This window comes from Agrobacterium sp. BT-220-3, from assembly GCF_025910175.1.
In the GTDB taxonomy this organism is placed as follows: domain Bacteria; phylum Pseudomonadota; class Alphaproteobacteria; order Rhizobiales; family Rhizobiaceae; genus Agrobacterium; species Agrobacterium oryzihabitans.
This window is the reverse complement of the sequence record NZ_JAPAIX010000001.1, coordinates 1-55856: the sequence shown is the minus strand read 5'-3', so window position 1 is coordinate 55856 and position 55856 is coordinate 1. Positions and strand designations below refer to the sequence as shown.

General features: G+C 58.9%; 60 protein-coding genes. 31 read left to right on the top strand and 29 right to left on the bottom strand.

Annotation, left to right across the window (positions count from 1 at the left end):
* Positions 1-376: 376 nt before the first annotated feature.
* The 8 genes from OK142_RS00300 to OK142_RS00265 all read left to right on the top strand — a co-directional run bounded on the left by OK142_RS00300 (position 377) and on the right by OK142_RS00265 (position 8208).
* A complete protein-coding gene (locus OK142_RS00300; RefSeq protein WP_003495704.1) occupies positions 377-556 on the top strand; it encodes a hypothetical protein in 180 nt (59 codons plus the stop codon).
* A 40-nt stretch (positions 557-596) separates the two neighbouring features.
* The gene (locus OK142_RS00295; protein ID WP_003495703.1) at positions 597-731 is read left to right on the top strand and encodes a hypothetical protein; all 135 of its coding nucleotides are present in this window, start codon (positions 597-599) and stop codon (positions 729-731) included.
* A gap of 406 nt (positions 732-1137) precedes the next feature.
* Positions 1138-3030 carry a peptidyl-prolyl cis-trans isomerase gene (locus tag OK142_RS00290; RefSeq protein WP_498680660.1) on the top strand — a complete coding sequence of 631 codons (1893 nt, stop codon included), beginning with the start codon at positions 1138-1140 and terminating at the stop codon, positions 3028-3030.
* 16 nt (positions 3031-3046) lie between these two features.
* Positions 3047-4081 carry an anthranilate phosphoribosyltransferase gene (trpD, locus tag OK142_RS00285; RefSeq protein ID WP_003495698.1) on the top strand — a complete coding sequence of 345 codons (1035 nt, stop codon included), beginning with the start codon at positions 3047-3049 and terminating at the stop codon, positions 4079-4081.
* A gap of 19 nt (positions 4082-4100) precedes the next feature.
* Positions 4101-4916, top strand: coding sequence for an indole-3-glycerol phosphate synthase TrpC (gene trpC / locus OK142_RS00280; RefSeq protein WP_498680659.1), 816 nt, complete (start codon positions 4101-4103; stop codon positions 4914-4916).
* Between the two features lie 7 nt (positions 4917-4923).
* Positions 4924-5415 (top strand): cyclic pyranopterin monophosphate synthase MoaC, encoded by a 492-nt coding sequence (gene moaC, locus OK142_RS00275; protein ID WP_498680658.1) that lies wholly within the window; start codon positions 4924-4926, stop codon positions 5413-5415.
* A complete protein-coding gene (locus OK142_RS00270; protein WP_498680657.1) occupies positions 5416-6633 on the top strand; it encodes a molybdopterin molybdotransferase MoeA in 1218 nt (405 codons plus the stop codon).
* A gap of 504 nt (positions 6634-7137) precedes the next feature.
* Positions 7138-8208 carry a GGDEF domain-containing protein gene (locus OK142_RS00265; RefSeq protein ID WP_003495689.1) on the top strand — a complete coding sequence of 357 codons (1071 nt, stop codon included), beginning with the start codon at positions 7138-7140 and terminating at the stop codon, positions 8206-8208.
* Between the two features lie 170 nt (positions 8209-8378).
* On the opposite strand, the gene OK142_RS00260 is transcribed toward OK142_RS00265, so the two are convergent.
* The 3 genes from OK142_RS00260 to OK142_RS00250 all read right to left on the bottom strand — a co-directional run bounded on the left by OK142_RS00260 (position 8379) and on the right by OK142_RS00250 (position 11486).
* Positions 8379-8987 carry a pyridoxamine 5'-phosphate oxidase family protein gene (locus OK142_RS00260; protein WP_498680656.1) on the bottom strand — a complete coding sequence of 203 codons (609 nt, stop codon included), beginning with the start codon at positions 8985-8987 and terminating at the stop codon, positions 8379-8381.
* Positions 8988-9033: 46 nt separating this feature from the next.
* On the bottom strand, positions 9034-10845 hold the full coding sequence (locus OK142_RS00255) for a monovalent cation:proton antiporter-2 (CPA2) family protein (protein ID WP_035223115.1): 1812 nt from the start codon (positions 10843-10845) through the stop codon (positions 9034-9036).
* Positions 10846-11117: 272 nt separating this feature from the next.
* Complete coding sequence (locus OK142_RS00250) at positions 11118-11486, bottom strand: gamma-butyrobetaine hydroxylase family protein (protein WP_313611231.1); 369 nt, start codon at positions 11484-11486, stop codon at positions 11118-11120.
* Positions 11487-11598: 112 nt separating this feature from the next.
* Between OK142_RS00250 and moaA the strand changes: the two genes are divergently transcribed.
* The 5 genes from moaA (at position 11599) to mobB (ending at position 16115) form a co-directional block, all read left to right on the top strand.
* A complete protein-coding gene (moaA, locus tag OK142_RS00245; protein ID WP_313611232.1) occupies positions 11599-12648 on the top strand; it encodes a GTP 3',8-cyclase MoaA in 1050 nt (349 codons plus the stop codon).
* A gap of 153 nt (positions 12649-12801) precedes the next feature.
* Positions 12802-13770 (top strand): DMT family transporter, encoded by a 969-nt coding sequence (locus OK142_RS00240; RefSeq protein ID WP_003495678.1) that lies wholly within the window; start codon positions 12802-12804, stop codon positions 13768-13770.
* Between the two features lies 1 nt (position 13771).
* Positions 13772-14971, top strand: coding sequence for a multidrug effflux MFS transporter (locus OK142_RS00235; RefSeq protein ID WP_498680655.1), 1200 nt, complete (start codon positions 13772-13774; stop codon positions 14969-14971).
* Complete coding sequence (gene mobA / locus OK142_RS00230) at positions 14968-15594, top strand: molybdenum cofactor guanylyltransferase MobA (protein ID WP_498680654.1); 627 nt, start codon at positions 14968-14970, stop codon at positions 15592-15594. The genes OK142_RS00235 and mobA overlap by 4 nt, the downstream gene beginning before the upstream one ends.
* Positions 15591-16115: a molybdopterin-guanine dinucleotide biosynthesis protein B gene (gene mobB, locus OK142_RS00225; protein ID WP_498680653.1), complete on the top strand. Its 525-nt coding sequence runs from the start codon at positions 15591-15593 to the stop codon at positions 16113-16115. The genes mobA and mobB overlap by 4 nt, the downstream gene beginning before the upstream one ends.
* A gap of 250 nt (positions 16116-16365) precedes the next feature.
* On the opposite strand, the gene OK142_RS00220 is transcribed toward mobB, so the two are convergent.
* The 13 genes from OK142_RS00220 to OK142_RS00160 form a co-directional block, all read right to left on the bottom strand.
* Positions 16366-17925 (bottom strand): peptidoglycan DD-metalloendopeptidase family protein, encoded by a 1560-nt coding sequence (locus OK142_RS00220; protein WP_498680652.1) that lies wholly within the window; start codon positions 17923-17925, stop codon positions 16366-16368.
* Positions 17926-18271: 346 nt separating this feature from the next.
* Complete coding sequence (locus OK142_RS00215) at positions 18272-18925, bottom strand: protein-L-isoaspartate(D-aspartate) O-methyltransferase (RefSeq protein WP_498680651.1); 654 nt, start codon at positions 18923-18925, stop codon at positions 18272-18274.
* Positions 18922-19692 (bottom strand): 5'/3'-nucleotidase SurE, encoded by a 771-nt coding sequence (gene surE / locus OK142_RS00210; RefSeq protein WP_498680650.1) that lies wholly within the window; start codon positions 19690-19692, stop codon positions 18922-18924. Before surE ends, OK142_RS00215 begins: the two co-directional genes overlap by 4 nt.
* Before the next feature lie 174 nt (positions 19693-19866).
* Positions 19867-21150, bottom strand: coding sequence for a serine--tRNA ligase (serS, locus tag OK142_RS00205; protein WP_498680649.1), 1284 nt, complete (start codon positions 21148-21150; stop codon positions 19867-19869).
* Positions 21151-21254: 104 nt separating this feature from the next.
* Positions 21255-22058: a twin-arginine translocase subunit TatC gene (gene tatC / locus OK142_RS00200; protein ID WP_003495662.1), complete on the bottom strand. Its 804-nt coding sequence runs from the start codon at positions 22056-22058 to the stop codon at positions 21255-21257.
* A complete protein-coding gene (gene tatB, locus OK142_RS00195; protein WP_003495659.1) occupies positions 22055-22774 on the bottom strand; it encodes a Sec-independent protein translocase protein TatB in 720 nt (239 codons plus the stop codon). The genes tatC and tatB overlap by 4 nt, the downstream gene beginning before the upstream one ends.
* A 54-nt stretch (positions 22775-22828) precedes the next feature.
* A complete protein-coding gene (locus tag OK142_RS00190) occupies positions 22829-23044 on the bottom strand; it encodes a twin-arginine translocase TatA/TatE family subunit (protein ID WP_035223099.1) in 216 nt (71 codons plus the stop codon).
* Positions 23045-23173: 129 nt separating this feature from the next.
* Positions 23174-23908: an SMC-Scp complex subunit ScpB gene (scpB, locus tag OK142_RS00185; protein WP_003495655.1), complete on the bottom strand. Its 735-nt coding sequence runs from the start codon at positions 23906-23908 to the stop codon at positions 23174-23176.
* On the bottom strand, positions 23898-24746 hold the full coding sequence (locus OK142_RS00180) for a segregation and condensation protein A (protein WP_035242442.1): 849 nt from the start codon (positions 24744-24746) through the stop codon (positions 23898-23900). Before OK142_RS00180 ends, scpB begins: the two co-directional genes overlap by 11 nt.
* Before the next feature lie 58 nt (positions 24747-24804).
* Complete coding sequence (gene nagZ / locus OK142_RS00175; RefSeq protein ID WP_498680648.1) at positions 24805-25821, bottom strand: beta-N-acetylhexosaminidase; 1017 nt, start codon at positions 25819-25821, stop codon at positions 24805-24807.
* 259 nt (positions 25822-26080) lie between these two features.
* Entirely contained in the window at positions 26081-29143 is a 3063-nt protein-coding gene (locus OK142_RS00170) for an SPOR domain-containing protein (protein ID WP_498680647.1), read from the bottom strand.
* A gap of 66 nt (positions 29144-29209) precedes the next feature.
* Positions 29210-30967, bottom strand: a complete 1758-nt coding sequence (gene argS, locus OK142_RS00165) for an arginine--tRNA ligase (protein WP_498680646.1) — start codon at positions 30965-30967, stop codon at positions 29210-29212.
* 76 nt (positions 30968-31043) lie between these two features.
* Positions 31044-32261 (bottom strand): deoxyguanosinetriphosphate triphosphohydrolase, encoded by a 1218-nt coding sequence (locus OK142_RS00160; RefSeq protein ID WP_498680645.1) that lies wholly within the window; start codon positions 32259-32261, stop codon positions 31044-31046.
* 215 nt (positions 32262-32476) lie between these two features.
* Here OK142_RS00160 and erpA point away from each other — a divergent pair, with 215 nt between their 5' ends.
* Together erpA and xth are read left to right on the top strand one after the other, a co-directional pair.
* Positions 32477-32809 carry an iron-sulfur cluster insertion protein ErpA gene (gene erpA, locus OK142_RS00155; RefSeq protein WP_080834658.1) on the top strand — a complete coding sequence of 111 codons (333 nt, stop codon included), beginning with the start codon at positions 32477-32479 and terminating at the stop codon, positions 32807-32809.
* Positions 32810-33138: 329 nt separating this feature from the next.
* A complete protein-coding gene (gene xth / locus OK142_RS00150; protein ID WP_003495639.1) occupies positions 33139-33936 on the top strand; it encodes an exodeoxyribonuclease III in 798 nt (265 codons plus the stop codon).
* A gap of 50 nt (positions 33937-33986) precedes the next feature.
* Here xth and exoR read toward each other — a convergent pair whose 3' ends face one another.
* The 9 genes from exoR to OK142_RS00105 all read right to left on the bottom strand — a co-directional run bounded on the left by exoR (position 33987) and on the right by OK142_RS00105 (position 45053).
* A complete protein-coding gene (exoR, locus tag OK142_RS00145) occupies positions 33987-34781 on the bottom strand; it encodes an exopolysaccharide production regulator ExoR (RefSeq protein ID WP_035242437.1) in 795 nt (264 codons plus the stop codon).
* Entirely contained in the window at positions 34768-35076 is a 309-nt protein-coding gene (locus tag OK142_RS00140; protein WP_246231267.1) for a hypothetical protein, read from the bottom strand. The genes exoR and OK142_RS00140 overlap by 14 nt, the downstream gene beginning before the upstream one ends.
* A 269-nt stretch (positions 35077-35345) precedes the next feature.
* Positions 35346-36635 (bottom strand): outer membrane protein transport protein, encoded by a 1290-nt coding sequence (locus OK142_RS00135; RefSeq protein WP_498680644.1) that lies wholly within the window; start codon positions 36633-36635, stop codon positions 35346-35348.
* A gap of 150 nt (positions 36636-36785) precedes the next feature.
* Positions 36786-37064, bottom strand: a complete 279-nt coding sequence (locus OK142_RS00130; RefSeq protein ID WP_498680643.1) for a hypothetical protein — start codon at positions 37062-37064, stop codon at positions 36786-36788.
* Between the two features lie 179 nt (positions 37065-37243).
* On the bottom strand, positions 37244-40087 hold the full coding sequence (locus OK142_RS00125; RefSeq protein ID WP_498680641.1) for a valine--tRNA ligase: 2844 nt from the start codon (positions 40085-40087) through the stop codon (positions 37244-37246).
* A 217-nt stretch (positions 40088-40304) separates the two neighbouring features.
* A complete protein-coding gene (gene popZ / locus OK142_RS00120; RefSeq protein ID WP_137037738.1) occupies positions 40305-41276 on the bottom strand; it encodes a cell division protein PopZ in 972 nt (323 codons plus the stop codon).
* A 413-nt stretch (positions 41277-41689) separates the two neighbouring features.
* Positions 41690-42361: a protein-L-isoaspartate O-methyltransferase family protein gene (locus OK142_RS00115; RefSeq protein ID WP_082184363.1), complete on the bottom strand. Its 672-nt coding sequence runs from the start codon at positions 42359-42361 to the stop codon at positions 41690-41692.
* A 931-nt stretch (positions 42362-43292) separates the two neighbouring features.
* On the bottom strand, positions 43293-44465 hold the full coding sequence (locus OK142_RS00110) for a tyrosine-type recombinase/integrase (RefSeq protein ID WP_498680640.1): 1173 nt from the start codon (positions 44463-44465) through the stop codon (positions 43293-43295).
* A 9-nt stretch (positions 44466-44474) separates the two neighbouring features.
* Positions 44475-45053 (bottom strand): hypothetical protein, encoded by a 579-nt coding sequence (locus tag OK142_RS00105; protein ID WP_498680639.1) that lies wholly within the window; start codon positions 45051-45053, stop codon positions 44475-44477.
* Between the two features lie 125 nt (positions 45054-45178).
* Between OK142_RS00105 and OK142_RS00100 the strand changes: the two genes are divergently transcribed.
* The 4 genes from OK142_RS00100 (at position 45179) to OK142_RS00085 (ending at position 47090) form a co-directional block, all read left to right on the top strand.
* Entirely contained in the window at positions 45179-45373 is a 195-nt protein-coding gene (locus tag OK142_RS00100; protein WP_107339356.1) for a helix-turn-helix domain-containing protein, read from the top strand.
* Positions 45374-45554: 181 nt separating this feature from the next.
* Positions 45555-46568 carry a hypothetical protein gene (locus OK142_RS00095; protein WP_498680638.1) on the top strand — a complete coding sequence of 338 codons (1014 nt, stop codon included), beginning with the start codon at positions 45555-45557 and terminating at the stop codon, positions 46566-46568.
* Entirely contained in the window at positions 46565-46735 is a 171-nt protein-coding gene (locus tag OK142_RS00090; RefSeq protein WP_162694115.1) for a hypothetical protein, read from the top strand. The genes OK142_RS00095 and OK142_RS00090 overlap by 4 nt, the downstream gene beginning before the upstream one ends.
* Positions 46736-46892: 157 nt before the next feature.
* On the top strand, positions 46893-47090 hold the full coding sequence (locus OK142_RS00085; RefSeq protein ID WP_498680637.1) for a hypothetical protein: 198 nt from the start codon (positions 46893-46895) through the stop codon (positions 47088-47090).
* 282 nt (positions 47091-47372) lie between these two features.
* On the opposite strand, the gene OK142_RS00080 is transcribed toward OK142_RS00085, so the two are convergent.
* A complete protein-coding gene (locus tag OK142_RS00080; RefSeq protein ID WP_498680636.1) occupies positions 47373-47885 on the bottom strand; it encodes a hypothetical protein in 513 nt (170 codons plus the stop codon).
* A gap of 107 nt (positions 47886-47992) precedes the next feature.
* On the opposite strand from OK142_RS00080, the gene OK142_RS00075 reads away from it, so the two are divergent.
* Genes OK142_RS00075 through OK142_RS00060 form a run of 4 tightly spaced genes read left to right on the top strand, consistent with a single transcriptional unit; the run spans position 47993 to position 49250 of the window.
* Complete coding sequence (locus OK142_RS00075) at positions 47993-48232, top strand: hypothetical protein (RefSeq protein WP_498680635.1); 240 nt, start codon at positions 47993-47995, stop codon at positions 48230-48232.
* A complete protein-coding gene (locus OK142_RS00070; protein WP_498680634.1) occupies positions 48229-48459 on the top strand; it encodes a hypothetical protein in 231 nt (76 codons plus the stop codon). Before OK142_RS00075 ends, OK142_RS00070 begins: the two co-directional genes overlap by 4 nt.
* A gap of 13 nt (positions 48460-48472) precedes the next feature.
* Positions 48473-48670, top strand: a complete 198-nt coding sequence (locus OK142_RS00065; RefSeq protein WP_498680633.1) for a hypothetical protein — start codon at positions 48473-48475, stop codon at positions 48668-48670.
* 1 nt (position 48671) lies between these two features.
* Positions 48672-49250 carry a hypothetical protein gene (locus OK142_RS00060; RefSeq protein WP_498680632.1) on the top strand — a complete coding sequence of 193 codons (579 nt, stop codon included), beginning with the start codon at positions 48672-48674 and terminating at the stop codon, positions 49248-49250.
* 85 nt (positions 49251-49335) lie between these two features.
* On the opposite strand, the gene OK142_RS00055 is transcribed toward OK142_RS00060, so the two are convergent.
* Positions 49336-49656, bottom strand: a complete 321-nt coding sequence (locus tag OK142_RS00055; protein ID WP_498680631.1) for a hypothetical protein — start codon at positions 49654-49656, stop codon at positions 49336-49338.
* 167 nt (positions 49657-49823) lie between these two features.
* Between OK142_RS00055 and OK142_RS00050 the strand changes: the two genes are divergently transcribed.
* The 7 genes from OK142_RS00050 to OK142_RS00020 all read left to right on the top strand — a co-directional run bounded on the left by OK142_RS00050 (position 49824) and on the right by OK142_RS00020 (position 54172).
* The gene (locus OK142_RS00050) at positions 49824-50132 is read left to right on the top strand and encodes a hypothetical protein (protein WP_174069645.1); all 309 of its coding nucleotides are present in this window, start codon (positions 49824-49826) and stop codon (positions 50130-50132) included.
* Entirely contained in the window at positions 50129-52360 is a 2232-nt protein-coding gene (locus OK142_RS00045; RefSeq protein WP_498680630.1) for a glycosyl hydrolase family 28-related protein, read from the top strand. Before OK142_RS00050 ends, OK142_RS00045 begins: the two co-directional genes overlap by 4 nt.
* A 17-nt stretch (positions 52361-52377) precedes the next feature.
* Positions 52378-52557, top strand: a complete 180-nt coding sequence (locus OK142_RS00040) for a hypothetical protein (protein WP_498680629.1) — start codon at positions 52378-52380, stop codon at positions 52555-52557.
* Positions 52554-52988: a hypothetical protein gene (locus OK142_RS00035; protein WP_498680628.1), complete on the top strand. Its 435-nt coding sequence runs from the start codon at positions 52554-52556 to the stop codon at positions 52986-52988. Before OK142_RS00040 ends, OK142_RS00035 begins: the two co-directional genes overlap by 4 nt.
* Entirely contained in the window at positions 52985-53260 is a 276-nt protein-coding gene (locus OK142_RS00030) for a hypothetical protein (RefSeq protein ID WP_498680627.1), read from the top strand. Before OK142_RS00035 ends, OK142_RS00030 begins: the two co-directional genes overlap by 4 nt.
* Complete coding sequence (locus OK142_RS00025) at positions 53250-53486, top strand: hypothetical protein (RefSeq protein ID WP_498680626.1); 237 nt, start codon at positions 53250-53252, stop codon at positions 53484-53486. The genes OK142_RS00030 and OK142_RS00025 overlap by 11 nt, the downstream gene beginning before the upstream one ends.
* Before the next feature lie 239 nt (positions 53487-53725).
* Positions 53726-54172, top strand: a complete 447-nt coding sequence (locus OK142_RS00020) for a hypothetical protein (protein WP_498680625.1) — start codon at positions 53726-53728, stop codon at positions 54170-54172.
* Here OK142_RS00020 and OK142_RS00015 read toward each other — a convergent pair.
* Positions 54161-54829 (bottom strand): hypothetical protein, encoded by a 669-nt coding sequence (locus tag OK142_RS00015; protein WP_498680624.1) that lies wholly within the window; start codon positions 54827-54829, stop codon positions 54161-54163. The genes OK142_RS00020 and OK142_RS00015 overlap by 12 nt on opposite strands.
* A 304-nt stretch (positions 54830-55133) precedes the next feature.
* Here OK142_RS00015 and OK142_RS00010 point away from each other — a divergent pair, with 304 nt between their 5' ends.
* Entirely contained in the window at positions 55134-55307 is a 174-nt protein-coding gene (locus OK142_RS00010; protein WP_498680623.1) for a YodC family protein, read from the top strand.
* 346 nt (positions 55308-55653) lie between these two features.
* Here OK142_RS00010 and OK142_RS00005 read toward each other — a convergent pair.
* Positions 55654-55856 (bottom strand): IS3 family transposase (locus tag OK142_RS00005; protein ID WP_498680622.1); only part of this gene is annotated, 203 nt, incomplete at its 5' end.

The following is a 55856-nucleotide window of genomic DNA, read 5'->3' as shown; positions in this document are numbered from 1 at the left end:
TGGAGACGGGCTCGGCGCAAGACTTTTACCACCCAAGCCCGTGTTCCGGACGGCCTGAACCACGGATGAATGGGCCGTTCAGTGCGGTTTCAGGGCTATTTTCTATAAATGCACACCATCAGGAAACCGAAACGCCCCTCACCCGTTAAGCATCCGGAGTATTGAAAATGCTGGCCTTCATGATCGTCCTTTCGATCGTCGCATCATTCGCTGCCGAGTACCTTTTTCTCGAATGATGCCCATCGCCAGTTTCCTGAACGCCAGATGAACAAGCCATTCAAGGAAGTTTCACAGGCGCGATGCTAATCGATTTTTACGATTGACGCGGAACATGATCGCACATGGCGCGTTAAGAAAGAACCAAAGGAACGGACAGATGTTTGTAAGAGAAAAACAGTCTACTTCGGCAAAGATCAGTGTCATCAGCACCGCCTGGACAGTACTGGTCATCGCCATGGTGGCAACGACGTTTAGTATTTATGAACAGAAGCCTGAAAAGCAGGGTCCGGACTATCCGCAGCTGACCGCCCGTTATCAGTATATGAATTATTACTGATAGAGGGCGAGAATTTCTCGCAACACACGGAGATACTATCATGTTCACATTTTTGACGCTGCTTCTTGCCCTGATCAGCATTATGTTCGTGACATCGATGATCTCCGTCGTCGCCGAGATGCGGCGCGAAGACGAGGAATTCAAAGCCATGATCAGGCGCGATCGCGCTTTTTGAGCGAAGAATACGATTTGATCGCCCTTCAAAAGATGATTCTTAGCAACCGCCTGGGTCCCCTGGGCGGTTTTATTTTGCCAAGGCGCCGGCCTCTCCTTCCCTCATTCCTGTGCCCGTCACAGGAATCCAGACGACGCGCGTCTGCGCGGCGGGAGGTGTCCTTTCAGCCCAAGGGCTTGGGCTGGCTGGATTCCTGTGACGAGCACAGGAATGAGGGCGGACAGGCACCCGATATCGAACCATCGCATCCATTTCACGCGTCCCAATCACACAAGCGTTTTCAAAACCCCGTTTTTCCAAGGCAAATTCCCTTCAATTTCCGTTTGGATTGATTTAAGGAACGCCGATACGTTGCGGGCCGGACGGCTGGCGACCGCAAGGACGTTCCTGTGAGGTTTGCATAACGATGCTCGATTCCCTGAGAAATGCTTCTCGAACCATGGCAGCCAAGCTGCTGCTTCTCCTGCTTGTTGTTTCGTTTGGCGTCTGGGGCGTCTCCGCATCACTCGTCACCGCCAATTCGCATGCGGTCATGACCGTCGGCGACCAGACGGTCAGCCCCGAGGAGTTCCGCCTCGCCTATCAGCGTCAGATTTCAGATCTCAGCCGCCAGTTCGGCACCCGTCTGACAACGGAACAGGCCAAGGCCTTCGGCATCGACCGCCAGGTGTTCAGCCAGCTTGCCGCGGGTGCTGCCCTCGACGAGCTGGCCTCGAAGATGAATCTCGGCCTTTCGGAAGACCGCCTCGCCAACCTTATTGCCGAAGACCCGGCCTTCAAGTCGGTCAACGGCCAGTTCGACCGTAATCTCTTCAGCGAGCGGCTGCGCAATTCCGGTTTCCGCGAAGACGACTACATCAAGGAACGCAGCAAGGTTGCCGTCAGAAGCCAGATCGTCGAAGCCGTCTCGGATGGTTTTGCAGCGCCGCAGGTGCTGGTCGATGCGCTGAAGCAGTATCGCAACGAGCAGCGCGCGGTCGATTACGTCATTCTTTCCAACGCCGTCATTCCGCCGGTGAAGGCACCGGGCGACGACGTGCTGACGCCCTGGTTCGAGACCAACAAGACGAAATATCGCGCCCCTGAATTCCGCAAGTTCACCTATGTGAAGCTGGAACCGTCGGACATTGCCGATCAGGCCTCGGTGACGGATGCGCAGATCGCCGATTATTACGAGAGCCACAAGGACAGCTTCCGCACTGCCGGCCGCCGCACGGTGGAGCAGTTGACCTTCCCGGGCAAGGAGATGGCCGAAGCCGCCGCCGAACAGATCCGCCTCGGCAACACCACCTATGATCAGGTCGTGAAGGATCAGGGCAAGACGCCGTCCGACGTCACGCTCGGTGAATTCACCAAAGACACCATTCCCGACCAGTCGATTGCCGATGCGGCCTTCGCCATCCAAAAGGATGGTGGCGTCTCCGCAGTCGTCGAGGGCTCCTTCGGCCCGGTCATCCTGCGCGTCACCGGCATCAAGCCGGAAACCACCCGCACGCTGGAAGAGGCGAAAGAGGACATCCGCAAGGACCTCGCCACCGCCGCAGCCGCGGAAGAAATCACCAATGTGCATGACCGTTACGAGGACCTGCGCGCCGGCGGTTCCTCGCTTGCCGATGCTGCCAAGCAGCTGAACCTCAAGCCCGTCACCATCGCCGCCATCGATGCCGCCGGCCTCGATGAAAAGGGCGATGCGGTTCAGGGCCTGCCCTCCCCGCAGCTGGCACAGGAAGTCTTCAAGACCGAACCCGGCACCGAAGCGCTGCCGATCAACCTCGGCCGTGAAGGTTACATCTGGTTCGACGTCGACCAGATCATCGCCGCCCGCGACCGCACGCTTGCCGAAGTGCGCGACGATGTCGTCGCCGACTGGACGGCGGAGCAGCAGCGGATGGCGCTGGCCACCAAGGCCGACGAGCTGAAAGCCCGCGTTGAAAAGGGTGAGACCCTTGAAGCCGTGGCTGGTGAACTGAGCCTTGCCGTCGAACAGAAATCCGGCTTGCGCCGCACAAGCGAAGACGCGATTTTCGGCCAGCAGACGATCGCGGCCGTCTTCTCCGGCGCTGAGGGCAAGGTGGGAACGGCGGCTGATGCCGACGGCTCCAGCCGCATCCTCTTCAAGGTCACGTCCGTTGACACCAATGCGCCTGCCGATGCGCTCGCCAGTGACGACCAGCAATTCGCCGCCATCGCCCGCGCGGCCGGCGACGACATGCTGGACCAGATGGTCAACCGCCTGCAGAATGATTATGGTGTGACCATCAATCAGGCCCTCGCCGACCAGGCGATGGTCGACTTCTAACCGGGGGGCGATAAAGATGGCCGAACTGAAGCCGCTGATCGCCAAGGTCGCGAACGGCGAAAGCCTGAACCGCGAGGAATCGCGGGCAGCTTTCGACATTCTGATGTCGGGCGAAGCCACCCCGTCGCAGATCGGCGGTTTCCTGATGGCGCTGCGCGTGCGCGGAGAAACGGTGGACGAAATCGTCGGCGCCGTCTCCTCCATGCGCGCCCGCATGCTGCCTGTCTCGGCCCCCGCCAATGCCATCGATATCGTCGGAACCGGCGGTGATGGCATCGGCACCTACAATATCTCGACGCTAGCCTCAATCATCGTCGCCGGCACGGGCCTGCCGGTCGCCAAGCATGGCAACCGCGCTCTGAGCTCCAAATCCGGCACGGCGGATGCGCTTTCCGCGCTCGGCGTGAAGCTCGATATCGGCCCCGATCTCATCGCCCGCTGCATCAGCGAGGCGGGTCTCGGCTTCATGTTCGCGCAGCTGCACCACTCCGCCATGCGCCATGTCGGCCCGAGCCGTGTCGAACTCGGCACACGCACGATCTTCAACCTGCTTGGCCCCCTTTCCAACCCGGCGGGCGCAAAACGGCAATTGCTCGGCGTCTTCTCGCCACGCTGGCTGGTGCCGCTTGCCGAAGTGCTGCGTGATCTTGGCTCGGAGAGCATCTGGGTCGTGCATGGCGACGGCATGGATGAGGTGACCACCACGGGCGTCACCCATGTGGCGGCGCTGGAAAACGGCAAGATCCGCACATTCGACCTGACGCCAAAGGATTTCGGTGTTCAGCCGGCTCAGATGAACGATCTGAAGGGCGGCGACGGCATTGCCAATGCGGCGGCGCTGCGTGAGGTTCTGTCCGGGAAACGCAATGCCTATCGCGACGTGTCGCTGTGCAATGCGGCCGCAGCCCTCGTCATTGCCGGCAAGGCGGAAACGCTGGGTCAGGCGATGACGATTGTCAGCGAGGCGCTCGATAGCGGCGCGGCAGCCGCAGCGCTGGAGCGTCTGGTCGCCGTCTCAAACGAGGCAGACCCCAAGCAGGCCGACCATTGAAAGGAATGAGAGCGAAACCATGAGCGACATTCTGAAAAAGATCGAACTCTACAAGCGCGAGGAAATCGCCGCCGCCAAGGCGAAGGTTTCCCTTGCCGATCTGAAAGCAATGGCCGAGGGCCAGACCGCGCCGCGCGGCTTTTACAGGGCGCTCAGGACAAAACAGGCCGAGGGCAAGTTCGGCCTGATCGCCGAAATCAAGAAGGCCAGCCCGTCCAAGGGCCTGATCCGCCCGGATTTCGATCCGCCGGCGCTGGCGGCCGCCTATGAAGCGGGCGACGCCGCCTGTCTTTCGGTGCTGACGGACAGCCCAAGCTTTCAGGGCGCGCCGGAATTCCTGACCGCCGCCCGCAATGCCTGCGCCCTGCCGGCGCTGCGCAAGGATTTCATGTTCGACACCTATCAGGTGCATGAGGCCCGCGCCTGGGGCGCGGACTGCATTCTCCTCATCATGGCCTCACTCTCCGACGACGAGGCAAAACGCCTGGAAGACGAGGCTTTCGCGCTCGGCATGGACGTGCTGGTCGAGGTTCATGATGCGGAAGAGACAGAACGGGCGCTGAAGCTCGCCTCGCCGCTTCTCGGCATCAACAACCGCAATCTGCGCACCTTCGAAGTCAGCCTCGAAACCAGCGAGAAGCTGGCTGGTCTCGTGCCCGCCGACAAGCTGCTGGTCGGCGAAAGCGGCATCTTCACCCATGAGGATTGCAAGCGGCTGGAAAAGAGCGGCATCAGCACTTTCCTCGTCGGCGAAAGCCTGATGCGCAAGGACGATGTGACGGCGGCCACCAGGGCGCTGCTGACCGGCAGGACCGGCGTTCTGGCAGCGGAATGATCGCCCCATGAGCGAGGCGGGCAAGCTGACCCATATAGACGCCGCCGGCGAGGCCCATATGGTCGATGTCGGCGACAAGGCCGAGACCGTCCGCATCGCCATTGCCGAGGGTTTCGTACGGATGAAGCCGGAAACGCTGACGCTGATCCGTGACGGCAATGCCAAGAAGGGCGACGTCATCGGCACTGCCCGGCTCGCGGGCATCATGGCCGCCAAGCAGACCGCAAACCTCATCCCGCTCTGCCACCCGCTGATGCTGACCAAGGTTTCGGTCGACATCACCGAAGACATTGCCCTGCCCGGCCTGCGGGTGGAAGCCATGGTGAAACTATCGGGCAAGACCGGCGTGGAGATGGAAGCGCTGACCGCCGTTTCCATCTCCTGCCTGACGATCTATGACATGGCCAAGGCCGCCGACAAGGCGATGGAAATCGTCAATATCCGCCTTCTCGAAAAAAGCGGTGGCAAATCTGGCGATTTCCGACGACAGGAGAGCTAAATGAAACCGCTGCTGCCGGTGGACGAGGCCACAAGGCGCCTTCTGGAGGCGGCGGTTCCGGTCGCGGACAGCGAGACATTGCCGCTTGCCGACTGCGATGGCCGCATTCTCGCGGCTGACCTAGCGGCGCGTCTGACGCAGCCGCCTTTCGACGCTTCCGCCATGGACGGCTATGCGCTGCGCAGCGCCGACGCGCCTGAAATCGGCTCGGTTCTCACCGTCATCGGCCAAGCCGCCGCCGGCCATGCTTTTACAGGTACGGTGGGGCAAGGCGAGGCCGTGCGCATCTTCACCGGCGCGCCGGTCCCCACAGGGGCCGACACCATTCTCATTCAGGAAGACGCCGAAGTGCTGGAGGGCGGAAAAATCCGCACCACCTTCGAAGTCGCCGCAGGGAGACACATTCGCCCGCGCGGACAGGATTTTGCCGAGGGTGAAACGGTTCTGAAGGCGGGGCGCGAACTCGGTTTTACCGATCTCACCGTCGCGGCGGCAATGAACCATTCCACGCTTCCCGTCTATCGCAGGCCGCTCGTCGCCATCCTTGCCACCGGCGACGAATTGCTGCCGCCCGGAAGCACGCCGCAGCCGGCGCAGATCATCGCCTCGAACACCTTCGGGGTCGCGGCCCTTGCCCGGACTGCCGGAGCCGACATTCTCGATCTCGGCATCATCGCTGACGATGACGCGCTGATCCGCGCCGCCATCGACAAGGCCGTGGCGGCAAAGGCCGACGTGCTGGTAACGCTCGGCGGCGCATCGGTCGGCGACCACGATCTCGTGCAGGCGGCGCTGAAGGCCGAAGGCATGCAGCTTGATTTCTGGCGCATCGCCATGCGCCCGGGAAAACCGCTGATGGTCGGCGCCATCGGAACCATGCAGGTGCTGGGCCTGCCCGGAAACCCGGTCGCGAGCCTCGTCTGCAGCCTGCTTTTCCTCGAGCCCCTGCTCCGCAGCATCGCCCGCCGCGCGCCCCTGCAACGCGTTGCTACCGCCCGGACCGCCACGCCGCTGAAAGCAAACGACCACCGGCAGGATTATCTTCGCGCCCGTTTCCACACCGACGAGAACGGCGTACTGATGGCGGAAGCCTATACCAAGCAGGATTCATCGATGATGAAGATATTGGCCCATTCCGATGGCCTGATCGTGCGACCGCCGCACGCGCCGGCGGTGGAAGCCGGGACGGTATGCCAGGTGATAAGGCTCAAGGCCTGACGAGAGCGGGGCTACACCATACGATGCCTGCCGAGGCGATGTCCTGTTTCGAAAGTTCGCCTGACGGACACTCCACGCAGGCGCGGCCTATTTGACCGCACCGAAACGTGCTGAGCCGGCGGATTAAAACTATAAGATTGTTATATCTCGATATGTTGAAGAAGTGTACGACCTATAGGCGACGTTTTGCCTAAATGAAATAGGCCGCCGCCTAACCATTTCCCGCCTATTGCCCCACATTGTTGTGCCAAAATAAATCACTCGAATCCCATTCTCGGGATTGACAGAATAAATACGATGCTGTCACCAAGACGAATAGTAGAGGGAAAAAATTCCGGAAATCCTAGAAAATGAAAATTACTTATAATTATCAATTAAATAAGATAAAAATCGGCGAAAATGGAATTTCCGGGAACAAAAATTAGTTTCCCATAAATTAAGCTTTCCAAAACGGGCTTCATAATAATAATCATAGTCGATAAGCAGACTCACTGGAGTTTCTTGATGAACACGGCATCCACGCCCAAAACCACGGGACCCGACATTGCCGGGCAGATTGCCTACGCCATGCGGAGCATGGGTGTTTCGCCGATCCCGCGCAATTACAGCCTTTTTTACGAAGCCTATATCGGCTCGAACCCTGCTTTGACAAAGGATCTGGCGGCGCTTGGAAACCGCGTCACGCAGGAGGATCTGGACGAGCTTTCCACGCGTTACGGCGAAGGCACTCCCGGACGGGCCATCGACGACGCGCACGAGAAGCTGCGGCGTGAACTGGAGGCGCTGCTGGGCACGCTGCGGCGGGAACAGTCCTCCATCGAGAACTACAACAGGATTCTCGGCGAAACACGCCAGCGCATCGACGACAAGAATGTCTCGAGCACCAATATTCTGAAGAATGCGATTTCGTTGCTGGCCGAGGCCACCGGGTCGAAAATCATCGATGGCGAAAAGGCGTTCAACGACGTCAACCGCCATGCCGAGGAAATGCATCAGGTCCGCCTGGAACTGGATGAATATAAGCGCATCGCCAATACCGATTCGCTGACCCGCCTTTCCAACCGGCGCGCTTTCGACGACAGGCTGGCCTCCATCTATGACAGCTCCATCGGCCTGCAATATACCTCGCTCGTCCTGCTCGATATCGACCATTTCAAGCGGATCAACGACACCTTTGGACACCCCGTCGGCGACAAGATTCTCGCCACCGTCGCCTCGGTCATCCGCGCCAATGTCCGCAAGGATGGCTTCGTCGCCAGAAGCGGCGGTGAGGAATTCGCCATCATTCTCGATGGCAATACGCCCGAGGAAGTCATGGTGATGTGCGAGCGCATCCGCCTGTCGCTGGAAAGCACGCCGTTCCGCAATTCCAGATCAGGCGCAGACTATGGCACGGTGACGATCTCCATCGGCTTTGCCTCCGCCGCGCAGGCGACCAATCCAAGCGAGCTTTATGGCCACGCCGATACCGCGATGTATCACGCCAAGGAAACCGGCAGGAACCGATCCGTCTTTTATGAGGACGGTATGCAGAAGAATTATACCGGCAAGAACTGGCTGATTTATCGGACGTAGAGTGAGGTGCGCCTGCCCTCTCCACCCTCATTCCTGTGCTCGTCACAGGAATCTAGCCAGCCCAAGTCCTTGGGCTGAAAAGGCCTCTTCTCGTCGCGTAGACACGCGTCGGCTGGATTCCTGTGACAAGCACAGGAATGAGGGCGGTGTGCGGCAGGTCACAGAACCCTTCACCACATCGTCTTTGCCGCCCGCGCGGCCCATTCTCTGTCATAGGTTTCCTGATCGAACTCCGCCTTTGCGGCTTTCAGCAGCACGCCCGGTGTGGGCAAAGATGCGGGTTCGACAAAATTGGCAGGGTTCCACAGTTCGGAGCGCATGAGAGCCCTCGCGCACTGGAAATAGACCTCATCGATCTCCACCACGATCACCGTGCGCGGATGTTTGCCGTCCATTTCGAAGCTCTGCAGCAGATCGGCATCGACCGAAACGGCCGCGCGGCCGTTGACGCGCATCGTCGTATTCGAGCCGGGGATCAGAAACATCAGCGCCACACGCGGGTCGCGCACGATGTTCAAAAGCGAATCGACGCGGTTATTGCCGCGCCAGTCGGGCAGTAGCAGGGTCCTGTCGTCAGCCACCCGCACCACACCGCCCTTGTCGCCGCGCGGCGAACAGTCCATGCCTTCCGGGCCCACCGTCGCCAGCGCCAGAAAGGGTGACGCCTCGATCATCAGCCTGTATTCGGCCGTCAGCGCGCCCGTTACCTTGGCGATCGACGCTTCGCTTGTGCCATCATAGATGGCCTTCAGTTCCTCAACCGTGCGAATGATCGTCATGTCGGCTCCAATCCCGTAAAACAACCTGCACCCCGCCAGATGGGGCTTAATCTTCCGCCGCCTCTGCCTTTTCCCGCTCCGCCCGCTCGCGCGCCGTACGGGCAGCAACGAGGTCGGCCGGCTGGGCATTGCCGCGGATCAGCGAACGGCCGGCATAGATGCCACCGACAACTTCCATCGCGAAACGCTCCTCGTCGCGGTCGCGGAATTCCTCGACCAGACGGGCCGCATCCTCGCGCTCCTCGCCCATGGCGCCTAGCACTTCCTCGCTGAAATTCAGCGCCGATTCCAGCGTCTCGCGGATCTGGTAATCGACACCCGCCTTCAGAAGGTCGATGGCGTGGCCACGGTCATAGGCGCGGGCGAGAACCGGAACCAGCGGGAACTCGTGTTTGACGATCTCCGCGATCCGCACCGCCGCGTCCTTGTCATCAACGCAGATAAGCACGGCGCGCGCCGTGCTTGCACCGGCAGCATGCAGGATTTCCGCCCGCGAGCCATCGCCATAATAGACCTTGAAGCCGAATTCCGCCGCATCACGCACGAAGTCGGCATCCTTGTCGATGAGCGACAGCGTATAGCCCCGCGCCAGAAGCGGCTGGCTGACGATCTGCCCGAACCGCCCGAAGCCGATCAGCAAAATGCTGCCCTCGACATTTTCCGGCACGTCGAGATCGTCGGTATTGGGCACAGCCGCCGGCACCAGCCGGTCGTGCAGAATGACCATCAACGGCGTCAGCACCATGGAGATGATGATGGTCGCGGTCAGGATCGCATTGGCCTCGCGATCCAGAATACCGGCGCTGACGGCGGCCGAATAAAGCACGAAGGCGAATTCGCCGCCCTGCGCCATCAGCACCGCCCGCTCCAGGCTTTCGCGCCGCGTGGTGCCGAGTGCGCGCGCCACACCGTAGATCAGGAAGGCCTTGAGCAGCATGTAACCCGCGACGCTGACGACCACGAGCTGCCAGTTGGATGCGATGACGGCAAGATCGATCGCCATGCCGACGCCAAGGAAGAACAGGCCGAGCAGAATGCCGCGAAACGGCTCGATATCCGCCTCAAGCTGATGGCGGAAGGAGGATTCAGACAGCAGCACGCCGGCAAGAAACGCGCCCATGGCCATGGAAAGACCGCTGACCTGCATCAGAAGCGCCGAACCGAGCACCACCAGCAGAGCGGCGGCCGTCATCACCTCGCGCGCACCGGAGGCCGCCAGCAGCCGGAAGAACGGGTTGAGAAGATAACGCCCGGCGAGAATGAGCGCCCCAACCGCGGCAAGCGCGATGCCCACCGAAATCCAGCGCTCCGAGGGTGTCACATGTTCACCGCCGGAACCGAGAAAGGCAACCAGCGCCAGCAGCGGCACGATGGCCAGATCCTCAAACAGCAGGATGGCGATGATGCGCTGACCTTTCAGGCTCGACATGCTGTTGCGTTCCTGCAGCATCTGCATGACGATCGCTGTCGAGGTCAGCACGAAGCCGGTGCCGGCGACGAAGGACATGATGACGGGAAAACCGAGCCCAACGCCGATCAATGTCAGGCCTGCCATGCAGACCAGCACCTGCAACGCGCCGAGGCCGAAAATATCCTGACGCATCGACCAAAGCCGAGACGGCTGCATTTCAAGCCCGATGATGAACAGGAACATCACCACGCCCAGTTCGGCGATATGGAGGATCGCCTGCGAATCGGAAAAGAAACCGAGACCGTAAGGCCCGATCACAAGGCCGGCGGCCAGATAACCCAGCACTGAGCCGAGGCCGATGCGTTTGAAGATCGGCGCAGCCACAACGCCCGCCGCCAAAAGCACGACCACCTGGGCCAGATCATTTCCGTTCGCTTCGACAGCCACACGCCACCCCGTTTAAATTGATAGGACGAGGGTGTTCCCTCGCCAGATTGCCCGAAAGCGCCAGAACCCTTCTTCCGTCATGCCGGACTTGATCCGGCATCCAGCCACGGCGCGTCTGCGCCGTGAAAGACTCTCTCGCGATCAAGGACTTGATCGCGCTGGACCCCGGATCAAGTCCGGGGTGACGGAGTGGGGATGCAACAACATCGCCAAACGCACCGGTTCTTCAAATCCCCTGTCTGCATTCTCACGAGGGCGTCTCCCTCCATGTTTTATCGGGATAGCGGTTCCCTGCTCAAGCCCTTTTCAGCGAGCTCCCGTTCATAATCGGCAAACAGTGCGTCACCGGTCTCGCCCAATTCCTTGAGGTATCTCCAGGTAAAGATGCCGCTGTCGTGGCCGTCGTCGAAAACGATGCGCACGGCGTAGTTGCCGGTCGCCGTGATGGAGCGGATCGTGACATTGCGCTTGCCGGGAACGGTGACCTTCTGCCCCGGCCCGTGGCCCTGCACTTCCGCCGAGGGCGAAAGCACCCGCAGCATCTCGGCGTCAAGCCGGTAGGCGCTGCCGTCGTCGAAGGAAACGGTCAGTTGCCGCCGGTCTTTCGACACTAGCAGCTCAGTCGGCCAGGCATCACTCATTTTTCACTTCCGCAAGCTCGTCATATGCGTCAGAATTACGGACTTGCCTCACGATAGGCAAGCCACTACATCACCGTGTGTGCCAGGGGCATCGCGCAATGAGGATGGAGACGTGAACAGTTTCCCCGGATCGCTTGAAAGAGCGCAATCCCTGACGGAAAACAACGCACCGATGGTGGATCCCTTCGGTCGGGCGATAAACTATCTGCGCGTTTCGGTGACTGATCGCTGCGATTTCCGCTGCACCTATTGCATGTCCGAACACATGACTTTCCTGCCGAAGAAGGACCTGCTGACGCTGGAAGAACTCGACCGGCTCTGTTCCGTCTTCATCACAAGGGGCGTGCGCAAGCTCAGGCTCACCGGCGGCGAACCGCTGGTGCGCAAGAACATCATGTCGCTGGTGAGGAACCTCGGCCGCCATCTGCGCACCGGCGCGCTGGACGAACTGACGCTGACCACCAACGGATCGCAGCTTGCCAAATTCGCAGCCGAACTTGCCGATTGCGGCGTCAGGCGCATCAACGTTTCGCTCGACACGCTGGATGCTGACAAATTCCGCCAGATCACCCGCTGGGGCGATCTCGACCGTGTGATGGAAGGGCTGGACGCCGCACAGGCCGCCGGCATCAAGGTCAAGCTCAACGCCGTGGCCCTGAAGGATTTCAACGAGACCGAGATTGCCGAGCTGATGCGTTTCGCCCATGGTCGCGGCATGGATCTGACGGTCATCGAAACCATGCCGATGGGCGAGATCGAGGAAGACCGGACAGACCGTTATCTGCCGCTCTCCAAGCTCCGCGCCGATCTGGAGCAAAGCTTCACGCTCATCGACAGCGATTACCAGACCGGCGGCCCCGCCCGTTACGTCACGGTCAGGGAAACCGGCGGCAGGCTCGGTTTCATCACGCCGATGACCCATAATTTCTGCGAAAGCTGCAACCGCGTCCGCCTCACCTGCACCGGCACGCTATATATGTGTCTGGGACAGGATGATGCGGCCGACCTGCGCACCGCGCTGCGCGCTTCCGACAGCGACGCCTATCTTTCCAGCGCCATAGACGAGGCCATTCTGCGCAAGCCGAAGGGTCATGATTTCATCATCGACCGCACGCATAAACGGCCCGCCGTCGCCCGCCATATGAGCGTGACCGGCGGGTAAGCCTGTTTCTCCTTTCCCCACCCATATAAGCGGTTGAATTACCGGCCTCACCGTGTCACGTCTCTTGGCATGGAGGAATGCGCAGTTGCGCCCGGCGGGCAGCCCTTGAGAGGCAATCGGGGCAAGATTGCGCATGGTCTGGGATCATATGGAATGGCATTGACGGATAATACGCGCGGCGCCCTCTTGATGGCGCTCGCCATGGCAAGCTTCACGGCCAACGACGCGCTGACGAAATCCGTCACCCCCTACATCAACACCGGCCAGATCATGTTCGTGCGCGGCATCATGACGGTGGTGCTGATCTACATCGCTGCACGGCATTTCGGCGCGCTCCGGCCCCTGAAAACCCTGCTGCGGCCCATCATCATCCTGCGCTGTCTCTGCGAAGTGACAGCCGCCGTTCTCTATCTGACGGCGCTCGGCCTCATCGAATTTTCCAACGCTTCGGCCATATTGCAGTCCCTGCCGCTGATCGTGACGCTGGGTGCTGCACTTTTCCTGCGTGAACCGGTCGGCTGGCGGCGCTGGGCGGCGATCATCACCGGTTTCATCGGCGTGCTCATCATCATTAGGCCCGGCCCGGAAGGCTTCACGTCAGGCGCCCTGCTGGTCGTCGCCTCGCTGGCCGTTACCGCCGCACGCGATCTTCTGACCCGGAAAATGTATGCCGATGTGCCCTCTCTCGCCATCACCGTCATTACCGCCTTCGTCAACATGGCGGTGGGTGGCCTGCTGATCCAGCCTTTCGGCGGCTGGCAGCCGATGAACTTCATGATCCTGTCGCATCTTGCCGGGTCCGCCATTCTGGTGCTGGTCGGCTATCAGGCGATCATTCTGGCAATGCGAACCGGCGAAATCTCCTTCGTCGCGCCGTTCCGTTACACCAGCCTGCTCTGGGGTTTCATGATCGGCGTGTTCTTCTTCAATGAAAAGATCGACAGTTTCACCATCGTCGGCGCCATGATCGTCATCGGTTCCGGTCTCTACACCTTCTACCGCGAAAGCCTGCGCAAGCGCTCGCAGATGGCCAAGCGCGCCGCCGCAACGCCCACGGCCGCAACCACGGTGCGGCCAGCTTCCGTTACGAAAGCTACAGTTACGGAAGAAGCGGGAGAGTGACATGAACAGCGGCCGTTTTCTGGACAGGACCACCCCGCCCCACATCATCACGCTGGTCGTCATCGCCGGCGTCGCAGCGCTGTGCATGAATGTGTTCCTGCCCTCGCTTGCAGCCATGGCGCTTTATTTCGAGGTCGATTACGCGGTCATGCAATTTGCCGTATCCGGCTATCTCGCCGCCACCGCCTGCCTGCAGCTCATCATCGGCCCGCTATCCGATCTTTTCGGACGCCGCCCGGTCATGCTCGCCAGCATCGCGATCATGATCGTCGCCACGCTCGTCTGCATGCTGGCGCCCAACATTACCGTCTTCATGATCGGGCGCGTGGCGCAGGCGGCCGTCGTTTCCGGTTTCGTGCTCGCCCGGGCCATCGTGCGCGACATGGTGCCGATGGAACAGGCCGCCTCGATGATCGGGTATGTCACCATGGGCATGTCGGTGGTGCCAATGGTCGGCCCGACGGTTGGCGGCCTGCTCAACGACATTTCCGGCTGGCAGTCGAGCTTCGCGCTGCTCGCCCTCCTCGGCGTCGGCATTCTGGCGCTCGCCTGGTTTGATCTCGGCGAAACCAACCACAACAAATCGGCAAGCTTTTCGCAGCAGTTCCATGCCTGGCCCGAGCTTCTGCGCTCGCCGCTGTTCTGGGGTTATGCGCTGACCTCGACCTTCTCGTCCGGCATGTTCTTTTCCTTCCTCGGCGGTGCGCCCTTCGTCGGCAGCGTGCTTTATGGCCTTGCCCCGGCCATGCTTGGCCTGCAATTCTTCTTCATGGCCAGCGGTTACATGCTCGGCAATTTCGTCTCCGGCCGTTATGCCAGCCAGATCGGCATCACCCGCATGATGCTGTCGGGCAATGTCATCGCCATTGCCGGCATCGTCACGGCCATTGTGGTGATCTCTAGCGGAGCGGAAAGCGCCTATGCGTTTTTCGTGCCGCTCGCCCTCATCGGCGTTGGAAACGGTGTTACCCTGCCGAGTGCCAATGCCGGCATGGTCAGCGTCCAGCCGCATCTGGCTGGCTCCTCCTCCGGTCTCGGCGGCGCCATGACCATCGGCGGCGGCGCAGTGCTTTCGGTACTCGCCTCCTCGGTCCTGTCCAGGGAGGACGGAACCTGGCCGCTCCTTATCGTGATGCTGGCGACCGGCCTTGTCGCCCTCCTCACCACCTATGTCGTAAGGCTGCAGGAGAAGCGGCAATGACGGCCCCTTCCAGAATACCCGGTCTCGTGCTCGCCGGCGGCCTGTCGCGGCGCATGGGCACCAACAAGGCGATGGTGATGCTGGGCGAAACGCCGCTGCTTTCCCATGTCATTCGGCGCATCACACCGCAGGTCTGCGATATCACCATCAATGCGGCAAATGGCTGGGCCGAAAGCTTCGGCCTGCCCGTGCTGCCAGACACCGTAAGCGGCCATGCTGGACCGTTGGCCGGCGTTCTCGCCGGCATGCGCCATTTCCAAAAACACGAAGCCGGAGGAAGCCATTTCCTGACCGTGCCCGCCGACAGCCCTTTTTTCCCCGATGATCTCGTGGCCCGCCTTAGCGAACACATATCGGAAGATTCGATCGTCATCGCCGCCTCCAGCGGCCAGCTTCATCCGGTTTTCGCGCTCTGGCCCGTGGCGCTTGCCGATGATCTGGAAGATTGGCTGAAGAACGATGCGAACCGGCGGATCCGCGCCTATCTGGCACGACACATCACCATTGGCATTGCCTTTCCGCCGCTGGAAACCGCAAAGGGCAGCCTCGACCCTTTCTTCAACATCAACACGCCGGATGAACTGGCGCTGGCGCGAAGCCATCTGGAGAGCCTCGCGACATGACGGCACGAAAGGTCTTCGGCATTGCCGGCTGGAAAAACTCGGGTAAGACCGGCCTTGCGGTGCGCATCGTCACCGAACTGACGGCCCGGGGCTACCGCGTCTCCACCATCAAGCACGCCCATCATGATTTCGATATCGACAAGGTCGGTGCGGACAGCTGGCGTCACCGGCAGGCGGGCGCCCACGAGGTCACCATCGTCTCCGGCACCCGCTTCGCCATCATGCATGAACTGCGCGGCGGGCCTGAACCGTCTTTCGAGGACATCCTCTCCCGCCTCGCCCCCTGCGATCTCGTGCTGATCGAGGGTTATAAATACGAGCCGGTGCCAAAGATCGAGGCGCGCCGGCTGGAGGCGGCGAAAACCGAACCGCTCGCCGGAAGCGATCCTTATATCATCGCCATTGCAGCGGATCATGAGGTGACGGACACCGCCCTTCCCGTCTTCGATCTCGACGATACCGGCGCGATTGCCGACTTCATCGAGAAGACGGTGGGGTTGGTGAGGCTAAACCAAGGATAGCGTTTTAGGCGCTTCGGCTGCATCCCCACATCCGTCATACCGGCCTTGAGCCGGTATCCAGCCAGCCCAAGTCCTTGGGCTGAAAGGACTCCTCGCGCCGCGCAGACGCGCGTCGGCTCGATGCCGGATCAAGTCCGGCATGACGGAGGAGAAGTGGCATGAAGCCGACGCAAGCTCCAGTGATCCCTCACCCCCAAAATGAAAAAGCCGGGCTCTAGACCCGGCTTCATCAATCCTTGAGACGCAATACCTATTCAAGGAAACTGGAGGGGTTCACCGGCGTCGCATCCTTGCGAACTTCGAAGTGAACCTGAGGACGCTTGGCGCTGCCCGTCATGCCTGATGTGGCGATCGTCTGGCCGCGCTGCACCTTCTGGCCGCGCTGCACGTCGAGATTGGCGGCGTTGCCGTAAACCGTGACCTTGCCGTCGTCGTGGCGGACGAGAACCGTGTTGCCGAGCTGCTTCAGGCCGTTGCCTGCATAAATGACCACGCCGTTTTCAGCGGCCTTGATCGGCGTGCCCTCGGGAACCGAGATGTTGATGCCATCGTTGCGGCTGCCTTCCACATTGTCGCCGAAATTGTTGATGACAGCACCGCGGACCGGCCAGCGATATTTGCCGATGCCCGTGGATTCCGGTGCGACGGAAGCCATGTCGGACTTCTTCTCGATATCGCTGACGCTCGCCGTGGCGGCGGGTGCCGACGGTGCGGTCGCGGCAGCAGCAGCAGGCGCCTTGTAGGGCTCCGGCTTGGCGGATGCGGTTTCGACTGCCTTTGCCGCTTCCTTGGCGGGAACGGATGCCGTCTTGATGCCGTCGGTGCCGGCACCCGGCATGGCAAGCGTCTGGCCGACACGGATGCTCTCGTTGGAAATGCCGTTGGCGGCTTTCAGTGCGGCAACCGATACGCCGTTTTCACGGGCGATTTTCGCCAGGCTATCGCCCGGCTGAACCTTGTAGCCACCGCTTGGCGGCAAGGGCTTGCCACCGGGAGGCGTGAGCTTGCCGGCCTCGGAGGAAACCTTGTCACGGGCCGCAGCCTGCGACGGCAGCACGGCTACATTGCCCTCGGGGCTGCGCAGCGGTGTCGGCTGGTCGCCATTGCGGTTGAGCGCGATGTTGCCGGCAGCATCCTTGGCGGCGTTGCGAACCTGACCGAATTTCGGAATGAGGATCGACTGGCCGGCCTGCGCCGAAGAGGCTGTCTTCAGACCATTGACCCGCAGCAGTTCCTTTTCAGGAACGCCGTAGCGGTTGGACAGTGTCGTGATGCTTTCACCGGGACGCAGCGTCACCGAGGAAGCGCCGTCCGTATGCCAGCCATTCTTGTCGGAGCGGACGGTTGCGGTGGTGAGATTGTCGGCGACGGGAGCGGCGGCCTGCTGCGCTGGCGCTGCGGGAGACGGCGCGGCCTGTCGCTGTGCGGATGGGAAGGGCTGGGCCATGGCTTCGTTGCGCGTCGCCGGATCGCGGCTCGCCACCGCCGACAGCTCGGAACGCTGAACCGGAGAGGCGGAGGCCGAGCGGGCCGTGGAAGGCTGCACGTTGCCGCCATAACCGCCGGACTGCGGATAGGCGTTGCCAGACATGTTCTGGTTGGCGTAGCCGCCCTGCGGCGCGGCAGACGCGTAACCGCCATTCATGTCGCCCTGCGGAACAGGGGCCTGCCCGTAAGCACCGCCACCCTGCCGGGTTGGAATTGACGCCGTCGTCATCTGATCCGGTCCACTGGAAAAGAGGCCGCTGAACCGCGTTGCATCCGAGCTACAGCCCGTTGCGACGCTTGCCAGCAATGCCGCTGCGAACATTTTTGCGACTGATTTTCCGATTTTAGACGAATGTCTCATACGCATGACTCGATCTACACTGACGCCAACCCGCCGCATCGACATGCGATCCGGCACAAACTTCACTTCTTGCAAGGCCCATTTCCCGAGGAGGGGAAAACCATGCGTCGATGTTTATGATTAAAGCGCGTTAGTGTTACCACGCCGTTAAAACGTTAAGCCGTTTGGCGCTTTTTTGACACTTCGATAACCATGACGAAAACGATGCGCGTCATGTCTGGACAATAATAATAATTAAAATCAAACAGTTGCTGTAATTTAGAACTTTCGAAGACAAAAATGGAATGTCTTCAAAATTTTCATTTTGTTACAAATGACGCGCAATATGGGTGCTGAGCGGCAGATAGGGCGCTTCGAACAACTCTTCCTTTTCGAAGCGGCTGCCGGTCTTGGAAAAGCGCGTCATCACGCAGCGATCATCGTCAAGGATGATCGGCGCGATCATCATGCCGCCGGAGACGATCTGTTCGGCGAAAAAGCGGGGCATGGTAGTGAAGGCGGCCGTGGAGACGATACGGTCAAATGTACCCTCGCCCACAAGCCCGTTGCTGCCATCCGCCTGGCGAATGACGACGTTGCGGATGGAAAGATCATCCAGACAGTTCTGCGCCTGCTGCACCAGCGTCTTGTAACGCTCCAGCGAAAAGACGCGCTCCACCCGGCGCGCGATGATCGCCGTCATGAAACCGCTGCCGGTGCCGATCTCCAGCACGCGCTGGCCCGGCTTCAATTGCAGGCGGGCAAGGATTTTCACAGCCATGTCGGCACCTTCCATGAAGGCGCCGCAGTCGATCGGGATCGTCCGGCTGGAATAGGCGTCGGCAGCAAATTGCGGCGGCACGAATTTGGAACGCGGCGTCTGCTCGACCGCCGTCAAAAGGTCAAGATCGGAAATCCCCTCGCCCCGCAGACGCAGAACGAGAGCGGCAAAACCTTCCTTTTCGACCATGGCAGATTTCAATCGGCGACTCCGAATCCAAGCGCTTCCGCAACCCGATCCTTGACCGTGTAGTCCGTCAGGTCAAGCTTTAGCGGCGTGACCGAGATTTTGCCGTGCTTCAAAGCATGGATATCCGTGCCTTCGCGGAAGGTGCCGAGACGTTCGCCGAAACGCAGCCAATAATAGGGGAAACCACGGCCGTCCTGGCGCTCTTCCACCGTCAGGCCGAAATCGAGCTTGCCCTGCCCGGTCACGGACACGCCCTGCACATCCTTGGGCGCACAATTGGGGAAATTGAGATTGAGGAAGGTGCCATCAGGCAAATCGACATTCATCAGCTTGCGCAGCAGGTCCGGGGCATAGGTCTCGGCGACCTCCCACGGCACGACACGGCCTTCGGCATGGCTGAAGGCCTGGCTGAGCGCAAAGGACCGCACGCCCTGCAGCGTGCCTTCAATGGCGCCCGCAATGGTGCCGGAATAGGTAACGTCATCGGCCATGTTGGCACCGGCATTGACGCCGGAGAGCACGAGGTCGGGCTTCTCAGGCAGAACTTCGCGAATGCCCATGATGACGCAATCGGTCGGCGTGCCGCGCAGCGCAAAATGCTTGTCGGAAATCTTGCGCAGCCGCAGCGGTTCGGAAAGCGTCAGCGAATGGGCAAGCCCGCTCTGGTCGGTCTCAGGGGCGACGATCCAGACATCGTCCGAAAGCGTCCGGGCGATTCGCTCCAGCACGGCCAGACCTTCGGCGTGAATACCGTCGTCATTCGTCAGCAAAATCCGCATCTCTCTCTCCCGCTACTCATTTCGTTCAGGTACGGAACATTCCCTCAACCGTCATGCCGGACTTGATCCGGCATCCAGTCGACGCGCGTCCGCGCGGCGGGAAAAGTCCTTTCAGCCCAAAGACTTGGGCTGGCTGGATGCCGGATCAAGTCCGGCATGACGGCATCGCCGAATTCAAGACGCTTTTTCAATTCGCTTCAGACCGCCCATATAGGGCAGCAGCACCTCTGGAATTGTGACGGAACCGTCCTCGTTCAGATAATTTTCGAGAACCGCGATCAGGCAGCGGCCGACAGCCGTGCCGGAACCGTTCAGCGTGTGCACGAACTTCGTGGCCTTGTCGTCCTTGCCGCGATAACGGGCATTCATGCGCCGCGCCTGGAAATCGCCGCAGACGGAGCAGGACGAGATTTCGCGATAGGTGTTCTGGCCGGGCAGCCAGACTTCAAGATCGTAGGTCTTGCGCGCGCCAAAGCCCATATCACCCGTGCACAGCGTCATGGTGCGGAAATGCAGGCCAAGGCGCTTCAGCACCTCTTCGGCGCAGGCCGTCATGCGCTCATGCTCGGCGACAGCGCTTTCCGCATCGGTAATGGAGACAAGCTCGCATTTCCAGAACTGGTGCTGGCGCAGCATCCCGCGCGTATCACGGCCGGCGGAGCCCGCTTCCGAACGGAAGGACGGGGTAAGCGCGGTGAAGCGCAGCGGCAGTTTCTCCTGCTCAAGAATTTCGCCGGAGACGAGATTGGTCAGCGTCACTTCCGCCGTCGGGATCAGCCAGCGGCCATCCGTGGTCTTGAACAGGTCCTCGGAGAATTTCGGCAATTGCCCCGTCCCGAACATCGCCTCGTCACGCACCATCAGTGGCGAGGAGACTTCCGTATAGCCATGTTCCGAGGTGTGAAGGTCGATCATGAACTGGCCGAGCGCCCGTTCCAGACGCGCCAGCTGGCTGGTCAAAACGGTGAAGCGCGAGCCGGAAAGCTTGGCCGCCCGCTCGAAATCCATGTAGCCGAGCGCCTCGCCGATCTCGAAATGCTCCTTGGCCTCATGGTTCCAGCCGGGCTTCTGGCCGACGACGCGGGCCACCACATTGTCATGTTCGTCCTTGCCGTCAGGCACATCGTCGAAGGGCATGTTCGGCAGGCGCGACAGGGCGTCGTTCAGCTCGGCGGTGACCTGGCGGTCCTCCTCCTCGGCGCGTGGCATGTTGTCCTTGATGTCGGCGACTTCGGCCTTGAGCTTTTCTGCAAGCTCCATGTTCTTCTGCGCCATGGCGGCGCCGATTTCCTTGGAGGCGGCATTGCGGCGTGACTGCATGTCCTGCAGGGACTGGATGACGGAACGGCGCTTCTCATCGAGAGCGATCAGGCCGCCGGCGGTCGGCTCGACGCCACGCCGTGCAAGAGCCGCATCAAAGGCTTCGGGGTTTTCGCGTATCCATTTAATGTCGTGCATCGTCGTTCCAGACTGTTGTTGGCCGCCCGCGTTTTATCAGCAAAACGCCGGGCGAAGGGCCCGGCGCGAGGAAATTAAATGAGCGGGAAGACCGTGGCGAAGCGTCAGGTCTCTTCCAGCTCCGTGCTTTTGGATTCCGCCGCACGTTTCCTCTCCACGAGTCGAGCCATGTAGATGGAAATCTCGTAGAGAATGATCGCAGGCAGCGCAAGACCGATCTGGGACATGGGGTCTGGCGGCGTCAGCACCGCTGCAACCACGAAGGCCATGACGATGGCGAACTTGCGCTTCTCGCGCAGCCAGTCGCTGGTCAGAAGTCCGACGCGGGCGAGAAGCGTGGTGACGACAGGCAGCTGGAACACCAGACCGAAGGAGAGGACCAGCGTCATGATGAGGCTCAGATACTCCGACACCTTCGGCATCAGTGAAATCGCCACCTCGCCATCCTCAGGCAATTGCTGCATGGCGAGGAAGAACCACATGACCATGGGCGTGAAGAAGAAATAGACGAGCGCCGCACCGATGAGGAAGAGGATCGGCGAAGCGATCAGAAACGGCAGGAAAGCGGCGCGTTCGTTCTTGTAGAGACCGGGGGCGACAAACTTGTAGAGCTGCGAGGCAATCACCGGAAAGGAGATGACCATGGCGCCGAACATCGCGACCTTGATCTGCGTGAAGAAGAATTCCTGCGGCGCGGTATAGATCAGCGACGATTTCGTGACATCGAGCCCCGCCCAGAGCACGGCCCATTTATAGGGAATGACCAGCAGGTTGAAGAGATGTTTGGCAACGGCGAAACAGGCGATGAAGGCGACGAAAAATGCGCCAAGCGACCAGATCAGCCGCGTGCGCAACTCCATGAGGTGTTCGATAAGCGGCTGCGGCTTATCCTCGATGTCCCCGCTCATGCTTCATCCTTTTTGGGCTTTGCAGCCTTTGTTCTCGCCGGTTTGGCCGGTTTGGCTTCCGCCACCGCCTTCTCAGCCGCCGCTTTCTTGACGGCAGCCTTCTTGGCGACAGCCTTCACGGTAGGTTTCGACACAGCAGTTTCTTCTAACGCTTCGGCAGACTTGCTGCGGACGGTGCGTTTCGGCTTGGCGGCCACCGTTTCGGCTTCGACGGTCGCAACCGATTTCGCCCGCGCCCGTTTCGGCTTTTCTTCCGCAGCGGCAACCGCAGTGACCGGCGCGGAGACAGCAGACGCGGAGCCCACGGCAGGCGGCGCATCCGGAAGCTTCATTTCCGGCTCGGGCACGCTGACCAGCGGCGCCACCGGCTCGCTCGTTGCAGGCGCTGGTGTCGACGACAGGGAATCAGGTGCCGCCGTCGCCTTCTGGAGATCGGACTTGATCTCGTTTCCGAGCTGGCGAAGTGGGTTCATCGCATCGCGCAGCGAATTGGTCGGATTGAGATTGCGGACATCGGAGATCGTCTGCCGCACATCGTCCATATCAGCCTCTTTCAAGGCCTCGTCGAACTGGGTGCGGAAGTCTCCCGCCATCTTGCGAAGGCCCGCCATCGTCTTGCCGAAGGCGCGGATCATGGGCGGCAAGTCCTTCGGCCCGACGACCACGATCAGCACGACCGCAATCACCAGAAGCTCGCTCCAGCCGATATCAAACATCAATACGCTCCCGAGACCCTAACGCCAGTCTCACACCAAGCGGCAATAAGCCGCTTACTTGATCTCGTCAGCCTTGTGGTCGACGGTCTTGGCAGTGGTATTGGCATCGGCCGCCGGCGGAGGCGTTGCGTCATCGTCGGACATGCCCTTCTTGAAGCTCTTGATGCCCTTCGCGACATCACCCATCAGTTCCGGGATCTTGCCGCGTCCGAAGAGGACGAGAACGATCACCAGAACGATGAGCCAATGCCACACACTAAAAGAACCCATAACTAAAACTCCTGAATTTCGCTTTCAGACGATGTAAGATGTTTGAAAGGCTTTTTCAAACAACAAATCGTCGCTTCAACGGGGAGTGAACATAAAGTTTTTGCGTCTTGTCGCCGGCGAGACGATCAATCATTCTTCGCCGTCGCCGCCACTGGGCGCAAGCAGGCCCAATTCTTCCAGATCGAGCTGCGTGATCGGGTCTTCGTCTTCACGCAATTCGTCGCTCATCATCGGCAGGGGCACGCCGAAATTGGATGGAATTCGGCCAGAAAGCAGCCCTGCACCCTTCAGTTCCTCAAGGCCCGGCAAGTCCCGCAATTCCTCAAGTCCGAAATGATCGAGAAACTCAACCGTGGTGCCGATCGTCACCGGCCTGCCCGGCGTGCGCCTGCGGCCCCTGAAACGCACCCAGCCCGCTTCCATCAGCACGTCAAGCGTGCCGCGCGAGGTCTGTACGCCGCGAATTTCCTCGATTTCAGCGCGTGTCACCGGCTGATGATACGCTATGATCGCCAGAACTTCCAGCGCCGCGCGCGAGAGCTTCTTCGGCTCCTTCTCTTCCGAGCGGATGACGAAGGAAAGATCGCCCGCCGTGCGGAACGCCCATTGCCCGCCCACCTGCACGAGATTGACGCCGCGCTCGACATAAGCGGCCTTCAACCGATGCAGGATGGCGACGACATCCATGCCGCGCGGCAGCCGCTCGGCAATGAAGGCGACCGAAACCGGCTCGGCGGAGGCAAAGACCAGTGCCTCGGCGATCCGCTCGGCTTCCTTCAGCTGACGTTCGGAAAATACCGTGGGTTCGATTTCCACCCCATCTGCCACAATGGCGGCTTCGCCGGTCTCGTCGTCATTCGTCATTGTCAGTCCTTTCGGCATTCACCGCGCGATCGTCTCTCTCGCTCCTGCGCATATAGATGGGCTGGAAGGCGCCCTCCTGGCGGATTTGCAGCGACCCCTCGCGCACCAGCTCCAGCGAGGCGGCAAAGGCGCTGGCGATCGCCGTCACCCGCATGGCGGGGTCGGGCACATATTGCAGCAGATATTGGTCGAGCACGGTCCATTCACCGACATCGCCGAGCAGGCTGTTGAGAAGTTCCCGTGCTTCCACCAGCGACCAGACCTGCCGTTTTTCAATCGTCACCTGGGTGATAGCCTGTCTTTGCCGCAGATTGGCATAGGCGCTCAGGAGATCGTAGAGGTTTGCCTCGTAAGCCGAGCGGTTGATATGCGGAATATGCTCCGGCGCACCACGGGCGAAGATATCGCGGCCGAGATGGGCGCGGTTGACAAGCCTTTCGGCCGCCTCGCGCATCGCCTCCAGGCGTTTCAGCCGGAAGGCCAGCGTCGCGGCCATTTCCTCACCCGAGGGACCGTCATCCTTGGATTGCTGCGGAATGAGGAGCTTGGATTTGAGAAAGGCGAGCCAAGCCGCCATCACCAGATAGTCGGCCGCAAGCTCGATGCGCACGCGGCGCGCGCTTTCCACGAATTGAAGATATTGCTCGGCAAGCGCCAGCACCGAAATGCGCGACAGATCGACCTTCTGCGTGCGGGCAAGGTGCAGGAGAAGATCAAGCGGGCCTTCGAAACCCGCGACATCGATGACCAGCCCGGCCTCGCCCGTCAGCCGCTCCGGCGTGCCATCCTGCCAGAGCTTGTCCATAGGCGTCGAATTGCGAGACTTGTCTGCGGCCATTGTTCCATCCGCCGGGCGTCCGGCCTGTCGTCCCTATTACGAGGCCGCCGCCCGATTGTCAGGAAACGGCCCACATGGCGTTGAATTCGGCTCTCAGTTCAGCTTCGTCGGAGGCATCGGCGGTGGGAAAACCCGCTTCCACGGCCCGCACCCGCTCCAGCGAACGGCCGGAAAGAACGGGAACCTCCTTCACGACCTCCAGCATTTCACTCATCACGCCGTTGCAATGCAAGACTATATCGCAGCCACCCGCAACAATATTCGCGGCGCGCTCGCCCAGCGTGCCCTTCAGCGCATTCATGGAGCTGTCGTCCGACATCAGCAAACCGTCAAAGCCGATCCGCCCGCGAATGATCTCCTCGATCACCTTCGCAGAGGTGGTGGCGGGCCGCTCCCGGTCGACGGCGTTGAAGACCAGATGCGCGCTCATGGCCATCAATTCACGGTTAAGCGCGCGGAACGGCACGAAATCATGGGCATCCAGCTCATCGAGCGGCACATCGACCACGGGCAGTTCATGGTGCGAATCCACCATGCCGCGGCCATGCCCCGGCATATGTTTCATCACCGGCAGCATGCCGCCAGCCTTCAGGCCATCGGCCGCTGCCTGCCCCATCTCGGCCACCATGGTCGGCGCATAGCCATAGGCGCGGTTGCCGATGACGTTGCTTGCACCTTCCACCGGCACGTCGAGCACCGGCAGGCAATCGACATTGATGCCGAATTTCGTGAGGTCGAAGGCATGCAGGCGCGACATCAGCCAGGCAGCCCGCAGGCCTTCCTCGTGGTCGCGCTCGTAAATTTCACCGAGAATGCGGGCATTCGGATAGGCCTGCAGGATCGGCGGCTTGATGCGCTGCACCCGCCCGCCTTCCTGATCGATCAGAACCGGGGCGTCGGGCCGCCCGACGGCATCGCGCATGGCGGCGACGAGATCGGTGATCTGCTGCGCATCACCGATATTGCGCCCGAACAGGATGAAACCCCACGGCTGCTGGTCACGGTAAAGGGCAATCTCGTCAGCGGAAAGCGTCAAGCCACCGCATCCGAGGATCATAGCTTTGCAATCGGTCATGATGTCACGCCTGTTACAGAATGGAAGGAAAGAAAGCCTCAATAAGTCTCGACCTTTGGAGGGGACGGCGACGTTTGACGCCCGTCACCCCGGACTAGATCCGGGGTCCAGCGCGATCAAGTCCTTGATCGCGAGAGACTCTTCTCACGGCGCAGACGCGCCGTGGCTGGATGCCGGATCAAGTCCGGCATGACGGCAAAGGAAACACCGTTCACGTGACGGTCGTTACAGCGGGGACTTGCGGCCCCGATGCTCCCGATCAGCGCGCCACCAGGCAGCTGCCGCCGGCCGAGCGGAACTTTTCGCACAGCGCCACGGCTTCGTTCTTGTCACCCGCCGGGATACGGACGCGGTAGAATGTGCCCTTGCCGGCGATTTCGGCGGCCTTGATGTCGACGCCACGTCCACCGATGACCGAGCCGAACTTGGCCGACATGTTCTGGTAGGACTTCTGGGCCTCCGCCTGGCTCGGCAGGGACGCGATCTGGATGTAGTAACCACCGGCAGAAGGAGTGCTTGTCGTTGCTGCGGCTGTCTGCTGCTGTGCGGCCGGCGGCTGTGCCGGAGCGGTGGCAGCGGGACGGACATTGCCCTGGTTGGTGACGGTTGCCACGACATTGGATGGCTGCGAGGACGGACGCGCCGAAGGAAGCGGTGCTGCCGTCTGCGAGGCGGGCGTGGCCGGCGTGTGAGCCTGCGGCTGTGCGGCGGCCTGTTCAGGCGCAACCGGAACACGCGAAGCGGCGATGACGGCGGGAGCGCCCTCACCCGGCTTGGCGGTCTGGGGCGCGGCAAGCTCCGCGACCTTGTCGGCCTTCGGCGGCTGGGCTGCCGGTGCATCGACTTCCTGGGCGACCAGCGTGCCATCAGGCTTGACGATCATGGTGCGGACCTTGCGTGGTGACACGCCGGTTGCACCCGCACCTTCGTTCTGCGCGGCCTTTTCTTCCGGCGAAAGCAGGCGCGGATCTTCCGTCTCGCCAACCGGCGTGCCGGCGGCTGCTTCCATATCGGCGTCGTTTTCACCTTCCAGCGGCAGCTGTTCGGGGATCAGCGTGCGCTGAACCACATCAACGGGCTGCTCGCTGCTGGAGATCAGCGCGGGCTGCTTCGGATCGGCAGCACTGCCGCCGGCCACGCGATCATAAACCGCCTTGTCCTGATTCGGCACGACGCGACCGCCCGGATTTTCCGGCACGACCTTCATCGGATCATTGTCGGCGGAGATGATGACCGGTGCACCATTGGAGCCCGTGCTGGACGAACCGCCTGATATCAGCGCGTAAACGCCGCCACCGACAAGAACCAGACCGATTGCGGCCGCAACCGGCATGATCCAGCGGCGACCGCCGCGTTCATCCTCATCGCGATAGGCCGCCTGATGATTGACATAGGTGTTTTCGGCATCACGCGCATTGCCGCGCGAAGCCGCTGCCTCCTGCATGGAGCGACGGAAATCCTCTTCCAGCGCCCGCTCGAACTCGTCGGCTTCTTCCGGAGCCTGAGCGGCGGCGCGCGCCTGCGGGGCAGCACCCCGGTTTTCCGCATGTTTGTGACGGTCAAGGCCACCAGCGACTGCCGGGGCGAACAGCGTCGCAAGCTCGGTATCGATATCGAGATCTTCCTCGTGGCGTCGAGCAACCGGCTTGGGTTCGAAAACCCCGACCGGCAGTTCCGGCACGTCCATCTCGACGATGGTTTCCGGATGTTCTTCCGTCTCGCCGATCTGTGAAGGGTCGAAAGGCAGGCTTTCCAGCGTCTGCGGCACAACCGGCTGCGGCGCAGGCGCGGCCGGACGCGGCTGAACGGGCGCAGCAGCGGCAATCGGCGCAGCGACAGGCACAACGCGCGGCTGGGGTGCGGGCTGTTCCCTCGCCGGCTGAGGTGCGGCCTGAGGTGCGGCGGCAGCGACCACGGGAGCAACCGGCTGCTGGCGAACGGGTTGCGGCGCGGGCGCAGGTGCGACCTCGGCTTCGGCAATTTCCGAAAGGTCGAGATCAAGATCGAGATCGTCAAGCGCAAGCTCGAAATCATCGTCGTTGAAGCCTGCAAAATCGCTGAAATCCGGCTCCTGAACAGGGGCAGCGGGGGCAACGGGCGTTGTCCGCACGGGCGTCGCAGCAACTTGCGGCTCCACCCTTGCAGCCTGAACGGCGGGTGCGGCCTGAACGACCGGCGTAGACTGGACAACGGGTTCTTCGCCACGGCCAGGAATGGAATATTTCGCCACGTCGTAGATCAGCTCGTCCATCGGCGACAGATTGGTCGCAACAGGCTTCTGAACGACTGGAGGCGTTACAGGCTGCGCAGCGGGCACGAAGGCTTCAGCGACCGGAGGCATAAATGCTGGCGCCGTCTCTTCCGCCTGGATGACGGCAGGTGCCGGTACTGGCTCGACCTGCGGTTCGATTCGGGCTGCGGGCTGCTGTTCAGACCTTGGCTCGACCCGCCGCGGATCAACAGCCGAAACATCGCGACGCGCGCCGAAATTGGCAAGCGGCAGGCGCAGGCTGGAAAATTCCAGCGAAGAACGACCGCCCTGCGAAGGCGGACGCACGGAAACGGGTGCGGGCGCTTCCTCGGCAACCGCGATCTCCACCTCATCGGCAAGATCAAAGGCCTGAGGCTCCGGCGCGTAACCATGCGAAGAAGGAATGTTGCTGGAAACGTCGGCCGGAAGTTCCGGCATGGCGTGCCATTCGGGCTGGGCTGGCTCAATGGCCTGCGGCTCTTCCCATGCCAGTTGTTGGGCGGCCTGCTGGTAAACCACCGGCTCGGCAGCACGCGGCTGGCGCGAATGCACATCAAAAACTTCGGCAACCGCGCCGGCATCGTCACGGAAATCCGCGCGAATGTCCTGCGTCGAGGTTTCGACGTAATTGTGGATATAGGCCTGATCGACCTCCGGAAGCGGCTCTTCCGTGACCTCGGGTGCAACCTCGTAGGCTGGCATCGGCTCCGGCGCATACCGGGCCTCGACCTGCGGCTCGGCCACGGGAGAAAGCTCCGGCTCGCGGCGGGCGAAGACCTGCTCGACACGCTGCATGAAGTCGTTGGGATGGATGCCGGCGCGAACATCGTTTGCCGGATCAAGAACGACCGGATCGGCATGCGGCGCGTCGTAAACCTCGAATTCCCTCAGAAGCTCATCTTCGAGATTGAATTCGGGCTCGCGGCGGGTAGCCGATGGCGCAGCCTCGGAACCCGCATGCGAAGGACGATCTTCGAAGCCGACGATACGCGCCAGTTCTGCCAGAGGATCGTTGTCAGCGAAGCCTTCGGACCGGGCGTCCCGGTTATACGCGACATTTTTTTCGACCATTACGTGTTCCACCATCTACGCATTGCAGCTCTTGCCAGCGTATTGTGAGCAAATAATGGTGATATGTTATCGCATCTCGTCAGGTGCGTCCGCTCCTAAAAGCGTAAGGCCAGACTTCAAAACATTTGCGACAGCATTCACCAGCCCAAGTCTGGCAATGCTCAATTCTCGGTTTTTATCGTTAATAAAACGTAATTCCTGATGGTCTTTACCCTTGTTCCAGTGTCCATGGAAGGAACTGGCGAGATCATAGAGGTAAAAAGCAAGCCGGTGCGGCTCATGCGAAAGGGCAGCGGATTCGATCAGACGCGGGTATTCGGCGAGTTTTGCAATCAGCTGCAACTCGTTGATATCGCTGATCAAAGCAACAGATGCCGCCATCTCTTCCGCAGAGGGAGCAAGCCCCGGAAACGCTTCCTGCGCCTGCCGGAAGATCGACATTGAGCGGGCATGCGCATATTGCACGTAAAAGACCGGATTATCTTTCGATTGTTCGGTCACTTTTGCGAAATCGAAGTCCAGCGGCTCGGAATTCTTCCGATAAAGCATCATGAATCGCACCGGATCGCGACCCACTTCGTCGACAACATCGCGCAGCGTGACGAAATCACCGGAGCGTTTCGACATCTTCACCGGCTCACCATCACGGTAGAGCTTGACGAGCTGGCACAGAAGAACCGTCAGCTTCGACTTTCCTTCCGAGACGGCGCGCGCGACGGCTTCCAGACGCTTGACGTAACCGCCATGGTCGGCGCCGAGCACATAGATCATCTCGGAAAAACCGCGATCGAACTTGTTCTTGAAATAGGCAACGTCGGCGGCGAAATAGGTGTAGGAACCGTCAGACTTCATCAGCGCGCGGTCCATGTCATCGCCCACTTCGGTGGAACGGAACAGCGTCTGCTCGCGATCTTCCCAGTCCTCCGGCAATTCGCCCTTCGGCGGCGGCAGCGTGCCCTTGTAGACATGGCCCTTGAACGTCAGATCGTTGATGGCGGACAGAATGGGGCCGCCATTGCCCTCATGCAGCGTGCGCTCCGAGAAGAACACGTCATGCTTGACGTTCAGCGTCTCCAGATCCTCGCGGATCATCGCCATCATTGCAGCAATCGCCTTGTCCTTGACGATCGGCATCCACTTTTCCTCGGGCATGGCGCGCAGCTTGATGCCATATTCATCCGCCAGCGCCTGACCGACGGGAACGAGGTAGTCGCCGGGATAAAAACCGGAGGGAATGGCGCCGATATCTTCGCCGAGTGCTTCGCGGTAACGCAGGAAGACGGAACGCGCCAGGACGTCGATCTGCGATCCGGCATCGTTGATGTAATATTCCTTGGTCACGCCGTAGCCGGCAAAGCCAAGCAGGTTCGCCAGCGTGTCACCCACCACGGCACCGCGGCAATGGCCGACATGCATCGGGCCGGTCGGATTGGCGGAGACATATTCGACGTTGATCTTCTGACCGGCACCGATCTGCGAGCGGCCAAAATCGATGCCCTGCCCGATCATGTCGGCAAGAAGACGCTGCCAGTAACCGACGGAGACCTTGAGGTTGATGAAGCCGGGACCGGCGACATTGACGCTGTCGACATCGCCATCCGCCTGAAGTGCCGGCACGATGAGTTCGGCCAGCGCCCGGGGATTGGTGCCAAGCGGCTTAGCCAGCACCATGGCGGCATTGGTTGCGACATCGCCATGGCTCAGATCGCGCGGGGATTCGACGGTAATTCGACTGAAATCGACCTTGTCGCGGTTCTCTTTCACGAGATCGAGGGTCTCGAGCGCGTTTTTGATCCTGGTATCGAAATCGGCAAAAATGTTCATCGTTCCAACCTGCGCGAAGGGCTTCTGTTTATGTCCGGCCATCATAACCGGGTTGGCTTCGCGATCGCCCGCTGCCCTATCGCAAATCGGGGGTGTGGTCAAACAGCCGCTGGTGGGCGCGCAGTGCATAACTGTCGGTCATACCCGCCAGATAATCGCCCACATGCCGGGCTTTTGCGGCCACGCTCATACCGGAAATGCTGTCCACCCAGTAGTGGCTCTGCATCTCCGCCGGCGTCTCCATATAACGGTGGAAAAGATCGGTGACGATCTGCGTGGCGCCGGCACGGATGCGCATGATCTCCGGATGCCGGTAGATATGACCGAACAGCAGCTTCTTGATCTGTCGGTCGGTCTCGGCCATCTCAGGCGAGAAGGTCGCAACGGTGAAATCGGCAGCGCGGATATCCGCCGCACTCTTCGGCTTCAGACGGGCCAGATTCTGCTGCGCAACGCCAATCACATCCTCGACCATATGGGTGATCTGCCGGCGCATGATTTCATTGGCGAAGCGTTCCTTGTCGAGCACGGGATATTTCGCCCGCACCTCGGCCATCAGCTTGCTGAGGAACGGCACCTCCTCCAGCATGTCGAAGGTAAGATAACCCGCGCGCAACCCGTCATCTATATCGTGGGTATTATAGGCGATGTCATCGGCAATCGCCGCCATCTGCGCCTCGAGGCTGGCATAGCTGCCGATCTCCAGATCCTGCAGCTCGCAATATTCGAGGATGGGCAGCGGAACCGGGCCCTTGATCCCCTCGCCCATGGTGTTGATGAGCGGGCCATTATGCTTGACGAGGCCCTCCAGCGTCTCCCATGTCAGGTTGATGCCGTCATATTCAGCGTAACGGCGCTCCAGCTTGGTGACGATGCGCAGCGACTGCGCATTGTGATCGAAGCCGCCATAGGGCTGCAGAACCGCATCCAGCGCATCCTCGCCGGTGTGGCCGAAGGGCGTGTGACCGAAATCGTGCACCAGCGCCACGCCTTCGGCCAGATCTTCGTCGAGCTTCAGCGCCCGCGCCAGCGCCCGGGCAATCTGCGCCACCTCGATGGTGTGGGTAAGACGCGTACGGTAGTGGTCGCCATCCGGGCTGATGAAAACCTGTGTCTTGTGTTTCAGCCGGCGAAACGCCGTTGTGTGGACGATGCGGTCCCGGTCGCGCTGGAATTCCGAACGCGTCAGGCTTCCCTCTTCGGCAAAAAGACGCCCGCGCGTGGTCCATGGATCTGAGGCGAAAACCGCCCTCTCGCCACTTCCGAAACCCAATGCGCGCTGGTCTATGATCATGCATCCACCTGTACTGTTCTCTGGCCGTGACTTCCTTTTAGCCTCGGCCATTGACCTTTTCATCCACCCTTCATACCTATCGCAGAGGTCGGCGCAAAGCATCATCGCGGCAAAGGCCGTTGTGGACATCGCTATAGACCGTTTATTTGACTGGTTTATAATAGCGACGACAAATCTATTGCTCTCCGGTTCTTGACCCCGGCACGAGGAACGACATGGAAAACAGCGACATTACACTTTCGGAAGCCGCAGCAAAGCGAATCGCCCAGATCGTGGCGGCGGATGCGGGCAAGCAGGCACTGCGCGTTTCGGTGGAAGGCGGCGGCTGCTCGGGCTTCTCCTACAAGTTCGATCTGGCGGAAGACCCCGCCGATGACGACATCGTGATTGCGCGCGGCGACGCCAGGGTGCTGATCGACAGCATGTCGGTCATCTACATGGCAGGCTCCGAAATCGACTTCGTCGACAACCTGCTCGGTCAGTCCTTCCAGATCAAGAACCCGAATGCGGTCGCAAGCTGCGGCTGCGGCACCAGCTTCTCAATCTGAGTGGGAAACAACGGCGTGCGATCCGTACGCCACCGCCAAGCTTTGAACTAGCTCGCATCTCTCTCCGCCCTCATTCCTGTGCTTGTCACAGGAATCCAGCTGGCGCGCGTCTGCGCGGCGAGAGAGTCCTTTTCAGCCCAAGGACTTGGGCTGACTGGATTCCTGTGACAAGCACAGGAATGAGGGCTTGGGGACGCAGCAGTGCATCCACAGGTGTTGATCTACCCTGCCCCGGGCTTCTTTCCACCACATCCGCACCGCCACTTTCCAAAAACGGTGGCAATCGCTTTTGCATCGGGTAAAAGTACCCTCACAAAAGGGAAACTCCGATGAAGATTGCCACCTGGAACATCAATGGCGTCAAGGCGCGTATCGAAAACCTCTGCCAATGGCTGAAGGATTCATCGCCGGACATCGTCTGCCTTCAGGAAATCAAATCCGTCGACGAAGGCTTTCCCCGCCTTGAGATCGAGGCACTCGGCTATCACGTCGAAACCCACGGCCAGAAGGGCTTCAACGGCGTCGCCCTGCTCTCGAAGATGAAGCCGGACGAGATCAATCGCGGCCTGCCGGGAGACGATGCCGACGAACAGGCGCGTTTCATCGAGGGCGTTTTTTCCGTCGATGGCGGCGCGATCCGCGTCTGCTCGCTTTACCTGCCGAACGGCAATCCGCCGGATGATCCGGTCAAATACCCCTACAAGCTTGCCTGGATGGAACGGCTGCGCCGCTTTGCCGAAGACCGCCTCGCGCTGGAAGAGCCGCTCATTCTGGCCGGTGACTACAACGTCATCCCCGAACCCTTCGATTGCCACGACCCACGCGTGTGGGAAGGTGACGCCCTGTTCCTGCCGCAGACCCGTTCGGCCTTCCGCAAGCTGGAAAATCTCGGCTTTACCGATGCCGCACGTGCGACGACAGATCAGCCCGGACTTTATTCCTTCTGGGATTATCAGGCCGGCGCATGGCCGAAAAACAACGGCATCCGCATCGACCACCTGATGCTGTCGGCGGAAGCGGCCGACCGTCTGCAATCGGTCAACATCGAAAAACATGTGCGGGCATGGGAAAAACCGTCCGACCACGTACCGGTCTGCGGTTATTTCGATTTCAGCCCGGTCGGCTGACCGGCTCTCGACAGGCGGCTGAGTTCGCCCCAGCCGCAGGCGGCATCAACTCAATCGGGATCGTCAATCCGCATGTTCTGCGCCATTGCGATGGCCGCGCGGCGGTCGTTTTCGCCCGAGAGCGAAAAAGCCTGCTCCTGAAGGCTCTGGATCCAGGTGCAATCCACCGCCGTGCACTTGTCCAGCGCGGCCGTCATGAAAGCGAGCCCCTGGGTCGTCTGGCCTTCCTGGAAGAGCAGATTGCCGAAAATCGACATGGCGCCGGCATGGCCGTGCTTGCGCGCCTGGTTGAGCCACTTCTTGGCCTGCTGCACATCCGCCCGGCCACCCTCGCCGGCAAGGATCATTTCCGCCAGACGGAACTGGGCCTCAGCCACTCCAAAGGTGGAAGCCACCTGAAAATAAAGCTGGCGAGCCTGTGAAAGGTCCATCTTCACCGGGCTGCCGGGAATGCCGTGCCGGTAATAATCTGCAAGAGAAAGAAGCGCGTTGACGAAAAAGCCGGTATCCTCGGAGCCCGGCTCAACGCCCTGGCTGGCAATTTCGCTGTAAATCTTGAAGGCTTCGAAGTCGTTCTTGGCAACGCCATCGCCGAAAGCGTACATATTGGCAAGCGCCCAGCGTGAGCCGGTATGGCCCTTTTCGGCCGCGTAGCGATAGGCCTCGACGGCTTCGCCCTTGTTGCCGTTCTTGTAGGCCTTGAAGCCGAACTTGAACAGGTCGAAGGGGCCGGATTCCTTGGTTACGCCGGCATTGATGTCAAAAGCCGCGGCAGGCATTGCGAGCGACGCAAGCAACATGCCCATAAGGAGCGGCTTTAAAACGTTGGCTTCACATTTCAGCATTTCGGCGAACTTCTCTCACTCTTCCCGGCATATAGCCAATACTTGCGGAATACTGCAAAGCCGAACCCCGCCGGGTCGCGATTTTTCGAACACACTGCGTCTTTCCGGCAGCACTTTCCAGCGCACCGCCGGTGGTCTCATGCGGTAATTGCTCAAAATTTTCAGTGAGACAGATATAGGCATAATTTCCGGCAATATAACGGCGTTTCACCGCCTGCCGGTCAGCGCCAAACAAGAAAGCCGGACGAAGTTCCCGTATTACTTGCTTAAACCCTGAATCCAAACCTGTTTTCACTTTTTGCAATTCCAGAGATCCACATCAAACGCCTGCATGTTCTTCCATTCCCGCGTCCATAAACATAAGCCAAGCACTCTGTTTGTGGCGGGAAATGGACGGATATGCTCACATTCCAACGCGCCCCCACGCTTGCAGAAAAGTGTTGCCAAATCGTCACAAAACTTTCGGGCTAGAAAATTTTATCGAGAAAGAATCACAGTCGAAAACGAAAAAAGGCCCGGTTGGTAAACCGGACCTTTCTTTTTGTTCAGGCATGGCGAATGGCGTCAGAACTTGACCTTGACGCCCGTCGAGATCGCCGCCACCAGATCGTTGCCGAAGTCGTAGCCAGCCTCGTTGCCGCAGGTGAAGCCTGCACCACAGGGTCCGCCGTTGATGGAAGAGCTACCCGAGGTCAGGAGGCCGAGAGCACCGGCAATCTTGAACTCGATGTTCTTGTTCGGCGAGTAGACGATCTGCGTGCCAAGCGTCCAGGTGTCGGTCTGGGTGCCGATGACAGTCGATGTACCGCGATCCCAGGTCAGGCTCACAGCACCGCTCCACTGCTCATTGAACTTGTGACCGACGCCGCCGGAAATCGTCCAGCCATCGCGGTAAAACAGGTCGAGCGTGTTCAGCGTGTCCGCGCCGCTTGGAACGCACGGAGACGTGCCGACCGCGCAGAAAGGAATGACCTGAATCTGGCTCCAGTCAGTCCACTTCACCGAACCGAAAGCAAGCCAGTCCGGCGCTATGCCGGATTGCACCTTGAGTTCGATGCTGTCCGGCATCGAAACAGAGCCATAGATCGGCACGAGCTTGCCGCCGTATTTCGCAAGCGTCGGAGAGATGGACGGCGGTGTCTGCGGAACACCTCTAACGTCGGCGAAACCGGTCAGGTCGTGATCGACGGCGCTGTTATAAACGAGGCTCGCACGGAAGGCGACCTCAGGGATTTCGTAGGCAACGCCGGCGCGCCAACCCCAACCATCACCTTCCATCTCAAGTTTGCCGACGCCGCTGAAGCTGGACCAGGCCGGATTGAGGCCAAGAACGGCCGGTCCGAGAACCTGACGATATTTATAACCGCTGATCTCCTGGTAGAAACCGCCGCCGATGATCGAAAAGTCACCCTTGCCGACATCGAACTTCACACGGCAGGTGGTGGCATAATTGTGCGACTTGACCTTGGTTTCGATATTGTAGCTCGACCCCTGCCAGATGCCGGGATTGAGATGCGCGCCCCACGGCTGCGAATAATCGAACATGCAGTCGCCCAGATCGCCAACAGCAACCTTGGCACCGATGCGGGTCGACCAGAAGTTTTCAGAATCGTCTGCTGTACTCGACCAGGAGGCAGGCAAAGGACCGCTCTTGGCAGGATTGTCACGCGCATTCTTTACCTCGCGCTGCGGCGCGACGAAGGTGGCGGAACTATCCAGAACATAGTCGGACGGGTCGAACAGCAGGTCGATATTATAACCACCGCGCTCAAGGCCACCCGCCAGTGAAGGCGTGACCGCCGCGATGCTGACTGCGAAACATACCGCGCCGCGAAAAATTGCAGTTTTTGCCATCTCTCTCCCCAATCAAGGCAATGTGATCAATGGTAGAGTGAAGTGCTAACGGGCAAATGACAATGTGCCGCAGCGCGGCGCGATCCTGCCCGCACAGCCATTTTTTTACGTAAGTTTTTTATGGATGCCCTCTTATATAATCATTTTAGGCTATTTTTCTAACCCGGTTGGAAAAACTGATACAAAACGAAACAAATTCCCAACCCAAACTGGAAATGTCGCCAAATAACCACAGTTGTGGGTTTCCCGACCAAACCCGCTTATCAGGCCGTTTTCATTGGTTTTTTCCGCTTTTTGCAGCGTTTTCCGCCCGGATCGGACTGAAATAATTGCGCTGTCGGGCTGGAGCGATTCGCCGGTGCGGCGCAGCAATGAAAAGAAATGAATCCTGACAAAACGCAAAAAAACGCCCGCTCTCACGGGCGTCATGTAATCGATAAGAGTCGAAAATCTATCAGCCCTCATCCCGCTTCAGGGTGAGGAGCCGTTGTCGCTCGAGGCCGTGGTCCTCGGGGCAAGCCCGAGGATGACGTGTGTTTAACGGGAGGGCATCCAAGACGGGGCTGCCCTCCTCACGACCCATTTACAACATGCCGCTCGGGCAAACCTTATCCCGCTTCGCTGACACGTTGCAGGGCGGTTCTAAGGCTTGCCAGCTGAACGTCCAGCTCCGCCTTGCGCTCGCGCTCGGCGGCCACGACCTCCGGATCGGCATTCGCCACGAATTTTTCATTCGACAGCTTCTTGTCGATGCGCTCCATTTCCGCATCCACCTTGCCGATCGCCTTTTCGAGACGGGCCTTTTCAGCCCCAAGATCGACGAGGTTACCGAGCGGCAGGCACACCGTGGCTTCGCCGACGATGATCTGTGCGGAACCCTTCGGCGCAACATCGGCACCACGGATTTCATCCGCCCGCGCCAGACGCCGGATGGCGGCGGCATGGCGGTCGAGCCGTGCTTCGGTCGAGGTGTTGGCGCCGACGACCACCAGCGACGCGGTGGCGCCCGGTGGCACGTTCATCTCGGCCCGCGTCGAGCGGATGCCGGAAACCAGATCGATCAGCCAGTTGATTTCCGCAGCCGCAGCATCGTCGCGGAACTCCGGCACCGGCCAGTCGGTCAGGCAGAGAAGATCAGACCGCTCCTCGCCTTCGCCCGCCGTATGCGCCCACAGCTCTTCCGTCATAAACGGCATGAAGGGGTGCAGGAGCTTGTAGATCTCATCCAGAACATAGGCCGCGCAGGCCTGCGATTCCGTCTTCGACGCCTCATCCTCACCGCTGAAGACGGGCTTCAGCAGTTCCAGATACCAGTCGCAGAACTGGTTCCAGACGAAGCGGTAGAGAATGCCGGAGGCATCGTTGAAGCGGAAGTTTTCAAGCGCCGCCGTCACGTCGCGCGCCGTATTGGCAAGTTCGGTCAGGATCCAGCGGTTGATGGTCAGCGAAGCGGTTTCTGCAAGGAAATGCGGATCACGCTTCACGCCGTTCATCTCGGCAAAACGGGTCGCATTCCAGAGCTTGGTGCCGAAGTTGCGATAACCGGCGATACGTGCCGGATCAAGCTTCACGTCGCGGCCCTGCGCCGCCATGATGGCGAGCGTGAAACGCAGCGCATCCGCGCCGTATTCATCGATCAGTTCCAGCGGATCGATGACGTTGCCCTTGGACTTCGACATCTTCTGGCCGTTCTTGTCGCGAACCAGCGCATGAATATAGACGGTGCTGAACGGCTCGACCGGATTGCCCGCATCGTCCTTCATGAAATGCAGGCCCATCTGCATCATGCGGACAACCCAGAACGGGATGATATCAAAGCCGGTGACCAGCACGTTGGTCGGATAGTAGCGCGCCAGTTCCGGCGTCTGCTCGGGCCAGCCAAGCGTCGAGAAAGGCCACAGCGCCGATGAGAACCAGGTATCGAGAACGTCTTCGTCGCGGGTCAGGATTTCGCCCGGCTTGAAGTTCTCAAGCTTCTCCTCGACCCAGGCCTTCCATGGGCCTTCGTGGGCGATATAGTGCTGGATGGCCGCCTGAAGCGCCTCTTCCTCGGTCTTTTCAACAAAGACCTGCCCGTCCGGGCCGTACCATGCCGGAATCTGGTGTCCCCACCACAATTGCCGCGAGATACACCAGGGCTGGATGTTCTCCATCCATTGGAAATAGGTGTTTTCCCAGTTCTTCGGTACGAAATTGGTGCGGCCTTCGCGAACAGAAGCAATAGCAGGCTGGGCCAGCGTCTTGTTATCCACCCACCACTGATCGGTCAGGCGCGGCTCAATCGGCACGCCGCCACGGTCGCCATGCGGCACGACGTGCTTGTGTGGCTCGATCTTGTCGAGCAGACCGGCTTCCTCGAAGATTTCGACGATGACCTTGCGGGCGAAGAAGCGATCCTGCCCTTCCAGGCGGTCCCATGCGCCGTGCAGCGCCGCCGGGTGATTGAGGCCCTCGAGGAAATCCTCGTTCTCCTTGATGGAGATCGTGCCGTCGATATTCATGACGTTGATGGCGCGCAGGCCGCAACGCCTGCCGACTTCGAAATCGTTGAAGTCATGTGCGGGCGTGATCTTCACGGCGCCGGTGCCGGCGGTCGGATCGGCATAGTCGTCGGCAACGATCGGGATCTTGCGACCGACGATCGGCAGGATGACGTGCTTGCCGACGATGCCCTTGTAGCGCTCGTCTTCCGGGTTAACGGCAACGCCGGTATCACCCAGCATGGTCTCGGGCCGGGTGGTGGCGACGACGATGTAGTCGCGCGTTTCGAACTCGGTGGGCTTGCCCTCCTCGTCAAACGCGATCGGATACTGATAGGTCACACCCTTTTCCAGCGGATAGCGGAAGTGCCAGAGATTGCCCTTAACTTCCAGCTGTTCGACTTCCATGTCGGAAATCGCGGTCTGCAGCTTCGGATCCCAGTTGACGAGGCGCTTGTCCTTGTAGATCAGGTTCTGCTTGTACAGGGTGACGAAGACCTCGAGCACGGCCTCGGACAGGCCTTCATCCATGGTGAAGCGCTCGCGCGACCAGTCACAGGAAGCACCAAGACGTTTCAGCTGGTTGAAGATCAGACCGCCGGATTCGGCCTTCCATTCCCAGACCTTCTCCACGAAAGCCTCACGGCCCATCTCACGGCGGCCCGGAAGCTGTTGTTCCATCAGCTTGCGCTCGACCACCATCTGCGTGGCGATGCCCGCATGGTCCATACCCGGCTGCCACAGCACGTCCTTGCCGCGCATGCGCTCGAAGCGGACCAATATATCCTGCAGCGTGTTGTTGAGCGCGTGGCCCATATGCAGGGAGCCCGTCACATTCGGCGGCGGGATGACGATGGTGAAGGTTTCCGCACCCGGCTTGGCGTTGGCACCGGCACGAAAAGCGTTCGCCTCATCCCAGGCTTTCGCGATCTTCGGTTCGACGGTTGCAGAATCGTAGGTCTTTTCGAGCATTTCCTGACCTGAATTTTAGAGTTCTTGTGTGGATTTTTTAAATAAGGATGGACGGTCGAGAGTCAACAGAAACCGACCCCCGAGCGACCTATTGAGAGGCCCCGTCAACGACTATGACCCGATAACGCCTTCATCTTCAACAAAAAAGCCGCCCCGGTGCCGGAGCGGCCTCTGTTTCAATACCTTGCGCGCATTTCAGGATGCGGCCGGACAGGCCTTAGCGGCGCGAGCCGCGCGCCACGCGCTCGATTTCCTCACGCACGAGACGCTCCACCAGGGTCGGCAGATTGTCTTCCAGCCAGTCCTGCAGCATCGGGCGCAGCATGTCGGCAGCCATATCCTCGATCGAACGACGCTCGACGCCATCGAAAACTTCGGCAAGCTCGCTGAAGGAGCGGGCGATCTGCGCACCGGCGGCGGCGGAAATGAGGTTGAGCGACAGGCCGCCCTCATCCTTCGGCTCGGCCAGATCGAATGTCGGCATCTCGACGGCAGGTTCCTGGACGGAAACCTCGAAACGTTCCTCGGCGGCAGGCGCTTCAATGGCGCCGCGCAGCGTCAGCTGATCGAAGCGGTTCTCAAAAGCTGCACTTTCCACAGCGGCGGCGGCAGCGCGATCCTCGGCGGCGAAAGGTGCAGGCTGTTCATTGCTGCTCGCGGCAGCGGCCGCCAGCAGCGGACGCACATCCGTTGGGCGCTGTGGCGCGGCGCGTTCAACCTGTTGCGCAGCAGAAGGCTGCGCTGCGCTTGGGGAATGGGCGGTGGGAGCCGCCTGCACGGGCTCACGCTGAGCCTGCGCGGCAAATGCCTGCGGACCCATGGCCGCGTTGCGGTCGGCGGCGGCACGAACACGCGCAGCTACATCGGCCAGCGACATGCTCCTGTCAGAGCCTTCCTGCTGTTCAGACATCGGCTTTTCGGAGGTCGGCCTTTCCGAGGCCGGCGAAAAATCCTGCACCGGCCTTGCGCCGTATGCCTGGTTTGCGGCGGGGGGAACACGGGCCGGCGGGCTGACAGGCTCCGTCACGAAGGCCGCTTCGCTCGCGGCATCGTCTTCATCGTCATAGACGGGCGGCAACTGTCCGGAAAACGCACCGGCAGGCCCGGGCTCGTTGCTCTCGATGATCCGGCGTATGGACGCCAGAATTTCTTCCATGGACGGTTCACGCGCTACGCTTGGCTGAGCCATATCAATCCCCGGTTTCCACTCTCGAGCACCCGGCCGCATCACCTCGGATGCCGGAAAGGGCGCTTTGCACCTGTTCAATTCCTACATCGCGTTTGCGACAATCGCACCCGATCGCCGCCCCGATGCTCTGAAACATGTCAGGTCAAAACCGCCGAGCGTCTTTGCCATCCCTGTCGCAGGCTCATGCGGGGCAGAAATACGCACACCCCGAATCACCCTTAGTTTAGGGCAGCATAGTCAGGAACTAAATCACTGATTCGACAACTTTCGCGGTGATGCACAGCTTTGTGAGAGCAGCCTTTTTCGGCAGGGCCGAGGATTATGTCTGAGCAAACGACGGCCCTGCCCGCAAAAACAAACGCCGGGGTGAAAACTCCACCCCGGCGTCAGAACAGGATAATTGTTTCCGTGGATCAGAAAACGAATTCGGCCGCCTTGGCGAAGCCCGGCAGAGGCTTGATCGAGGCATTGAAGGAGGTCACGGCCGATGTGCTGTTGCCGTCGCGGCGATAGACAGTGGCCTTGGCAGCATTGCCATATCCGACAACCACGACCAGACGTCCGCCGTCCCGCAGCTGATCGGTCAGCGCCGCCGGCACTTCCTCGACGGAACCGTTGACGAAAACCAGGTCATAGGGCGCTTCGCCCGCATAACCCTTTTCAAGATCGCCGGTGACGACGGCAACATTGTCATATCCAAGCGACGCCAGGGTCTCGGTCGCCTCAGCCGCCAGCGTCTCGTCGCATTCGAGCGACACAACCGAACCGGCGAGCTGGGACAGAATGGCGGCCGTATAACCGGCGCCGCCGCCGACTTCCAGAACCACGTCCTCCTTGGACACGGCAGCAAGCTGCAGAAGCTTTGCCAGCGGCGAAGCCTTCATGACGTAACGGGCCGGGCGGCCATCCCGGGCGGGACAGATCTGCAGATCCTCGTCCACATAGGCAATCTGCCGCACGCCCGCCGGCACGAAAGCCTCGCGCGGCACGCTCAAAAACGCCTTCAGCACCGAATGCGACGTCACATCGGTCGTGCGCAACTGGCTATCGACCATATTGGCGCGTGCGGTTTCGAAATCCATCATATCGTTATCGCCTCAATTTCGCGGATGCCGGTCGGGAAGCCTCGGCTCCAAAAGCTCAAAACGGCACGGGTCTCCCCTTGCCTTTAAACAATCTCATAATTGCCCAAGCCTGCGCTTTCAAGCGTGGTGAACCGGAAGTGCGGGAAAAAGCGAAATGGCGGGGATTTTTAGAACAATAGGAACGGGAATGACCGCAACAGGGTGCGACGTCGTCAGGACGACAGGTTCTGTTGATGAGATTTTGGAGGCTTCGCCCGAAATTCCAAACGTCGGCTCTTATACTGGCTGACGACTCTCACGCGTCAGCTATGTGTCCTGCGGACATTTACGGTCTCGTTTCTTTGTCCTTCTTCGCCTGATCGTGATGCCACTTGATGGCGAAGAACATGCCCGTCCCCAAGACGAGAACCTTGAGCGGAAAGACGACTATAGGGAATAAATCTACCCAATCCCAATCCATCATTTCGAATATTTCCAAGCTGTTACGTGACACTATCGATCGTGAAGAGCGCTATCTCAAAATAGGGGCGTCAACAACTTCAATCCATGTCCCCATGCAGGGTCTTTTTGACGCAGCCAACGGGTTCGCTTCGTCGGGGCTCTTGCGTCACGCCGCAGCGATCTCCCGTTTGGCACTCATCATCGAAAATGCACACGAGGGACGCCGAACGTGGAGCCGGATCGCAGGTGTTACCCCGCCGATGACGCGATGATGGGATAAAATGGGTATGGAGAGCCCCGGCCAAAGGACGGCGAACGGTTCACATTGCCACACCTGGATAATAAGGAAGGTATTTCAGATATTTGCTCCCGGTGAAGGAGCTGATTGGAGGCCTCGCCCGGAATTGAACCGGGGTACAAGGATTTGCAGGCTTTCACCCGCCCTTGATTTACCACCGCAATTTCCCTGTTTGTCGCAATCATGTTGCAGTCAATCGAGCAAAATGTTCGCGGCTTGTGCTAGTTCTGTCCCATCGTCCAGCCGCGGGAATAGGTGTCCGTAGGTGTCCATGGTCATCACGATCGAGGAGTGTCCCATGCGCTCCTGCACCATTTTGACCGGCAGACCCAAGCCGCCGTCTTCCTTCCGGTTGATGAGCCAGGAGGCGTAGAAGTGGCGCAGCGCGTGGAGGCCTGTATACTTCGCCTCGATCTCGTTCCCCTCACCCACGGTCACGCCAGCTCGAATCATCGCCGGCTTGAGGCCCTTGTTCACGATGTTCGCGTGTGAACGCGGTTCGCCGTCTGGATTGGCGAAGACCAGTTCGAAGCCAGGCGGCTGCCGGAGCTTATGTTCCTTCAACGCCGCGATAACGACAGGCGGAACCGGGATCGTTCTAACTCCAGCCTCTGACTTCGTCGGGCCGATTTCCTTGAACTGGTCGGCGCGCTGATTGACGTGGATCTCTGCCTTCTTGAAATTAACGTCCTGCCACCGCAGGCCCCTCAATTCTGAGGAACGCATACCCGTGAAGATGGCCGTCACAAGCAACGGCCTCCAGTTGCCATCCAGAGCGGCCACCAGCGCTTTGACCTCGCCTCTGGTGGGTATGTCTACCCCAACAACCAGCTTGCCCTTCTGGCGCTTCTCCTGACGCCTGTCGCGCCCCTTGCGGCTGGAGCGTATGTCCCGTACCGGATTACGGGTTGCTAAGCCCCGCTCGTTCGCGTCGGACAAGATCGACCCCAGCGAAGTCAGAACCTTCTTTACCATCGCCGGCGATCGGCCATTTTGGCGCATCGTGTCTTCGAAGTCCCTGACGGCCGGGACATTGAGGCGCGATAACAGCGTCTGACCGATAAGCGGGTTGATGTGGTGTTTCAGGTGGCTTTTACGCTGGTCCATGGATGACCGCTCAAGGCCCGCGCTTTCGCCCGATGCGATCCACAGAGAGCCAGCTTTCTCGACGGTCACGCTGGCGCTATCAGCGACGTGGACGCCCTCCCTCACCTCAACAGAGGCGGTAGCGGCGAAACTGTCGGCGTCCTTCTTCAACTTAAAGGTTTTCAGCCGGCGCTTACCGGTGGTGTCAAAATAATCGACCACCCAAGCGCTCTTTGCCTCGCCCTTTGGAGTTGTCCATTCACGCTTGCGAACTGACATGCTTGATCCTCAAAAAGGTATGTCATCATCATCCATTGGGGGAAAAGCGGGCTTCTGCTCTACGATCGGCTTTGCGTCCTGTTTTTTCTCGGGCAAAGGCCAGTCTGGAGCCTTCAGTTTAGCGTCGGACAGAGCAGCACGCATTGCTTTCCCGGCTGCAAAGTAATCCGTGGCCTTCTGATCTTCATGCATTTGAACGAACTCATCGATCCGCGGCCATAGCACATCGACATAGTAGTTCAGGAAAACCTTGCGTTCCTTCGATGACCAGAAAAATGGCCAGTGTTCTCTGCAGAACGTTAGCCTCTTGTCCTCTTCGTAAGTCGGATAGAACTCTTTTCGAGCAGCCATCCGCAAGGCTCTGACGCCGTCGCTCACATCCCAAAAGTCGTGCCAGCTCAAATCACCACCATATTCGTAGTCGTTGAGCTTCTCGCCCAGCGCAGCGCTTACTATCGCGCGCTCGACTACGGTCGTAATCGTTTGCCCCTTTAGCTTCGAAACGTACTCCAGAATGAACCTTGTCTTAGGGTCTAGCCGGATCGTCAGCGTCTCTGATTTCCCGGCCTTCTGCGATGCTTTTGCCATGTCGATTCCCTCAGTCGGGCGATTAATTACACGTAATGCTGAGTAAGTGCAAATACTGCTTGACGCAATCAGCGGAATACATACTCTGTCCGTAATGCAAAAGCAGTGCAAAGGACATCAACGCAATGACAGGAAATTCCGAACCAATCCAGAACATGGATCTGCTGTGGGAAGTCGAGGAAATCGCCAAGTTGATTGGCCGGACTGAGCGCCAGACTTTCCACATGTTGAAAAAGGGTGAGCTTCCGGCCAAGAAGGTTGGCGGTCGCTGGGTGGCCAGCCGGCAGAAGCTGATCGACTTCTTCATGGAGGCCGCATGACAGGCGCCGATCATCAGCACAGCGAAACGGTAGTCACCGCCGCTCAATGGCTTGCGGAACAAAATCCTACTCCGACGCCAATTATTCCTATGCTTCGTGACCGCTTCGGTCTTTCGGCATTGGAAGCATGCGAGGCGGCTGCCCTCTCCAACAAGTACCGAGTTTGGAGGCGAGCGCACGCATGATTGTCGAGGATGGATTTTATCTCATACCGCTTCTGCCCAAGGAGATGGCGGCGCGCTTGAAGGATAAGCCTGACTGGCCTTCAGATATGAGGGCGGAGTACAAGCGCCTGCACGCAACATACACAGCCTCGAAAGCTGAATTCGCCACATGGGTTAGGCGCGACAGAGACTCGCGCATGAACCGCACTGCGAAGCAAATCCTACTCGTCATCTTGGATTGTCTGAATTTTGATACCGGTCGCTGCGATCCCGGCCACCAGTTCATTGCGGATGAGCTTGGCATAAGCGTGCGTACGGTCGAGCGGACTATACCCCGGATTGCGTCTGCTCGCTGGATTACGATTAAGCGGCGTGGACGGACAACAACGAATTCATATCGCTTCCAGGTGCCAACCGAGAAAGTCGCTGGAATACTCGAATACGTGGATGGTCTGCGAGAGCAACGGGTCGAAGAGCGAGCGCGCCGCCGTCTCCATGGTGACCCGACAGAAATGGCGGATCACTCCCAAAGTGACCCGACAAATTCGCGTAGTCATGAACCGACAGAAATGGCGGATCACGACCCGACAGAAATGGCGGGTAAACCTATGAAGGGAACCTTTGAAGACGAACCTGCGAAGAAAGATTCTTGCTCTGAGGGGAGTGAGTCTCTCTATGGCGACAGTGATCAAAGCAGCGCAGACGTAAGGCCATCGGCAGCAAGGAACGTTCCCTATCGAGTGCCGGCGAACGAATTCATTGGTCGGCAGATGGTTTTGACTATTGTGGACGGTCGCGACGTGCCGGAAGTCCTTCAAGAGAAGCTGCACCAGTTCATCATGCTCGGCATCCTCACGCCGGCCATGGCTGAAAGGTTGATTGCGCCAGCGGTGCAAATCCCAGATCAGGAATCGGAATTCAACTCGTGGATAACGCGGAACATTCCAGACCGTGCCAATCACCGGGAAGCATACCGGCTGCTGCGCGAGAGGAAGATGACACCTGAGGTTCTTCGGAGACTGGCAGCATGAAGAAAGATCAGCTTGACCTCTTCGCCTGGGCCGATGCGCGACCGTCTGCGCAGATCATCGATCTGGTGCCGATCATCGTTCGCAACATGCCCGACGTCGATCCCCGATATCCCGAGCCCGCGAAGGTAATTCGCCCGGCCTTCGAGCGCAAAAGGAGCGTGGCATGAGTAAACTAACAGTTCGGGAGCGACGCCTGCTGGTAGCGGCCAAGATTGCGCTCTTGGCATACAGAGGTATTTTCGGCTCGTCGTTTTGGAATACCCGTGATCGCTGGGCCTTCGCGCGTCTGGAGCATGAGATCGAACGAATGGAGCGAAGCAACCCATGACGGCTGAACCAGTCACGATAAACGTCATTCCCGATAGCGGAAATCTGCAGGTGGATGCCGATGCCCTCGTATGGGCGATCCAGCACCTGCCCACTCGCGAAGCCTACCGGAAGTGCACTGGCGAAGATGCTGGCCCTGTTCTCGATCGCTATGTGGCTTGGGCTCAAGAGAACATTATCGGAGATGCGCTTTGAGCTACGAGCTTTTTACCCGGCAGGATCTCGACGCATGCGAGGGCCTCGGCCTCGCCCCGATACTCATGCGCAGAGATGAGGTAATCAACCTCAAGACCGCGGTTCATGTCACCGGCCGCAGCGAGAAGACCCTCCGCGGCTGGTGCAAGGAATTCGGTATTGGTGTTCAGCCCTGCGCCGGAGCTCCAATAGAGATATCGGCGCCAGCGCTGGAGATGGTGAGGCATGGTGACTTTGCGGCGCTGGAGCTGTTGCGGCAAGGAAGGCGAGAACACCCCAGAGTTAGGAGATTTTTTGAACATCTAGGCCTACCTGCGTGACAGGTGGGTGCATCGTGAACTGGCTCTTACCTCGCATATCAATCGTTAGTTTGCCAATTTCCATGAACCGAAGACCAAATACAGCTTGGTATGCTCTAGTCCCATCCGAAAAATTCATCGGAATTACGTCAATTTCAGAACAATGCCCAAACTCGGATATGAACATATGCACTTTCCTTTTCCGCGCGGAACTCACCTGATGGGCAGTTCGTATCTCGGCGACATCGTCGGTAAAAGGAGCGTTCATTTCATCCAGCAATTTCGCATCAACGAAGAAATCATCAGCTCCAGTGTCCATCAGCGCCCTTACTCTGAAGATTTTCGATCCACGTACAAGCTGTCCTGTTTGAAAAGCACGAATGTCGTAACCCAATCCGATCTCGATTACAGGAGACTTGTACGCGCCGCTCACGGTTTCAAAGCCAGGCCGATCTGCGAAAATTACGGGTATGCTTACTGGACTCTGTTCCACCATTAGATCTCCTGTTTACTTCGGGAAAACACTACCGCACGTGTATACTCATATGGAGGTGAATAATCCTGTTACGTTGAGTTCCACAACGAGAGCAGGAGGTTGCGGTAATGTCGATCGTCGCCAAACAGCGAAAGCAGAAAGACCCGATCGTCAACGTTATGTTGAATGGCGGCCGGGTCACTTCGGGCTTCAGAACAGCCCTGTTCGCCGCTGCCAGTCGAGCCGGCGTTTCCGTCAATGAATTCGTGCTGACCGCAACTGCCGAAAAGCTGTGTGCTTCTGGCAGCCGGTTCTCTGGAGTCTTTGAACCAGGCGATATCACCCAGAACGTTCAGAGCGCCGCATGAGCAAGAAGAGCCGCGCCATCCGCAAAGACATGAGAGCCTTGGAGCACCAGGTCGAGCAATTATTCGATCTGGTCAGCCGGCTGACTGAAAACCAGCAAAAGCTCATGAGCCACACCCAAACCATACCGGAAACTGTGGGCTCAGCCGTCGGCGGCGCGATGGCCGGAATTCTCGCAATCACTGAACGAAACCAGGCGGCACTTGATCATGTGCGCGTCGATCACTGAAAGGAAACGCACCATGGCAGGAAAGCCCGAAATGAGCGAAGCCGTCATCAACCAACTGACGGATGTCATCGCGGAGATTGTAGCCAAGACTGTCGATGAAGCTATCGACAAGCGCATCGCTACAAACGGCACGCTGCTCCACAACCGCAAGCCTGGCGAAGGCTTCAAGCTGCCGTCAGCAGACGGTTACAAAGCACCGGAAGGTGATTGATATGACGGCGTCCGTGAAGCACCTCAGCGTTGCTGATATTGAGGCGAGAATTGCCGAGATCAGCGCGAAGCAGGAAGAGCATTCCCGTCGTGATCTCGACGCTGAACTGCGTGACGTGATGCGCAGCGGCGGCGATATCGATGCTCTGGAAAATACTCATCTCGACGCGGAGCGACAGTCCCGCCGCCTCCGCGTCGAACGGAAAGCCCTTGAGGCTGACTTACCTCTCGCGAAAAAGCACGAGGGCGAAACCCTCACCCGAGACAAGGTGGACCAGCACCGAAAACTTGCCGCAGACGCCGCAAAGGCAGTCGATCACGTCGTGTCAGCCTGGGAGGACTTCGTTTCAGCGCTGGACGCTTGGGACGAACTCAGGCGTCGATCTGCCGGCCTGACGGATGAGGCGTGGTCGATTGCTCAGTCGAGTGGCGTTGAAATGCCAATCATGGGCAAGTTCACCAGCGAGCGCATCAAGGCGCTGGCCCCTCAGGCACATCACGACATCGTTGATCGTCTTGCAGCGGCCGAGAGCCAGCATCAAGTCGGCTTTGGAGTTCAAGGCTATCGGGTCGATAGCTGAGAATGATGGCGCCGGGGATTTTCCGTCTTTCGTCCTCGGCGCCATCGATAACGATAACCGTCTCTCTCGTTAGTCTCTTAAAATATCAGAATTCTGGACGTTCGGGTAAAAGCGAGAAGACGTACTTCGCAGCATTGATAACGGTCGTATAGTTCATCCAAACGTATGCGATGAAAGCAATAAAAGTCAGAGAATATACATACAAGGATAGTCTTTCTATTTTTTCTGATTTTGCCGTTGCTGTCTTCACTGACGCTTCAAGTTTCGACTGGGCCACTTGATCACCTTGGTTTCTCGTGCTGCTCCAATCTAGCGACGGAATAGCTTTTTGTGCGTGACGGCTCAGCGCCCACATCAAGCCCGATGCAGCCAAAAACCCCATAAAAACAACTGACGAAATGTCCATCTCATCTCTCCGATTTCAGGTGGAGCGGATATCGGAAGAGCTCACATCTTTCAAACGGAAGCGATAATTTAGGCTGACAGAACATTAAGGCGACGGGAAAAAACTGAAGATATCCGTCAAATGTTACCGCAGGTTTCCAGTGCAAATTCGCGTTCGAAAGTAGTTCTATGAAAGAGGATTTCTCCGTCATAAGGCAATGGATGAGCATGAAAGAAGTATTGGAAGGCATAACGGGCGGTCTAGGTGCTGCCATTTACCTCAGCACAGAAATCGCGTTCCGCCTCGTTGATGTGCTTGTGGCAAAGGGCGTCCTTTCGAAGGAAGAGGCGCGCAGCACCCACTACGCCATTGCTGCAGGCATCCGGCAGGATGCGGATGAACATCCGAACGCCCGGGAAATGACCGAAGTTGCCGCTGCGATGCTCGAACAGGCTGGAGATAACTATCTTTCGCAAAATCAGGAGAAAAATCTATGAACGCCCCAATGCCCGGCCGACAGATTTGGCGCGATTTCGAAACGGACGGCGTGCCTTCCAGTGGTCGGCACAGCCCCCGCAAGTCCGATATTCGAACCTGGTCTGAATGGGTGGAGAGCGTTCTGTCCGCCTTTCTGAGTAATGGCGGTCTCGTATACTCGACATTGGCGGCTCTCACCAACGACCTTGCTCATGCTCCAAACAGCATGGCTTGGGTGATTGGCGATGTGACCGCGTCAAACAACGGCGTCTACATGAAGGTCGGTGTATCTGGTTCGGGATCTTGGACACGAGTGGCCGATCTTCCATACAGCTTTATTACCGCGGAAGACGTTGGGGAAGGTACGCCGAATGCTATCGAGGCATCTTCGTCGTTACCTTTGTCAGCCTCCGCTCTCGTATTGCTCAACGTGTTTGAAACCAACACCGCATCCCCTGTAACGGTATCGTTCAACGGTGGAACAGCATTGACGATCAAGTCGAACTCGGGAGGCGACATCCTCCCCGGTGGCCTTCAGAGTGGAATGCTCGTCATGGGACGAATTTCCGGTTCGACGTTCCGGATAGTCAGTGATCAGGTAAGTTCTGCCATCATCACCGAAGCAGAGGCCGTACTATCACAGGTGGAAGTCATTCGTGACATTGTGCTGGGGGCTGTGCCGAATGTCTTTTCGCCCTCGCGAACCACTCTCAAGGCGCTGGACGTAGGTACCACGCAGGAAGCATACATGACTGAGCGAGGCCGAGAGGGGCAGTTCATCTGGCGCTCCGGAAATTATGCTGCACATGTATCCGCCGATCCACAAGAAGGCATTTACGTCAAAGCTGACGGTGTTGCTGCGTCGACTGGTGTTTGGGTTCGGATCTACTCAGGCGGACTGAAGCCTGGATACTTTGGAGCAAAGGTAGACGGCGTAACCGATGATAGCACCGCGCTGCAGGCCTGCATCAACCTCGCCTTGTTTATCAATGGAGTTGTGCAGTTACCGCCCGGAACGATGCGGCTAAAGGCGACGACTGCGGTCAACGTCAATAACAGCAACAATCTGGCGATTAAGGGCGCTGGGCAGAATGTTTCGGTGCTGAGTTATTCGGATGCTGCCACTCACGGTATTTCCTATGTTTCGAGCCAGACCGTCGACAATTATCATCCGTGCTTGGAGTTGAGCGATTTCTCCATTGAAACTTCGCGGAAGAACGCTGGCACGGCTATTTCCGCCACATGGGCAAACGCGAACAACATCGAACGGCCGTTCTACATGAAACGGGTTGAGATGCGCCAGTGCATCACCCGCGCCTCCGACGATGGATCAAACTTCGGGTATTGGACGCGCGGCGTCTATTGTTCGAACGCCCGCAACTCGACTGTAGAGCACTCATACTTCATGGGTGAAATGAACCTGGTGCCGACATCGCAATCAGCGTTCGAGCTCGACAATGAAAGTACCTTCTTTACCTTCAATAACGTCTTGGTATTGGAGGCCGATACCGGGATCTATGCTCACGGCACGACGGAAGGCGTGAAGGTTCTGCAGTGCTCCATAGTGGGAGTGAGGTACGGTATCCATCATGTGACGACAACCGGCGCCGAGCCGGAACTGATGGTTATCGGCACTGACATCAACGCTGAAGAAGTAGGCGTCTGGGCGCAGAATATCCAAATGGTCACCATCGCTGACTGCGTGTTCTTTGCCAACAGCTGGCTTCATTCAAGCGCTTGGCCTGAGTGGCGAGGTGTTCTCCTTCAAGGCGCGCTGAATCGCTTCTCCAGCATCAAGGGCTGCCATTTCTCGAAGGAGAACCAGAGGACAGGCGACACGACGACAGGCATTGATTTCAATGAAGGCAATTACTGCATCATTGACGGTAATAACTTCTACGGATTCAACGGAAATCCGATGACTTTCGGCGTGCAGATCCGATCTGGAACCGGGTTTTGCACGGTGTCTGAAACCAATCTGTTCGAGTATGTCAGCAACAAGGTGGCGAACAACGGCAACAATTCTTACCGTCAAAAAATCATTCAGTCCGGTCAAGCGACCGTTGCATCTGGCGCGGCTGTCAATTTTCCCAAGGGTTTTGCAGAAACGCCCATCGTTACTGCGGTTCATAGCGGGACCAATACGGCGGTCAATGTGACCGTTTCGGGCGAAAGCACGAGCGGTTTTACAGCCAATCACAACGGAGGCGGCGCTGTTCTTCTCAGTTGGATAGCGGTGGGGAACTAATCGCGGAGATTGGCCGAATGACTAACGATAACGGGAATTCTCGAGACCTGAAAGAGTCCGGAATTACGGACGTTTTACGGTTTGGCGGGCTTTCCCGAATGTCATCATTTGTCATCATTTCAGGCGATGAAAAGGCTCCTCAGAATGTGGTGGGCTACATAAATTTACGGACAGCGGAACGGGTGTGGCAGGCATGACAACGGATAAACTTAACGGACACAAGGACGGTAAAGGCCGCTTCACCAAAGGCAATCCTGGCAAGCCGAAGGGTGCGCGCTCTCAGACCACGCTCGCCATCGAAAGCCTGCTTGGGAAGGATGCGACAAAGCTCACTCGCAAGGCCATCAAATCAGCACTGGATGGCGACAGCACAGCCTTGAAGCTCTGCATGGAGCGAATTGCGCCTGTACGCCGTGGCCGCGTGGTGACCGTGGGCAACTTCCCGAAGGTGGAAAGCGCTGCTGACGTTCCCGGCGCGCTGTCGTCGCTTCTTCATGCCGTCGCAAAGGGTGAGCTTACCACGGACGAAGCCGAGTCCATTGCCAGCCTTTGCAGCCGATATGTGAATGCCCTTGAGGCGGTCGAACATGAGGCACGATTGAAGGCGTTGGAGGAGAAGCTGAAATGAAGAACATTCAAGCTCGATTGCAGCGACTGGAGACCCGCGCCGCCCCCAGAGCGGACGTGGTGACTTGGGACTTCGCCAGTGACAAAGCATTTCTCGCACTGAATGAAGAGGGGCAAGCCGAGATATGCGCGATCATCGAAAAGATGCGTCCGAACCTTCCTGAAAACGTTGAACAGGCTTTGATGGGCTTGTCGGATGAAGAACTTGATAAGCTGGAAGAGTTCTATCTGGATTCAGACTACGGCAAGCGGGAGGTAGACAATGGCCGGTAGATCGATACACGGCCGCCTTCACAGGTTGGAGACTATCTCTCCGAAGATCCTGCCGGGAGAGAGCACAAACCCACTCGCCAAGATACAGGCGTTCGTCGACGAAAACGGCGGTAGGCTGGATAACGAAAGCTGGGCAGATGCCGCTGCTCGATTGGTCGATATGCCGACTGCCCAGCTTGTCGAGTGGCTCAAGAGCAAGGTCTATGTCGAGGATTTTTATCTCTGAAAGTGGACAAATATGGACAGTTTATGCGCTCCAGCTTTGAATTTTAATCCACGCGGAAATCAAAGCTTCGGTAAAGCAATTTAAAGCAATTTTTGTAGAGCAAATCAGAACATTTTTTGATGGTGTTGTGGTTACCCATCTAAATCTGTTATAGGTCAGCCAGCGACCACGGATGAACTGGCGCAAAATATGGGCCGGCCTTTCGAGGTGACGGCCTTTCTTTTTGCCTGGAGTTTCCCATGATTACAGAGATCGAAGTCGAAGGCATCGGCACCATGCGCCACATGAACGCATTTCAGATGCGGAGAGCTATGCGCATTGCCGACAGGAAGAACCGAGCCATCGCAATGGCAGCATTTGGCATCGGATTGACTGTACAGGAGTTCAAGAGGCTCAGCGCCGATCAGCAGCGTCTTATCTGGGATGCTCACAATCGCCTCACAGCGCCTGGTGCTGGCGCGCCCATCAGACCGACGACGGAACAGGTGACAAAGCCTCCACGCGCATGGGAGAGGTTGTCAGAGGCCGAGAAGGCAAACTATGGGCGGCAGCTGCTCAACGTTAAAGCCTCGCTGCCGCATGGTCACTTCCGTCGATGGGTAGAAGACAAGAGCGGCATTACCTACAGCCAGGCTCAGCGCTACATGAGTGCGGCAAACGATCGAGCAGTTCAACTACTGAAATAGCGACTTGAACCATCCTGTGAAGCCGGCAGACTTGTCCGAGAAGACCACAAAGAAGCTTAGCGTCTCGGTTTTGTTTGACAGTAAGGTGGCCACCGGTAAGGAATAACTGGCCGTCTTTCCATCCTCAGAGAGTTTACCTGAAGTCTCAATAATCTGCGGCGCAGTTACCCGCCATTCAAGATATCGACCCGACGTGGCGCCGATTAGCATCGCTTCCATCTGAGGATTGTCACCGGGTTTTGTGGGAGCTGGTGGAATCGCGAGTTCAAGCTTCCTGTTATCTCCTTGGTTCGTGATCGACATCGCCAAGTCCTTAGACTTGTTTTGGTTGTCGCTACCAACGAGATTGCCTTTCGCAAGGGTCGCGAAAACCTGATCTGTCGGTCCCTCGAGCGCGATAGTGCAAACGATATCGCCCTTCTCGGTTGTGCGAGTGGTTGAGCCTTTCAGACCCTCTGGCAGCTTTCCCTCGGGAATTGGAGGACAGAAATTGGACGGTTTATCCTTCACCCCTATGTTGAGCAAAGCTGCGTCTACGCTCATCACGAGATTAATTTTTGTGGTGCCATCATCAGACACGACAATGTCCTGCTGCATCTCGAAGCATCCAGAAAGGATTAACAGAGCGGCCAAAGCTGTGGTCGTTTTGAGCTTCATGAATATCCCCACAATCTGTAGGCGCAAAATTGCGGCTCAAGCACGTCTCAGTCAAGCGGCAAATGGTATCGGTAATGCCCCTTATCGTGAGTATTCGTGACCGGAAACCCGAATGTTACTCTTCGCCAACTCTTCGGGTGATGTTGACATTTGTTGACAACCTAGAGGCGGCAGTCCTGTCCCCCTTGTAACCTGCTTGCGAGTATGCATCGGTAGCAGTGGCGCCTCTAGCTAGCGCCTGAGCAAAAAGTTCATGCCGTGCATTCTTTAGTGTCGGCATAATCTAACCTATGAGGGAAGTTAAATGGCATTCAAACCCGGAGATGTGGTGCAACTGAAATCAGGCGGTCCTCTTATGACGGTCGCTTTCATCAACGAAGAAGGCAAAGTCTCATGCACTTGGTTCAACCAAGATCATGCTTCCTTCGAAGTGAAGTTCGCCATCTTCAATCCTGAAATGCTCAAGGTTAAGCAGTAGACTCGCATCAGATTTGGGGTGCTTGAGTATCCCAATTCATTCTTGAGAACTGGCATGGGTAACCTTGGGGGATGGGAATGATTAATTCTGGCAAATGTCCAAAATGCGAAAAGATTGTGCCTTATCTCAAACTTGAGGGTCTGGACGCCAAAGAGCCTTTCGCTGCCTCTGGATGGAAGGCCATCACGTTGCTGTGCCCAAGCTGCAGCACTGTGCTTGGGGCTTCAATCGATCCGATTGCTATTAAGACGGACATCATCAACTCGCTTAAGCGGTAATCCTCTCCCACTCTTGCTTGGTGGTGGTCTGAACCGCACCGGGTTTGCCGGAGGCCATTTCGTTTAAGTTATGCGGCCACGGCCGGTGCGTCCAGCATGGCGTAATATCGTTCTTCGGCTTCGGCTGGCGGTATGTTGCCGATGGGCTCCAGAAGGCGACGGTTGTTGAACCAATCTACCCATTCCAGCGTGGCGAACTCCACGGCTTCGAAGTTTCGCCACGGTCCTCGCCGATGGATGACCTCGGCCTTGTAAAGACCATTGACCGTTT

What these genes read in the sequence shown, in the direction of transcription:
- OK142_RS00300 (WP_003495704.1), top strand. Translation starts at nt 377, where the DNA reads ATGTTTGTAAGAGAAAAACAGTCTACTTCGGCAAAGATCAGTGTCATC.
- OK142_RS00295 (WP_003495703.1), top strand. Translation starts at nt 597, where the DNA reads ATGTTCACATTTTTGACGCTGCTTCTTGCCCTGATCAGCATTATGTTC.
- OK142_RS00290 (WP_498680660.1), top strand. Translation starts at nt 1,138, where the DNA reads ATGCTCGATTCCCTGAGAAATGCTTCTCGAACCATGGCAGCCAAGCTG.
- trpD (WP_003495698.1), top strand. Translation starts at nt 3,047, where the DNA reads ATGGCCGAACTGAAGCCGCTGATCGCCAAGGTCGCGAACGGCGAAAGC.
- trpC (WP_498680659.1), top strand. Translation starts at nt 4,101, where the DNA reads ATGAGCGACATTCTGAAAAAGATCGAACTCTACAAGCGCGAGGAAATC.
- moaC (WP_498680658.1), top strand. Translation starts at nt 4,924, where the DNA reads ATGAGCGAGGCGGGCAAGCTGACCCATATAGACGCCGCCGGCGAGGCC.
- OK142_RS00270 (WP_498680657.1), top strand. Translation starts at nt 5,416, where the DNA reads ATGAAACCGCTGCTGCCGGTGGACGAGGCCACAAGGCGCCTTCTGGAG.
- OK142_RS00265 (WP_003495689.1), top strand. Translation starts at nt 7,138, where the DNA reads ATGAACACGGCATCCACGCCCAAAACCACGGGACCCGACATTGCCGGG.
- OK142_RS00260 (WP_498680656.1), bottom strand. Translation starts at nt 8,987, where the DNA reads ATGACGATCATTCGCACGGTTGAGGAACTGAAGGCCATCTATGATGGC.
- OK142_RS00250 (WP_313611231.1), bottom strand. Translation starts at nt 11,486, where the DNA reads ATGAGTGATGCCTGGCCGACTGAGCTGCTAGTGTCGAAAGACCGGCGG.
- OK142_RS00240 (WP_003495678.1), top strand. Translation starts at nt 12,802, where the DNA reads ATGGCATTGACGGATAATACGCGCGGCGCCCTCTTGATGGCGCTCGCC.
- OK142_RS00235 (WP_498680655.1), top strand. Translation starts at nt 13,772, where the DNA reads ATGAACAGCGGCCGTTTTCTGGACAGGACCACCCCGCCCCACATCATC.
- mobA (WP_498680654.1), top strand. Translation starts at nt 14,968, where the DNA reads ATGACGGCCCCTTCCAGAATACCCGGTCTCGTGCTCGCCGGCGGCCTG.
- mobB (WP_498680653.1), top strand. Translation starts at nt 15,591, where the DNA reads ATGACGGCACGAAAGGTCTTCGGCATTGCCGGCTGGAAAAACTCGGGT.
- OK142_RS00220 (WP_498680652.1), bottom strand. Translation starts at nt 17,925, where the DNA reads ATGTTCGCAGCGGCATTGCTGGCAAGCGTCGCAACGGGCTGTAGCTCG.
- surE (WP_498680650.1), bottom strand. Translation starts at nt 19,692, where the DNA reads ATGCGGATTTTGCTGACGAATGACGACGGTATTCACGCCGAAGGTCTG.
- serS (WP_498680649.1), bottom strand. Translation starts at nt 21,150, where the DNA reads ATGCACGACATTAAATGGATACGCGAAAACCCCGAAGCCTTTGATGCG.
- tatC (WP_003495662.1), bottom strand. Translation starts at nt 22,058, where the DNA reads ATGAGCGGGGACATCGAGGATAAGCCGCAGCCGCTTATCGAACACCTC.
- tatB (WP_003495659.1), bottom strand. Translation starts at nt 22,774, where the DNA reads ATGTTTGATATCGGCTGGAGCGAGCTTCTGGTGATTGCGGTCGTGCTG.
- OK142_RS00190 (WP_035223099.1), bottom strand. Translation starts at nt 23,044, where the DNA reads ATGGGTTCTTTTAGTGTGTGGCATTGGCTCATCGTTCTGGTGATCGTT.
- scpB (WP_003495655.1), bottom strand. Translation starts at nt 23,908, where the DNA reads ATGACGAATGACGACGAGACCGGCGAAGCCGCCATTGTGGCAGATGGG.
- OK142_RS00180 (WP_035242442.1), bottom strand. Translation starts at nt 24,746, where the DNA reads ATGGCCGCAGACAAGTCTCGCAATTCGACGCCTATGGACAAGCTCTGG.
- nagZ (WP_498680648.1), bottom strand. Translation starts at nt 25,821, where the DNA reads ATGACCGATTGCAAAGCTATGATCCTCGGATGCGGTGGCTTGACGCTT.
- OK142_RS00170 (WP_498680647.1), bottom strand. Translation starts at nt 29,143, where the DNA reads ATGGTCGAAAAAAATGTCGCGTATAACCGGGACGCCCGGTCCGAAGGC.
- argS (WP_498680646.1), bottom strand. Translation starts at nt 30,967, where the DNA reads ATGAACATTTTTGCCGATTTCGATACCAGGATCAAAAACGCGCTCGAG.
- OK142_RS00160 (WP_498680645.1), bottom strand. Translation starts at nt 32,261, where the DNA reads ATGATCATAGACCAGCGCGCATTGGGTTTCGGAAGTGGCGAGAGGGCG.
- erpA (WP_080834658.1), top strand. Translation starts at nt 32,477, where the DNA reads ATGGAAAACAGCGACATTACACTTTCGGAAGCCGCAGCAAAGCGAATC.
- xth (WP_003495639.1), top strand. Translation starts at nt 33,139, where the DNA reads ATGAAGATTGCCACCTGGAACATCAATGGCGTCAAGGCGCGTATCGAA.
- exoR (WP_035242437.1), bottom strand. Translation starts at nt 34,781, where the DNA reads ATGCTGAAATGTGAAGCCAACGTTTTAAAGCCGCTCCTTATGGGCATG.
- OK142_RS00135 (WP_498680644.1), bottom strand. Translation starts at nt 36,635, where the DNA reads ATGGCAAAAACTGCAATTTTTCGCGGCGCGGTATGTTTCGCAGTCAGC.
- OK142_RS00130 (WP_498680643.1), bottom strand. Translation starts at nt 37,064, where the DNA reads ATGACGCCCGTGAGAGCGGGCGTTTTTTTGCGTTTTGTCAGGATTCAT.
- OK142_RS00125 (WP_498680641.1), bottom strand. Translation starts at nt 40,087, where the DNA reads ATGCTCGAAAAGACCTACGATTCTGCAACCGTCGAACCGAAGATCGCG.
- popZ (WP_137037738.1), bottom strand. Translation starts at nt 41,276, where the DNA reads ATGGCTCAGCCAAGCGTAGCGCGTGAACCGTCCATGGAAGAAATTCTG.
- OK142_RS00115 (WP_082184363.1), bottom strand. Translation starts at nt 42,361, where the DNA reads ATGATGGATTTCGAAACCGCACGCGCCAATATGGTCGATAGCCAGTTG.
- OK142_RS00110 (WP_498680640.1), bottom strand. Translation starts at nt 44,465, where the DNA reads ATGTCAGTTCGCAAGCGTGAATGGACAACTCCAAAGGGCGAGGCAAAG.
- OK142_RS00105 (WP_498680639.1), bottom strand. Translation starts at nt 45,053, where the DNA reads ATGGCAAAAGCATCGCAGAAGGCCGGGAAATCAGAGACGCTGACGATC.
- OK142_RS00100 (WP_107339356.1), top strand. Translation starts at nt 45,179, where the DNA reads ATGACAGGAAATTCCGAACCAATCCAGAACATGGATCTGCTGTGGGAA.
- OK142_RS00095 (WP_498680638.1), top strand. Translation starts at nt 45,555, where the DNA reads ATGATTGTCGAGGATGGATTTTATCTCATACCGCTTCTGCCCAAGGAG.
- OK142_RS00090 (WP_162694115.1), top strand. Translation starts at nt 46,565, where the DNA reads ATGAAGAAAGATCAGCTTGACCTCTTCGCCTGGGCCGATGCGCGACCG.
- OK142_RS00085 (WP_498680637.1), top strand. Translation starts at nt 46,893, where the DNA reads ATGACGGCTGAACCAGTCACGATAAACGTCATTCCCGATAGCGGAAAT.
- OK142_RS00080 (WP_498680636.1), bottom strand. Translation starts at nt 47,885, where the DNA reads ATGGTGGAACAGAGTCCAGTAAGCATACCCGTAATTTTCGCAGATCGG.
- OK142_RS00075 (WP_498680635.1), top strand. Translation starts at nt 47,993, where the DNA reads ATGTCGATCGTCGCCAAACAGCGAAAGCAGAAAGACCCGATCGTCAAC.
- OK142_RS00070 (WP_498680634.1), top strand. Translation starts at nt 48,229, where the DNA reads ATGAGCAAGAAGAGCCGCGCCATCCGCAAAGACATGAGAGCCTTGGAG.
- OK142_RS00065 (WP_498680633.1), top strand. Translation starts at nt 48,473, where the DNA reads ATGGCAGGAAAGCCCGAAATGAGCGAAGCCGTCATCAACCAACTGACG.
- OK142_RS00060 (WP_498680632.1), top strand. Translation starts at nt 48,672, where the DNA reads ATGACGGCGTCCGTGAAGCACCTCAGCGTTGCTGATATTGAGGCGAGA.
- OK142_RS00055 (WP_498680631.1), bottom strand. Translation starts at nt 49,656, where the DNA reads ATGGACATTTCGTCAGTTGTTTTTATGGGGTTTTTGGCTGCATCGGGC.
- OK142_RS00050 (WP_174069645.1), top strand. Translation starts at nt 49,824, where the DNA reads ATGAAAGAGGATTTCTCCGTCATAAGGCAATGGATGAGCATGAAAGAA.
- OK142_RS00045 (WP_498680630.1), top strand. Translation starts at nt 50,129, where the DNA reads ATGAACGCCCCAATGCCCGGCCGACAGATTTGGCGCGATTTCGAAACG.
- OK142_RS00040 (WP_498680629.1), top strand. Translation starts at nt 52,378, where the DNA reads ATGACTAACGATAACGGGAATTCTCGAGACCTGAAAGAGTCCGGAATT.
- OK142_RS00035 (WP_498680628.1), top strand. Translation starts at nt 52,554, where the DNA reads ATGACAACGGATAAACTTAACGGACACAAGGACGGTAAAGGCCGCTTC.
- OK142_RS00030 (WP_498680627.1), top strand. Translation starts at nt 52,985, where the DNA reads ATGAAGAACATTCAAGCTCGATTGCAGCGACTGGAGACCCGCGCCGCC.
- OK142_RS00025 (WP_498680626.1), top strand. Translation starts at nt 53,250, where the DNA reads ATGGCCGGTAGATCGATACACGGCCGCCTTCACAGGTTGGAGACTATC.
- OK142_RS00020 (WP_498680625.1), top strand. Translation starts at nt 53,726, where the DNA reads ATGATTACAGAGATCGAAGTCGAAGGCATCGGCACCATGCGCCACATG.
- OK142_RS00015 (WP_498680624.1), bottom strand. Translation starts at nt 54,829, where the DNA reads ATGAAGCTCAAAACGACCACAGCTTTGGCCGCTCTGTTAATCCTTTCT.
- OK142_RS00010 (WP_498680623.1), top strand. Translation starts at nt 55,134, where the DNA reads ATGGCATTCAAACCCGGAGATGTGGTGCAACTGAAATCAGGCGGTCCT.